General features: G+C 66.5%; 48 protein-coding genes and 2 tRNA genes (2 of these 50 running past the window's edge). 23 read left to right on the plus strand and 27 right to left on the minus strand.

The annotated features are described in order from the left end of the window. Nucleotides 1–904: the 3' portion of a nodulation protein NfeD gene (locus tag LK542_RS11750; RefSeq protein WP_227812050.1), read on the plus strand. It extends 446 nt beyond the left edge of the window; only the last 904 of its 1,350 coding nucleotides appear in the window; its start codon lies beyond the left edge, outside the window; its stop codon occupies nt 902–904. Further along, entirely contained in the window at nt 901–1,662 is a 762-nt protein-coding gene (locus LK542_RS11755; RefSeq protein ID WP_227812051.1) for a slipin family protein, read from the plus strand. Before LK542_RS11750 ends, LK542_RS11755 begins: the two co-directional genes overlap by 4 nt. On the opposite strand, the gene lldD is transcribed toward LK542_RS11755, so the two are convergent. Together lldD and LK542_RS11765 are read right to left on the minus strand one after the other, a co-directional pair. Beyond that, nucleotides 1,659–2,792: an FMN-dependent L-lactate dehydrogenase LldD gene (lldD, locus tag LK542_RS11760; protein WP_227812052.1), complete on the minus strand. Its 1,134-nt coding sequence runs from the start codon at nt 2,790–2,792 to the stop codon at nt 1,659–1,661. The genes LK542_RS11755 and lldD overlap by 4 nt on opposite strands. Next, a complete protein-coding gene (locus tag LK542_RS11765; RefSeq protein ID WP_227812053.1) occupies nt 2,789–3,427 on the minus strand; it encodes a DUF1080 domain-containing protein in 639 nt (212 codons plus the stop codon). Before LK542_RS11765 ends, lldD begins: the two co-directional genes overlap by 4 nt. A 118-nt stretch (nt 3,428–3,545) precedes the next feature. On the opposite strand from LK542_RS11765, the gene LK542_RS11770 reads away from it, so the two are divergent. Then, complete coding sequence (locus tag LK542_RS11770) at nt 3,546–4,388, plus strand: alpha/beta hydrolase (RefSeq protein WP_227812054.1); 843 nt, start codon at nt 3,546–3,548, stop codon at nt 4,386–4,388. A 184-nt stretch (nt 4,389–4,572) separates the two neighbouring features. Continuing rightward, nucleotides 4,573–4,998: a hypothetical protein gene (locus LK542_RS11775; protein ID WP_227812055.1), complete on the plus strand. Its 426-nt coding sequence runs from the start codon at nt 4,573–4,575 to the stop codon at nt 4,996–4,998. A gap of 9 nt (nt 4,999–5,007) precedes the next feature. Here the strand turns inward: LK542_RS11775 and LK542_RS11780 are convergent, their stop codons facing one another. From LK542_RS11780 to LK542_RS11825, 10 genes are all read right to left on the minus strand, one after another. Continuing rightward, nucleotides 5,008–5,667 carry a hypothetical protein gene (locus LK542_RS11780; RefSeq protein ID WP_227800836.1) on the minus strand — a complete coding sequence of 220 codons (660 nt, stop codon included), beginning with the start codon at nt 5,665–5,667 and terminating at the stop codon, nt 5,008–5,010. A 239-nt stretch (nt 5,668–5,906) separates the two neighbouring features. Continuing rightward, a complete protein-coding gene (locus tag LK542_RS11785) occupies nt 5,907–9,008 on the minus strand; it encodes an amidohydrolase family protein (RefSeq protein ID WP_227812056.1) in 3,102 nt (1,033 codons plus the stop codon). A gap of 241 nt (nt 9,009–9,249) precedes the next feature. Next, a tRNA-Ser gene (locus LK542_RS11790) sits at nt 9,250–9,339 on the minus strand. 285 nt (nt 9,340–9,624) lie between these two features. Beyond that, nucleotides 9,625–9,714: transfer RNA gene (locus tag LK542_RS11795), tRNA-Ser, on the minus strand. 100 nt (nt 9,715–9,814) lie between these two features. After that, nucleotides 9,815–11,110: a serine--tRNA ligase gene (serS, locus tag LK542_RS11800; RefSeq protein ID WP_227812057.1), complete on the minus strand. Its 1,296-nt coding sequence runs from the start codon at nt 11,108–11,110 to the stop codon at nt 9,815–9,817. Between the two features lie 132 nt (nt 11,111–11,242). Further along, complete coding sequence (locus tag LK542_RS11805) at nt 11,243–11,440, minus strand: hypothetical protein (protein WP_227800833.1); 198 nt, start codon at nt 11,438–11,440, stop codon at nt 11,243–11,245. Between the two features lie 206 nt (nt 11,441–11,646). Continuing rightward, entirely contained in the window at nt 11,647–12,960 is a 1,314-nt protein-coding gene (locus LK542_RS11810; RefSeq protein WP_227812058.1) for a replication-associated recombination protein A, read from the minus strand. Nucleotides 12,961–13,200: 240 nt separating this feature from the next. Then, entirely contained in the window at nt 13,201–13,815 is a 615-nt protein-coding gene (locus tag LK542_RS11815) for an energy transducer TonB (RefSeq protein ID WP_227800831.1), read from the minus strand. A 21-nt stretch (nt 13,816–13,836) separates the two neighbouring features. After that, entirely contained in the window at nt 13,837–14,466 is a 630-nt protein-coding gene (lolA, locus tag LK542_RS11820) for an outer membrane lipoprotein chaperone LolA (protein ID WP_227812059.1), read from the minus strand. 86 nt (nt 14,467–14,552) lie between these two features. After that, nucleotides 14,553–17,048, minus strand: coding sequence for a DNA translocase FtsK (locus LK542_RS11825; RefSeq protein ID WP_227812060.1), 2,496 nt, complete (start codon nt 17,046–17,048; stop codon nt 14,553–14,555). A 231-nt stretch (nt 17,049–17,279) separates the two neighbouring features. Between LK542_RS11825 and trxB the strand changes: the two genes are divergently transcribed. The 4 genes from trxB to LK542_RS11845 all read left to right on the plus strand — a co-directional run bounded on the left by trxB (nt 17,280) and on the right by LK542_RS11845 (nt 22,012). After that, nucleotides 17,280–18,245: a thioredoxin-disulfide reductase gene (gene trxB / locus LK542_RS11830; RefSeq protein WP_227800828.1), complete on the plus strand. Its 966-nt coding sequence runs from the start codon at nt 17,280–17,282 to the stop codon at nt 18,243–18,245. Between the two features lie 14 nt (nt 18,246–18,259). Next, nucleotides 18,260–18,937, plus strand: a complete 678-nt coding sequence (locus tag LK542_RS11835; RefSeq protein WP_227800827.1) for a Smr/MutS family protein — start codon at nt 18,260–18,262, stop codon at nt 18,935–18,937. 139 nt (nt 18,938–19,076) lie between these two features. Then, the gene (locus LK542_RS11840) at nt 19,077–21,233 is read left to right on the plus strand and encodes an ATP-binding protein (protein ID WP_374040139.1); all 2,157 of its coding nucleotides are present in this window, start codon (nt 19,077–19,079) and stop codon (nt 21,231–21,233) included. Nucleotides 21,234–21,406: 173 nt separating this feature from the next. Beyond that, entirely contained in the window at nt 21,407–22,012 is a 606-nt protein-coding gene (locus LK542_RS11845) for a trimeric intracellular cation channel family protein (protein ID WP_227800826.1), read from the plus strand. Here the strand turns inward: LK542_RS11845 and LK542_RS11850 are convergent. The 4 genes from LK542_RS11850 to LK542_RS11865 all read right to left on the minus strand — a co-directional run bounded on the left by LK542_RS11850 (nt 22,009) and on the right by LK542_RS11865 (nt 27,736). Next, nucleotides 22,009–23,664, minus strand: a complete 1,656-nt coding sequence (locus tag LK542_RS11850) for an ATP-binding protein (RefSeq protein WP_227812062.1) — start codon at nt 23,662–23,664, stop codon at nt 22,009–22,011. The genes LK542_RS11845 and LK542_RS11850 overlap by 4 nt on opposite strands. Continuing rightward, nucleotides 23,661–25,136: an ATPase domain-containing protein gene (locus LK542_RS11855; RefSeq protein WP_227812063.1), complete on the minus strand. Its 1,476-nt coding sequence runs from the start codon at nt 25,134–25,136 to the stop codon at nt 23,661–23,663. The genes LK542_RS11850 and LK542_RS11855 overlap by 4 nt, the downstream gene beginning before the upstream one ends. Nucleotides 25,137–25,313: 177 nt before the next feature. Next, the gene (locus LK542_RS11860) at nt 25,314–25,652 is read right to left on the minus strand and encodes a P-II family nitrogen regulator (RefSeq protein ID WP_227812064.1); all 339 of its coding nucleotides are present in this window, start codon (nt 25,650–25,652) and stop codon (nt 25,314–25,316) included. 35 nt (nt 25,653–25,687) lie between these two features. Next, the gene (locus LK542_RS11865; RefSeq protein WP_227812065.1) at nt 25,688–27,736 is read right to left on the minus strand and encodes an NAD(+) synthase; all 2,049 of its coding nucleotides are present in this window, start codon (nt 27,734–27,736) and stop codon (nt 25,688–25,690) included. Between the two features lie 51 nt (nt 27,737–27,787). Between LK542_RS11865 and LK542_RS11870 the strand changes: the two genes are divergently transcribed. The 3 genes from LK542_RS11870 to LK542_RS11880 all read left to right on the plus strand — a co-directional run bounded on the left by LK542_RS11870 (nt 27,788) and on the right by LK542_RS11880 (nt 30,564). After that, nucleotides 27,788–28,927: a GNAT family N-acetyltransferase gene (locus tag LK542_RS11870; protein WP_227812066.1), complete on the plus strand. Its 1,140-nt coding sequence runs from the start codon at nt 27,788–27,790 to the stop codon at nt 28,925–28,927. 66 nt (nt 28,928–28,993) lie between these two features. After that, nucleotides 28,994–29,398: a response regulator gene (locus LK542_RS11875; protein ID WP_227812067.1), complete on the plus strand. Its 405-nt coding sequence runs from the start codon at nt 28,994–28,996 to the stop codon at nt 29,396–29,398. Between the two features lie 80 nt (nt 29,399–29,478). After that, nucleotides 29,479–30,564, plus strand: coding sequence for a serine hydrolase (locus tag LK542_RS11880; protein ID WP_227812068.1), 1,086 nt, complete (start codon nt 29,479–29,481; stop codon nt 30,562–30,564). Here LK542_RS11880 and LK542_RS11885 read toward each other — a convergent pair. Beyond that, nucleotides 30,561–31,088 (minus strand): GNAT family N-acetyltransferase, encoded by a 528-nt coding sequence (locus LK542_RS11885; RefSeq protein WP_227812069.1) that lies wholly within the window; start codon nt 31,086–31,088, stop codon nt 30,561–30,563. The two genes, LK542_RS11880 and LK542_RS11885, sit on opposite strands and share 4 nt — an antisense overlap. A gap of 85 nt (nt 31,089–31,173) precedes the next feature. Between LK542_RS11885 and LK542_RS11890 the strand changes: the two genes are divergently transcribed. Then, entirely contained in the window at nt 31,174–32,034 is an 861-nt protein-coding gene (locus LK542_RS11890) for a DUF3626 domain-containing protein (RefSeq protein WP_227812070.1), read from the plus strand. Nucleotides 32,035–32,040: 6 nt separating this feature from the next. After that, complete coding sequence (locus tag LK542_RS11895; protein WP_227812071.1) at nt 32,041–32,622, plus strand: DUF6438 domain-containing protein; 582 nt, start codon at nt 32,041–32,043, stop codon at nt 32,620–32,622. A gap of 221 nt (nt 32,623–32,843) precedes the next feature. Here the strand turns inward: LK542_RS11895 and LK542_RS11900 are convergent, their stop codons facing one another. After that, on the minus strand, nt 32,844–33,743 hold the full coding sequence (locus LK542_RS11900) for a LysR family transcriptional regulator (protein ID WP_227800815.1): 900 nt from the start codon (nt 33,741–33,743) through the stop codon (nt 32,844–32,846). Between the two features lie 282 nt (nt 33,744–34,025). On the opposite strand from LK542_RS11900, the gene LK542_RS11905 reads away from it, so the two are divergent. From LK542_RS11905 to LK542_RS11945, 9 genes are all read left to right on the plus strand, one after another. Continuing rightward, entirely contained in the window at nt 34,026–36,314 is a 2,289-nt protein-coding gene (locus LK542_RS11905) for a TonB-dependent receptor (protein ID WP_227800814.1), read from the plus strand. A 121-nt stretch (nt 36,315–36,435) separates the two neighbouring features. Continuing rightward, complete coding sequence (locus LK542_RS11910) at nt 36,436–37,329, plus strand: alpha/beta fold hydrolase (protein ID WP_227812072.1); 894 nt, start codon at nt 36,436–36,438, stop codon at nt 37,327–37,329. Between the two features lie 22 nt (nt 37,330–37,351). Further along, entirely contained in the window at nt 37,352–38,554 is a 1,203-nt protein-coding gene (locus LK542_RS11915; protein WP_227812073.1) for a substrate-binding domain-containing protein, read from the plus strand. A gap of 1 nt (nt 38,555) precedes the next feature. Further along, a complete protein-coding gene (locus LK542_RS11920) occupies nt 38,556–39,344 on the plus strand; it encodes an ABC transporter ATP-binding protein (protein ID WP_227812074.1) in 789 nt (262 codons plus the stop codon). Further along, the gene (locus tag LK542_RS11925) at nt 39,337–40,062 is read left to right on the plus strand and encodes an ABC transporter ATP-binding protein (RefSeq protein WP_227812075.1); all 726 of its coding nucleotides are present in this window, start codon (nt 39,337–39,339) and stop codon (nt 40,060–40,062) included. Before LK542_RS11920 ends, LK542_RS11925 begins: the two co-directional genes overlap by 8 nt. Before the next feature lie 8 nt (nt 40,063–40,070). Next, nucleotides 40,071–41,093, plus strand: coding sequence for a branched-chain amino acid ABC transporter permease (locus tag LK542_RS11930; protein WP_227812076.1), 1,023 nt, complete (start codon nt 40,071–40,073; stop codon nt 41,091–41,093). Nucleotides 41,094–41,098: 5 nt separating this feature from the next. Continuing rightward, nucleotides 41,099–42,178, plus strand: coding sequence for a branched-chain amino acid ABC transporter permease (locus LK542_RS11935; protein WP_227812077.1), 1,080 nt, complete (start codon nt 41,099–41,101; stop codon nt 42,176–42,178). 276 nt (nt 42,179–42,454) lie between these two features. After that, on the plus strand, nt 42,455–42,880 hold the full coding sequence (locus tag LK542_RS11940; protein WP_227812078.1) for a post-PEP-CTERM-1 domain-containing protein: 426 nt from the start codon (nt 42,455–42,457) through the stop codon (nt 42,878–42,880). After that, nucleotides 42,867–44,297, plus strand: a complete 1,431-nt coding sequence (locus LK542_RS11945) for a PA domain-containing protein (protein ID WP_227812079.1) — start codon at nt 42,867–42,869, stop codon at nt 44,295–44,297. The genes LK542_RS11940 and LK542_RS11945 overlap by 14 nt, the downstream gene beginning before the upstream one ends. A 108-nt stretch (nt 44,298–44,405) precedes the next feature. Here LK542_RS11945 and ppa read toward each other — a convergent pair whose 3' ends face one another. The 5 genes from ppa to hemC all read right to left on the minus strand — a co-directional run bounded on the left by ppa (nt 44,406) and on the right by hemC (nt 49,214). After that, nucleotides 44,406–44,945 carry an inorganic diphosphatase gene (ppa, locus tag LK542_RS11950; protein ID WP_227800805.1) on the minus strand — a complete coding sequence of 180 codons (540 nt, stop codon included), beginning with the start codon at nt 44,943–44,945 and terminating at the stop codon, nt 44,406–44,408. A gap of 168 nt (nt 44,946–45,113) precedes the next feature. Further along, entirely contained in the window at nt 45,114–46,310 is a 1,197-nt protein-coding gene (locus tag LK542_RS11955; protein ID WP_227800804.1) for a heme biosynthesis protein HemY, read from the minus strand. Nucleotide 46,311: 1 nt separating this feature from the next. Beyond that, the gene (locus tag LK542_RS11960) at nt 46,312–47,427 is read right to left on the minus strand and encodes a uroporphyrinogen-III C-methyltransferase (protein ID WP_227800803.1); all 1,116 of its coding nucleotides are present in this window, start codon (nt 47,425–47,427) and stop codon (nt 46,312–46,314) included. 1 nt (nt 47,428) lies between these two features. After that, nucleotides 47,429–48,196, minus strand: a complete 768-nt coding sequence (locus tag LK542_RS11965; RefSeq protein ID WP_227812080.1) for a uroporphyrinogen-III synthase — start codon at nt 48,194–48,196, stop codon at nt 47,429–47,431. Next, a complete protein-coding gene (gene hemC / locus LK542_RS11970) occupies nt 48,189–49,214 on the minus strand; it encodes a hydroxymethylbilane synthase (RefSeq protein ID WP_227812081.1) in 1,026 nt (341 codons plus the stop codon). Before hemC ends, LK542_RS11965 begins: the two co-directional genes overlap by 8 nt. A gap of 119 nt (nt 49,215–49,333) precedes the next feature. Here hemC and ppc point away from each other — a divergent pair, with 119 nt between their 5' ends. Next, complete coding sequence (gene ppc / locus LK542_RS11975) at nt 49,334–52,141, plus strand: phosphoenolpyruvate carboxylase (RefSeq protein ID WP_227812082.1); 2,808 nt, start codon at nt 49,334–49,336, stop codon at nt 52,139–52,141. 90 nt (nt 52,142–52,231) lie between these two features. Here ppc and LK542_RS11980 read toward each other — a convergent pair whose 3' ends face one another. The 4 genes from LK542_RS11980 to LK542_RS11995 all read right to left on the minus strand — a co-directional run. After that, nucleotides 52,232–54,442 carry a family 10 glycosylhydrolase gene (locus LK542_RS11980; RefSeq protein WP_227812083.1) on the minus strand — a complete coding sequence of 737 codons (2,211 nt, stop codon included), beginning with the start codon at nt 54,440–54,442 and terminating at the stop codon, nt 52,232–52,234. A 194-nt stretch (nt 54,443–54,636) separates the two neighbouring features. Beyond that, nucleotides 54,637–55,428, minus strand: coding sequence for a transporter (locus tag LK542_RS11985; protein WP_227812084.1), 792 nt, complete (start codon nt 55,426–55,428; stop codon nt 54,637–54,639). Nucleotides 55,429–55,494: 66 nt separating this feature from the next. After that, complete coding sequence (locus tag LK542_RS11990; protein ID WP_227812085.1) at nt 55,495–57,087, minus strand: methyl-accepting chemotaxis protein; 1,593 nt, start codon at nt 57,085–57,087, stop codon at nt 55,495–55,497. Nucleotides 57,088–57,100: 13 nt separating this feature from the next. After that, nucleotides 57,101–57,671: the 3' portion of a transporter gene (locus LK542_RS11995; RefSeq protein ID WP_227812086.1), read on the minus strand. Its footprint extends 206 nt past the window's final position; only the last 571 of its 777 coding nucleotides appear in the window; the start codon falls outside the window, past its right edge — the gene reads right to left on this strand; it ends in the stop codon at nt 57,101–57,103.

The following is a 57,671-nucleotide window of genomic DNA, read 5'->3' on the forward strand; positions in this document are numbered from 1 at the left end:
GGTGGCCAAGGCGACCAACGACGCCGCCGCCTACCTGCGCAGCCTGGCCCAGCTGCGCGGCCGCAATGCCGACTGGGCCGAGCGCGCCGTGCGCGAATCCGTTAGCCTCAGTGCCGACGACGCCCTCAAGCTGCAGGTAATCGACGTGCTCGCCCCCGACCTCCCGACCCTGCTCGCCAGCCTCGAGGGCCGTACCGTCAGCGTGCTGGGCCAGCCACGGGTCCTGCACACCGGCGGCGCGGTGACGGTGTCCTTCACGCCCGACTGGCGCACCAATGCGCTGGGGGCGATCGCCAACCCCAGCGTCGCCCTGCTCCTGATGACGGTCGGCCTGTATGGGCTGGTGTTCGAGTTCATGAATCCGGGCGCGGTGGCGCCGGGCGTGATCGGGGCGATCTGCCTGTTGCTGGGCCTGTACGCCCTGCAGCTGCTGCCGGTGAACTACGCCGGACTGGCCCTGATCGTGCTGGGCCTGGCCTTCATGGGCGCCGAAGCCTTCCTGCCCAGCTTCGGCATCCTTGGACTGGGCGGCGTCGCGGCCTTTGTCGCCGGCGCGCTGATGCTGATTGATACCGAGCTGCCCGGCTACGGCATCCCGCCCGGGCTGGTCGGCACCCTGGCCACCGCCAGCGCCCTGCTCCTGTTCGGTACGGTGCGCCTGGCCGTGAAGACCCGGCGCCGGCCGGTGACGAGCGGTGCGGCGGGCCTGATCGGCATGCTGTGCACGGTGGAGCAGACCGGACCGCGCCGCGCGAACGATGCCTGGGTCCGCGTGGAGGGCGAGCTGTGGCGGGCCGTCAGCAGCACGCCCCTGGCGGCGCAACAACAGGTGCGCATCGTCGGCAGGGACGGCCTGACGCTGGAAGTGGTACCGGCGGACGGCGGCAAGGTGGCGCCATCATGACGGGATTCGGCATCGGCCTGGGCGCCATCCTGTTCCTGGTGCTGGCGCTGCTGGTGTCGGCGATCCGCATCCTGCGCGAGTACGAACGCGCCGTGGTGTTCCAGCTGGGGCGCTTCTGGGGCGTGAAGGGTCCCGGCCTGGTGATCATCATCCCGGTGCTGCAGCAGATGGTGCGGGTCGACCTACGCACCATCGTGCTCGACGTGCCGACCCAGGACGTGATCTCGCGCGACAACGTCTCGGTCAAGGTCAACGCGGTGCTGTACTTCCGCGTGGTCGACCCGGAGCGTGCCATCATCCAGGTCGCCAACTTCATGGAAGCGACCAGCCAGCTGGCCCAGACCACGCTGCGCGCTGTGCTGGGCAAGCACGAACTGGACGAGATGCTGGCGGAGCGCGAGCGCCTCAACATCGACATCCAGCAGGTGCTGGACGCCCAGACCGACGCCTGGGGCATCAAGGTGGCCAATGTGGAGATCAAGCACGTCGACCTGGACGAATCGATGGTACGCGCCATCGCGCGCCAGGCCGAGGCCGAGCGCGAGCGGCGGGCCAAGGTGATCCATGCGGAAGGCGAGCTGCAGGCCTCTGAAAAGCTGCAGCAGGCCGCGCTGGTGCTGTCGCGCCAGCCGGGCGCGATGCAGCTGCGCTACCTGCAGACGCTGGGGGCGATTGCCGGCGACAAGTCCTCGACCATCGTGTTCCCGCTGCCGATCGACGTGCTGGCGGGCCTGGACGGTCGCGCGCGCAAGGATTAAGGTGCCAGCTGCTGCGGCCCGATGTCGGCTACCCTCTGCACGCCTGTCAACACCATGTTGGTGCGCAGGTCCTTTTCCATGATCGCCAGCAGGCGCTCGACCCCGAGCTGGCCCTGCGTGGCCAGCGCATAGATGAAGGCGCGGCCGATCAGGACGCCGTCGGCGCCCAGGGCCAGCATGCGGAACACGTCGGTGCCGGTGCGCACGCCGCCGTCCGCGAAGATCGCCATCCTGCCCTTCACCTCGGCCGCGATGGCGGGCAGCGCCTGCGCGGTGGACGGCGCGCCATCGAGCTGGCGTCCGCCGTGGTTCGACACCACGATGCCGTCGGCGCCGAAGGCCAGTGCGTCGCGTGCGTCCTCCGGGTCGAGGATGCCCTTGAGGATCAATTTGCCCTTCCACTCGTCGCGGATCCACTGCAAATCGGCCCAGGCGATGCCCGGATCGAAGTTCGCGCCCAGCCAGCCGATGTAGTCGGCCAGCCCGGTGGCGCTGCCGCGGTAGGCCGAGATGTTCCCGAGGTCGTGCGGGCGTCCGAGCACGCCCACGTCCCAGGCCCAGCGCGGATGCATCATTGCCTGCAGCACGCGCCGCAGCGGTCCGTTCGGGCCGCTCATGCCGCTATGGGCATCGCGGTAGCGTGCCCCCGGCACCGGCATGTCGACCGTGAACACCAGCGTGGTCGCGCCCAGCTCCCAGGCACGCCGCATCACGTCGCGCATGAAGCCGCGGTCCTTCAGCACATAAAGCTGGAACCAGATCGGCCGGTCCGCCTGCGCCGCCACTTCAGACAGGGGGCACACCGAGACCGTGGACTGGATGAAGGGGATCCTGCTGCGACAGGCCGCGCGCACCGCCTGCACCTCGCCGCGGCGCGCGTACATGCCGGCCAGGCCGATCGGCGCCAGCGCGATCGGCAGCGCATAGTCCTGGCCGAACCACTGCACGCCCAAGTCCAGTTGCTTGGAACCGCGCAGGACACGCTGGCGCAGCCTGACCTTCTGCAGGTCGTCGACGTTGGCGCGCAGGGTCTGCTCGGCGCCGGCGCCGCCGTCCAGGTAGTGAAAGAGAAAAGGCGGCAGGCGCCGGCGCGCCGCTTCGCGAAAGTCGGTGGCGGAGGAGATGATCATGGCAGCGGCGTGATACTGACGTTGCGCAGTTCATAGGGGGCGCCTTCGAGCTGGAAGCCGATGCGTCCAACGCGCGGTGCGGCCGCAGTCACCTGGTTCTGCGCCACGCCATTCACCGTGACCTCGATCACGCCATCGCGGCTGAGGATATCGGCGCTGTTCCATTCGCCCGCCGGCCGCTCGCTGTTGGCACCGAGCCGTCCCTTGATCGCCGGGTAGGCGCCGGGTGCGCTGGTGAGCGCTTCGGCGAAGCTGGCCCCTGCCATCGGCAGCAGGTCGCCGGCGAAACCATGCTTGGTCTGCACCTGTATGCTGAGCGGCCAGACGCCGTCCCTGGGGCCGGACGCCACATGCAGCAGCACGCCCGCATTGCCTGGCTTGCCCGGCCAGCGCCATTCGAGATGCATGCGGTAGTTGGCGTAGCTGGCGCGGGTCGCGATGAAGCCGGAAGGCTTGCCGGCAAGGTGGATTACCCCGGCAGCATCCCGCGACCAGAGCGCCGCGGCGTCGGCCGCCGGCGTCGTGACAGCTTCCAGCGCGTCGGCGCGGTCGAACGGTTGCACGCCAGGCGTGGCGCAGCCCACCAGCAGCGCTGCGGATGCGAGAATAAGGCCGGGACTAGAACGCTTTACCATATGAGGACAGTCGATGAATGAACACAGGAGACGCACGATGACCCAGCTGGCTGCCGCACTCGCATTGGCCGCTGCCGGCCCGATTTCCACAGCCGCAGCCGCCGCAGGCCCGCAGATAATGCCATTGTGGCCCGAAGGAGTGCCCGGTGCCAAGCCCGAACTTGGTCCCAACCGCGTCGACGAAGATGGCCGCACCACCAATATCACGGAGCCGACCCTGACGGTCTATCCGGCTGCGGTGGACCGCGCCAACGGCACGGCGGTCATCATCTGTCCGGGTGGCGGCTACGTGCGCCAGTCGACCCGGCGCGAGGGCGAGCAATACGCGCACTGGCTCGGGACCCTGGGCGTAACCAGCTTCGTGCTCACCTACCGCCAGCAGGAATTCGGCCACCCCGCGCCGCTGCAGGATGTGCTGCGCGCCGTCCGGCTGGTGCGCTCGCAGGCGGCGCGCTTCAATGTCCGTCCCGATCGCATCGGCGTGATGGGCAGTTCGGCCGGCGGCCACCTGGCGGCCAGTGCGGGCACCCTGTTCGACCATCCACTGGGGCGCACGGGTGCGCAGCTGGATGCTGTCAGCGCCCGGCCCGACTTCCTGATGCTGATGTATCCGGTGATCGCAATGGACGGCCCGGCTGTGCATGCCGGTTCGCGCAAGGCGCTGCTGGGCGCGGCGCCGAAGGCGGCAGAGGTGCAGTTGATGTCGATGGAACGCCAGGTGACGCCGCAGACCCCGCCTACCCTGCTGGTCCATACCCAGGAAGACGCCTCGGTGCCGGTCGAGAACAGCATCCTGTTCTACCAGGCGCTCACGCGTAACAAGGTACCGGCGGAGATGTACCTGTTCGAGCACGGCGCGCATGGGATGGGGATGCGGGACGGGCTTGGTACGGCCTCGCAGTGGCCGCGCCGCGCGGAAGAGTGGCTGAAGGCGCGCGGCCTGCTCGACCCCGCCAGGTAGGCTGGAACGGGCGCAAACGCGATTCAAGGCCTGGCAGTGGCCACGGCGTTTTGAATCATTTCCTGCCGATCTGGGTTCCTGCGGACTGAGACAGTTTAGTGATGGGCGGCGCGTGAACCCTTGCGGGACAGCGTCGCCGCCCTAGACTGGATCACTCGATCAGCCGCTCTATGGAGAAATGATCATGCGTCCCCTGTCCTTCCTGCTTTCCGCATCGCTGCTCGCGCTCGCCGCCGGCGCAGCCGCTCAGAACAGCATGCCCTACCCGCCGCCCGATACCGCGCCAGGCTCCACGGTGCAGGTGAGCGCGCGCGCCACCCCAGAGCGCATCAAGCAGCGCCAGGCGGAAAAAATCACCGGCAATTATGAGATGTCGAACGGCTGGTACCTGCGCGTGCGCACGGGCGCGCGCCACATCGACGCCACCATCGACAAGCAGGGACCGATGCGCCTGGTCCGGGTGTCGACCTATGGTTTCGCGTCCGGCGACGGCAACGTGACGATGGACTTCAACCGCGGCCGCGACGGCGACGACATGCTGATGACCTACGTTCCTGATCCGCGTATCGCGCAGCGGGTGGCGCTCACCTCTCGGATGGCGCAACGCTAAACCGCGTGCCTAGGGCGCGACGATGGCCCGGAACGGGCTGCGCCGTTCACGCACCAGCGCCGCCACGGCCTCCCGCGACAGCGGCGGCGCCGGCAGGGCCAGGCGCGCAGGATCGATGGCAGCCTGCTCGGCCTGCATCAACTGCAGTCCGTTCTCGCTGCTCTCGATCAGCGTGCCGCGCGCCGCCAGCTGCTGCAGCGTATCGAGCAGCAGCCGGCTCGCGTTCTCGGCCAGCAGATGGCGCCCGAAGGCGAGTTCGCCGGCGGTAAAGGCCAGCAGGGCCGGGCCGACCTGGCGCAGAGTCGGGTCGCGGCTGACGACATAATATGGCGCGCCCTCCGGATCCCGCACGGAGCCGTAGCGGTCGAATTCCCATTCCGCGCCGCGGATGTTGTAGACCTCGCCGCTCCAGCCATTGATCTCGATCGGGCCCTTGTGCACGATGCGCTGTGGGGTGAATGCGGGTATGGCGCTGAGGGCACGCATGATGCCGCTGCCGGCATCGTTGGCATTCGCCCGCAAGGCCGCTTCGATGTCCGCCAGCCGCGCGACGACCGGCCTGCCACCGAGTTCCGCCACCTGGTAACTTTCACCGGCCAGCACGAGCCGGTACTGGCGGCCGTCCGGCGCGCCGGCGCGGAAGTCGCCGTTGTCGGCGATCTCGAACACGAGCCGGCCGGGATCACCATCCTGTTCGTAGATGGCCCGGGTTGCAGACTGGGCCAGTGGTGACAGCAGAAGACAGAGCAGGATCAGCAGGCGCATGGTGTCGGACGGTGACTATTGGTTGCGAAAGCAGCCTGTACAGAATAGCAAACATCCCCGCTCGGTTTATGCAATTTGGAAACAAATTGTAATGGGGCCAGTTGCGGCACAACCGGCCCCATGTCATGCGTAGTCAGATCAGCTCAGTGCGCATGCCCTCCTTTCGCTTCGCACTGCTGCCGCTGCTCGCGGCACAGCTTCTCGTGCGCCGCCAGCGCCTGCTCGCGCGCCTGCAGCTGCTGCGGCGTGCGCGCCGGGGCCAGGATCTCGGCCAGCGGGATCACCCGGCCGTTCTTGACCACGAAGCGCACGTCGGCGGCGGCGCGCAGGTCCTGCAGCGGGTCGCCGCCCACCGCGATCAGGTCGGCCAGCTTGCCCCCCTCGACCGTGCCCAGGTCCTCGCCCACCAGGGCGATGCGGGCGGCGTCGCGCGTCACCGAATACAGCGCCTGCAGGTTGCCCTCCACCAGGGCAGCACCGCGCATGTTCAGGTGCAGCGAGATGCCCGGTACTACCAGCGGCGAATCGGTGCCGTTGGCCACCAGCGCGCCGGCCGCGCGCACCTTGGCCTGCTGGGTGGCGTCGTTGATGATGGTCGCCAGTTGCGCCGCGGTGGGCGGCTGCGCGTTCTGCAGGCCGGGCACGAAGTTGGGCGGCACCAGGATGAAGCGCGGATCGAGCGCGATGCCCGGGTCGAGGCCGGCCAGCGCGCTGCTTGAAAACAGGGTGTCGATCAGGCGGAAGTCGCCCTTGCCGTAGATGTCGGCCGCATCCTGGTAGGTGATGGCGCGCGCGAAGGACTTCGACCAGCCGTAGCCCATGCGCTGGGTGGCCGACAGGTGGGTGGTGCCGGCCAGGCCGGTGGCCGCCCCCGGCTGCACCATGTGGGTGCCGCTCGGCACGCGCAGGTCGAGCGCCCCTTGTGCGATGCGCTCCATGATCGGGATCGGCGCGCGCACGTAGCTCTTCAGGAAGTCGGCGTCGAAACGCTTGGCCTTGTAGATTTCCAGTTCGGCGATGCCGGGCGTGCGCAGGGTGCGCGCGAAGCTGTAGAACAGGCGGTTGCCCTCCCACAGCGGCGGCGAGACGAACAGGCGCGGCCCGAGCAGGTTGCCGGCTTCCAGCGCCTCGCGCAGCTCGACGCTCTGGTGCAGCGGCCCGGCCACCGACTGCGCCGTGGTGATCCCGTAGGACAGCATCAGCTGGGCGATCTGGCCGAACTGGCCGCCCTGGTACAAGGTCAGCGGGTGCAGGTGGGTCTCGATCAGGCCCGGCATCACGGTCAGGCCGCCGGCATCGACCACCGTGAGGTTCGCCGGGTGGTCGGTATGCGGGGCGACCGACACGATGCGGTTGCCCTCGACCACGATGTCGACGTCGTGGCGCAGGCTGGTCCCGACGCCGTCCCACAGGCGGCCGGCATGGATCAGGGTGCGGCCCGCGGGCACGGCCTGGCGCCACTCCAGCTTGACCGGAATCTCGCGTGTGCCGCTGCCGTCCACGCGCACGGTGCGCACCCGTTCGGCCGACTTGTACAGGATGGTGCGCGAGTCGCCGCCCCAGGACGGCAGGTCGGCGATGTCCTCGGTGACGCGGCGCGCCGGCCCGGTCGGGGCGCCGCTGGCGTCGACCGGGATCACGTACAGGCGCGAGTCCATGATGAAGGCGACCCGGGTGCCGTCCGGCGCGAGCACGGCGGCGCCCTCGTCGCGCTCGGCGATCTGGCGCGGCGCCGGCGCGACCTGGTAGAAGGTGCCGGTGCGGCTGGCCAGGTCGATCACGCGCAGCTTGTTGTAGCCTTCGCGGAAGCGATTGTTGATGCGCTCGTTGTCGACCAGGAGGATGCGCTGCCCGTCGGGGGTCCACTGCGGCGTGCTGACCTGGGTGCTGACGGAAGCCAGGATCACCTCCGGCGTGCCGGTGGCGCGGTTCCAGATCTCGAGCTGGCCCGACAGCGTGGTGTAGGCGATGCGGCCACCGTCCGGCGAGATCTTCGGCGTGGCGATCGAGCGGCCCGGGATCGCCGCCAGCCGCGTACGGGCGCCCGTCGCCACCTCGACCTGGTCCACCGCCAGCTGGCCGGCGTTGTTGCGCTCGGACGAGAAGTAGATCGCGCGACCGTCCGCGGTCCACTGCGGGTTCAGGTCGCGGTCCGGGTCATTCGTCAGGCGCACTGGGTCTGCGCCGATGCGCATGGTCCAGACGTCGTTCAGGGCGACGAAAGCGATGCTGCGGCCGTCCGGCGACAGAACGGGGGCACTGATGCCCTTCGCATGGCGCAGGTTGAAGTTGTCGAAGCCGCGGCCCTTTCCCTGCACGCCCAGCACCGGCCGGCGCAGCCTGAGTTGCGCGCGGAAGTTGACGTCGCTCGGGTTGGCGCCGGCCGCGTCGCGGATGCGGATACGGCCATCGGCCGTGTACAGGAAGCGACCATCAGGGAGGAAGCGCACCGGGAACGGGAAGATGTCCTCGTTGTTCGTGACCACCGCGCCGCCCACCACCAGCTGGCGCGCCGCGTCCTGGTAGACCAGCGCGCTGCCGCTCGGAGTCCATGCCGGGGCGGTGCCGGGGGCAACCACGGTCGGCGCGCCGCCGCCGATCGGCGCGGTGACGACGTTGGCGCCGTCGACATAAGCCAGGCGCGTGCCGTCGGGCGAGACCACTGGGTTGCTCTCGGCGCCCGGTCCGGTCGTGATTTGCACCGGCGCCCCGCCGTTCACGCCCACGCGCCAGATCTTGTACTGGCCGTCGCCGCTGCGGTCGGACGAGAACACCAGGCCGCTGCCGTCGGGCAGCCAGGCCGGCTCGCGGTCATCGTAAGGGCCGGTGGTGTGCTCGCGGATGTTGCGGCCGTCCGGCGAGATGGTCCAGATGTGGAAGTTCCCTTCCGGTGTGTAGTTCTGGAAGGCGATGCGCCTGCCGTCGGGCGACCACACCGGCGCGGTCGGCTCGACGCGCCAGTCGGTAATGCGCCTGGCCTCGCCGCCGCTGGCCGGGATGATCCACAGGGCGCCCTGCGCCGAGAACACGATCTGGCGGCCGTCGGGCGACGGCGCGGCCGCCATGTTGGTCCCTTCGCGCAGCTCGATCGTCAGGTCCTGCGTCGGGCCGCGCAGGTTGTTGAGTTCATCGACGCGTCCGCCACCCGGCCAGTGGCATGCGGACAGCAAGGCGGCGCCGACCGCGAGCGCGAGCGCGCTGCGGCAAGGAAGGCGGGAACTGCGCAGGGAGCTGCGGGTAGCCATGTTTTCCTCCTGGATGGATTGCCAAATTGCACCAAGATGGTGCGTGGATGACAGATCGATCCTCGGCCGGACAACTGACGAATGGCTGACAGATGAGTTCGGTTGGAAAGGAATTCGGGACTAAACGGAGGGGGTCTGACCGTGCTCAACCGTATGGCGGGAACGCAATGAACAGAAGAATGTCATGGTCGCCGCGCAGAAACAAAAAGGCCCTCACGTTGGAGGGCCTTTTTGTTATTACTGGCGGAGAGGGTGGGATTCGAACCCACGGTACGGTCACCCGTACGCCTGATTTCGAGTCAGGTACATTCGACCACTCTGCCACCTCTCCTGAATCGGTGCTGCGTGGTCGCCGTAAGCGAGGCCGCATTATAGCGGCTGTGTGGCATTTCGGGAAGAGAGAATTGGCGCGAAATAATATTTCACATAAGAGCAACCCGATTTCGACTCCGGTTGGCCCGGCTGGCTGAGCAAGCATGGGATTCGCCCACGTTCCGCGGGCCGCCCTCGCGCAAGCATGCGCGAGGCTTCGAATCCCACGCGGGAGCTCCTCAGGAGCTCCCTCCTCTCCGCCACAAAAATAAAAAGGGCCCCGATGGGGCCCTTTTCATTTTCTTGGCGGAGAGGGTGGGATTCGAACCCACGGTACGGTCACCCGTACGCCTGATTTCGAGTCAGGTACATTCGACCACTCTGCCACCTCTCCTAAATCGGTGCTGCGGTCGCTTGTCTGCGAGAGACACGCATTATAGCGGCGCTCTTGCAAAAACGGAAGAGCAATTTAAAACTCCCTCTTCCGTCGAGCTTCAAGCAGCCGGCGCCAGACGCTCCAGCCCGCCCATGTACGGACGCAGCACTTCCGGAATGATCACACTGCCATCCGCCAGCTGGTAGTTCTCCAGCACCGCTACCAGCGTGCGGCCCACCGCCAGACCCGAGCCGTTCAGGGTGTGCAGCAGCTCGGTCTTGCCGGCCGCATTGCGCAGGCGTGCACCCATGCGGCGTGCCTGGAAGGCTTCGCAGTTCGACAGCGACGAGATCTCGCGGTAGGTGTTCTGCGCCGGCAGCCAGACTTCCAGGTCGTAGGTCTTGGCGGCCGAGAAGCCCATGTCGCCGGTGCACAGCTGCATCACGCGGTACGGCAGGCCCAGCGAGGTCAGGATAAACTCCGCCTGGCCGACCATCTCTTCCAGCGCTGCGTACGACGTTTCCGGATGCACGACCTGCACGAGCTCGACCTTGTCGAACTGGTGCTGGCGAATCATGCCGCGGGTGTCGCGGCCGTAGCTGCCGGCTTCCGAGCGGAAGCACGGGGTGTGTGCGGTCATCTTCAGGGGCAGCTGGTCGAGCGCCACGATCTCGCCGCGCACCACGTTGGTCAGCGACACTTCCGAAGTCGGAATCAGGTAGAAGTTCTCGCCCTCGCCTTCGGCGCCGCCCTTCTTCACCGAGAACAGGTCGGCTTCGAACTTCGGCAGCTGGCCGGTGCCGTGCAGCGAATCGGCGTTGACCATGTACGGGGTGTAGCACTCGGTATAGCCGTGCTTGCCGGTATGGGTGTCGAGCATGTACTGCGCCAGCGCGCGGTGCAGGCGCGCCATGCCGCCCTTCATCATCGAGAAGCGCGAGCCGGTCAGCTTGGTGGCGGTGTCGAAGTCCAGGCCCAGCTTTTCGCCGATGTCGACGTGGTCCCTGACCTCGAAATCGAAGCTGCGCGGCGTACCCACCTTGCGCACTTCGACGTTGCCCGACTCGTCCGTACCCTGCGGGGTGCTCTCGTGCGGCAGGTTCGGCACCGCTTCCATGAAGCGCGCCATCTTGTCCTGCACTTCGGCCAGCTTGACTTCGTTGGCCTTCAGTTCGTCGCCCAGGCCGGCCACTTCCGCCATCACGGCGCTGGTGTCCTCGCCCTTGCCCTTCATCATGCCGATCTGCTTGGACAGCGAGTTGCGCTTGCCCTGCAGTTCTTCGGTGCGCGTCTGGATCGCTTTGCGTTCGGCTTCGAGGGCGTTGAAGGCAGCCACGTCGAGCTGGAACTTGCGGGTCGCCAGGCGCGCGGCGACGTTGTCGATGTCTTTGCGGAGAAGTTGGATGTCAATCATGTCGGGGACGCTTGCGTATGTCGAAAACACAATTGTACCAAGCCGACCGCAGTTTTCTGCTAATTCTCCTCGCGAGATTGACCAAGGGTTTGATCTACCCTCGTCCCGGGCCTCGCGCAGCCCTGCGCTGCATTACTTCAGGCCGGCTTTCTCTGCGACGGACAGGCGCGGCGCCTTGACGACGACCACGTGCACGGTCGAATCGACCAGGGTCGCGGTGGCAGGCTGCACCACTTCGACCGGACGGGCGGCGGCGGTGGCGTAGCTGGCGACCAGGCCCAGGGCGGCGGCAGTGATGAAGACGGCTTCGAAGTTTTTGCGGATGTTCATGGTGTGCTCCTTGGGGTCAAAAGTGATTCGGTATGGTTGAACTTTACCGATCGACCGGGGGCATCGCCATCGACATGCGATGAAGCGCCAAAAACAGGGGCTGGAATGCGCAAAGCGCGGACTGGCCGCAGAAAAGCAGGAGGAAGCGTGCGCAATGCGCGACGAAGCGTCGAAAACCGCGCCCCGGCCGCGCACCACACAGCGATTCAGCCGTCCCCGTCCTTGCGCGCGTCCTCGTCGAGGCTGCGCAAGAAGGCCAGTTTCTCGGCCACTTTCGACTCGACGCCGCGCGGCACCGGCTGGTACCAGCCGGGTTCGCGCATCCCTTCGGGAAGGTAGGTTTCACCGGCCGCATACGCGTGCGGTTCGTCGTGCGCGTAGCGGTACTCGTGGCCGTAGCCGAGTTCCTTCATCAGCTTGGTCGGTGCATTGCGCAGATGGACCGGGACCTCGCGCGACTTGTCCTTGCGTACAAAGGCCATGGCGGCATTGAAGGCGTTGTAGCCGGCATTGCTCTTGGCCGCGATCGCGAGATAAATGACGGCCTGGCCCAGTGCCAGCTCGCCTTCGGGCGAACCGAGGCGTTCGTAAGTGGTGGCGGCGTCGTTGGCGATCTGGAGCGCGCGCGGGTCGGCCAGGCCGATGTCTTCCCAGGCCATGCGCACAATGCGGCGCGACAGGTACTTGGCGTCAGCGCCGCCGTCAAGCATGCGGCACAGCCAGTACAGGGCCGCGTCCGGATGCGAGCCGCGCACCGACTTGTGCAGGGCCGAGATCTGGTCGTAGAAGTTGTCGCCGCCCTTGTCGAAACGGCGCGCGTTGAGCGTCAGCGCGTTCTCGACGAAGTCGGCGGTGATGGTGGTGATGCCCGAGGTCTCGGCCGAGGTCTTGGTCTGCTCCAGCAGGTTGAGGAAGCGCCGCGCATCGCCATCGGCATAACCGACCAGGGTATCGACCGCGACGTCCTCGAAGCTCAGGTGCTGCAACACGCGCTCCTGCGCACGCCGCAGCAACTGACGCATCTCGTCGTCGTTCAAGGCCTTCAGGACGTAGACCTGGGAACGCGACAGCAGCGCCGAGTTGACCTCGAACGAAGGATTCTCAGTGGTGGCGCCGATCAGGGTCACGAGGCCCGACTCGACGAAGGGCAGCAGCGCATCCTGCTGCGATTTATTGAAGCGGTGGATCTCGTCGATGAACAGGATGGTGTGCTTGCCGCGCGCCAGGTACTGCTCCGCCTGTTCGACGGCGGCGCGGATGTCCTTCACGCCCGACAGGACGGCCGACAATGCGATGAATTCGCAGTCGAAGGCGTAGGCCGTCAGGCGCGCCAGCGTGGTCTTGCCGACGCCGGGCGGGCCCCACAGGATCATCGAGTGCGGCTTGCCGGACTTGAACACGAGATTGAGCGGCTTGCCGGGACCGAGCAGGTGGCTCTGGCCGATCACCTCGTCGATGGTGCGCGGACGCAGCGCCTCGGCCAGCGGTGGCGATGGTTCGGTCTTGAACAGGTCATCCATGACGCGCTCCCGGGACGGTCAAGGCAAAGGCGAAAAGGTATGAATGCTTGTGCATGCGCCTAGTGTAGCCGATGCGACGTATAGCGGCAGGCGCGACAAGGCAGGCCAGCCGCGCAACCCGGTCATATCATCGGGCGTTTCCATGCCGGAGCCGCCTCATGAAGAACGCCACACCCGTCCTGATGATCCAGGACGTCAGGCCTCGCGCGCCCCTGCTCAAGGTGTGCGGGGCGCGACCTTCTATTGCTTGAGCAGGACCCGGCCGGTGACCGGGCTTCCAGGCGCGCCGCCGGTTTTGGGATAGGCGAACCGGCAGCTCTGCGCGTACGCGATCGCCGCCTGCGCCAGTTCCGGATCGGCGCCGCCCGCTTCGGCCTTGACGCCGTAAGGCACACCGTCACCCCGCACCAGCAGCCGCACCAGCACGCCACCCTCGCCAGGCGCGCCGCGTTGGAGCGGGGCAAAGCGGGAGAAACGCTCGGACGGTGCGCAGCTGCCTTCCGTGAAGAGCGGCGGCACGCGGCTGCTGCCCTCCAGCTTCCAGACGAACTGCAGCGGCACCGTCTTGCCCTGCACCCTCTGCACCGTCTCGGCCGGGAACACGCAGGTAGACAAGGCCTGGATGGAGGCCTGGTCGAGTAGCTCCCAGTTGCTCGATCGCGCCACCGTGGACTCGATCGGACGGCCTTGCGGATCGATCCTGAACTTCAGCGTGGTGACGCCTTCGAGTTCGTAGCGGCGCGCCTCCTGGGGCCACTCGGGCTTGGCGCACACGGGAGGCTGGGCAGCCGCGGCGGCCAGCGGCGCGGCAAGGACGAGCGCCAGCACGGCGCCCAGGGAAAAGCGAGGCGTCAAAGGGTCCCCTTGTTCTGTTTCTTACTGGCTGACGACGTCGGCGCCCTTCGGCACCTCGAACTTGAACTGCTGGGCGCCGAGGGCCGGGTTGCGCTGGAAGCTGGTGAACTTCAGCAGCGACACCTGGCCAAACTGGTCCTTCAGTTCCATCGCCACCGGCACCCCGCCCTTCAGGCCGATGCCGATCTGCTCGAAGGTGGTGTCCTTGGTCTTCGGGACCGCGGTCAGCCATTCGGCGCCGTCGCGCTCGCCGGCTTCGCTCAGCGTGAAGTTCTTTTCCAGGTCGTTGCTGCCGAACAGGATGGCGGCCGGTGAGGAACCCAGCGCGTTGCCGAGTTTGCGGGTGCTGACCTGGTTCAGGTCCTTGTCGTAGATGTAGAGGGTGTCGCCATCGGCCTGCAGCAGCTGCTGGTACGGCTTCTGGTAGGTCCAGATGAATTTGCCAGGGCGGGCGAACACGAAGCTGCCGCTCGAGACCGGGGCCACCTTGCCGCTCTTGGACTTGGTGAGCTGCTGCTGGGTGAATTCGCCCTTGGCGGACTTGGTGCCGGCAACGAAGGACTTGAACTGGTCGAGGGCGGCGGCGTGGGCGGCGCTCGAGATGGCTGCGGTGGCGAACAGTGCTGCGATAACTTGGGTCGTGAATTTCATTGTCATTCCTCTTATTTGAGTCCCTCACCGTACGCTGAACGCGTGGGCGGGAGACCCGCCCACCCTACGAACAGCGATGAGCGTGGTTATTCGGCGGTGGTGGCCGGAACGAGGATGTCGCGGTTGCCGTTCGACTGCATCGGCGACACCAGACCGCTCTGCTCCATCTGCTCGATCAGGCGGGCCGCGCGGTTGTAGCCGATGCGCAGGTGGCGCTGGACCAGCGAGATCGACGCCTTGCGGTTCTTGAGCACCACGGCCACGGCCTGGTCGTAGAGCGCGTCGGATTCGCCGCCGCCCTCGCCCGCCGGGATGCCTTCGGCATTGCCCTCTTCCAGCGTACCGCCTTCGAGAATGCCTTCAATATAGTTCGGTTCACCGAGCGACTGGAGATGTTTTACAACTCGATGCACTTCGTCGTCCGACACGAAGGCCCCGTGCACGCGGATCGGCAGGCCGGTCCCCGGCGGCATGTAGAGCATGTCGCCCATGCCGAGCAGGGTTTCGGCGCCCATCTGGTCGAGAATGGTGCGCGAGTCGATCTTGGACGAGACCTGGAACGCGATACGGGTCGGGATGTTTGCCTTGATCAGGCCCGTGATCACGTCCACCGACGGACGCTGGGTCGCCAGGATCAGGTGGATGCCGGCCGCGCGCGCCTTCTGGGCGATACGGGCGATCAGCTCTTCCACCTTCTTACCGACGACCATCATCAGGTCGGCCAGCTCGTCGATGATGATGACGATGGTCGGCAGCTTCTCGAGCGGCTCGGGATTGTCCGGCATGATCGAGAACGGGTTGGGGATGTGTTCTTCGCGCTTGGCCGCGTCGGAGATCTTGCCGTTGTATCCGGCCAGGTTACGCACGCCCAGCTTCGACATCAGCTTGTAGCGGCGCTCCATCTCGTTGACCGCCCAGTTCAGCGCGTGGCCGGCCTGGCGCATGTCGGTCACGACCGGCGCCAGCAGGTGCGGGATGCCCTCGTAGACCGACATCTCCAGCATTTTCGGGTCGATCAGGATCAGGCGCACGTCGGCCGGATCGGATTTATAGAGCAGCGACAGGATGGTCGCGTTGATGCCCACCGATTTACCCGAGCCGGTGGTACCCGCCACCAGCAGGTGCGGCATCTTGGCCAGGTCGGCGCAGACCGGCTTGCCGGCGATGTCCTTGCCCAGCGCGACCGTCAGCGCGGAAGCACTGTCGCCATACACCTTGGAGCCGACGATTTCCGACAGGCGCACGATCTGGCGCTTCGGATTCGGCAGCTCGAGCGCCATGTAGTTCTTGCCCGGGATGGTCTCGACCACGCGGATCGACGTCAGGGACAGCGAACGCGCCAGGTCGCGCGCCAGGTTGACGATCTGGCTGCCCTTCACGCCGGTGGCGGGCTCGATCTCGTAGCGGGTGACGACCGGGCCCGGATAGGCAGCGACGACCTTGGCTTCGACGCCGAAGTCGGACAGCTTCTTCTCGATCAGGCGGCTGGTGAATTCCAGGGTCTCGACCGACACCATCTCCTGCGCCGGCGGCGCTTCGTCGAGCAGGGCCAGCGGCGGCAGGCCGCCCTCGCCCGCCAGTTCCTGGAACAGCGGGGTCTGCATTTCCTTCTGGGCGCGCTCGGATTTCGGCACGCTGGTCATCTGCGGCTCGATCTTGATCGACGGCGCGCTCGCGGCCTGGACCGGCGGCATGGCCAGCGACTCCGGCGTGGAGGGCGGCAGGATGACCGGTTCAGGACGCGGCTCAGGACGCGATTCCGGGCGCGTTTCCAGCATCGGCTCGGCCTTCACGATCGGCGGCGGGGCCGGATGCTTCTCGGTGTACTTCTGGCGCTCGGTGACCACCAACTCGTCGCGCTTGACGGCGGCGGCTTCGCCCTGCCTGCGGTCCTCGATGTCTTCCATGCGCAGGCGGAACCAGTAGATGGTGTTCTCGACCGACTCGCCGATGCGCTCGGCCACGGCCAGCCAGGACACCTGGAAGAACAGCGAAAAGCCCAGGCCGAACAGCAGCAGGAGCAGCAGGGTCGCGCCGGTGAAGCCGAAGGCGACGTGCGCCGAATGGCCGATCACCTGGCCCAGCACGCCGCCGGCGGCGCGCGGCAGCTCGACGTTCCAGGACCACATGCGCAGGTATTCCAGGCCCAGGCTGCCGGCAAACATGATCGCGAAGCCGGTCCAGCGCACGTACATCTCGCCGGCGTGAGGCGCTTCCTCGTCCGCCGGGCCGAGCCGGTCGGTCAGGCGGCGCCAGCCCTTCCAGACGCCGCGCAGGAAGATCACGCCCCACCACCAGGCGGAAAAGCCGAAGATGAACAGCAGCAGGTCGGACATCCAGGCGCCGGCCTTGCCGCCCAGGTTGGCGATCTTCGGCACCGCATTGGCATGCGACCAGCCCGGATCGCCCTTGTTGTAGCTTAATAAAATAAGCACGAAATACAGGAAGGCGACGGCCATGGCGATCCAGCGCGCTTCCATGAGGAGGCGCGAAAGCCGCCCGGGCAGAGGCTGGCGGGCGGCGCGGGTGGATTGCGCAGTGCGGGTGTATCCTGACGTACTGGCTTGGCTATTCTTGCTCATTGCTCGGTGCTGCCGAATTTATTACTTAAGTGACCACGGAAAGCGAAACAGAAGTGTTCGCTATCAACAATCCCCCCATTCTAAGCCATATACGGCTGGGCTGGCCTGCGATTCATGCTCGTATGCATCATCGTCTATAATCCAGTGTTGCAAACCGGGCCTTGATTCCTGTTAGACCCGTCCCCAGTTTCCGTCTGTTCATCCGACGTTCCATCTTTCTTGAAGCCTTTCATGACTACTACCAAACACGCCAAAGTCCTCATTCTCGGTTCCGGTCCTGCCGGCTACAGCGCCGCCGTCTATGCCGCGCGCGCCAACCTGAAGCCGATGCTGGTGACCGGCGTCGAACAGGGCGGCCAGCTGATGACCACGACCGACGTCGAGAACTGGCCGGGCGACCCGCTGGGCGTGCAGGGTCCGGAACTGATGCAGCGCCTGCTGCAGCATGCGGAGCGTTTCAACACTGATATCGTGTTCGACCACATCCACACGACCTACCTGAACGAAAAGCCGATCCGCCTGGTCGGCGACAGCAACGAGTACACCTGCGACGCCCTGATCATCGCCACCGGCGCCTCGGCCCAGTACCTCGGTCTGCCGTCGGAACAGGCCTTCATGGGCAAGGGCGTGTCGGCCTGTGCCACCTGCGACGGTTTCTTCTACCGCAATCAGGAAGTGGCGGTCATCGGCGGCGGCAACACCGCGGTCGAGGAAGCCCTGTACCTGGCCGGCATCGCCTCCAAGGTGACCGTGATCCACCGCCGCGACAAGTTCCGCGCCGAGCCGATCCTGGTCGACCGCCTGATGCACAAGGTTAGCGAAGGCAAGATTGTGTTGGAACTGAACCACACCCTGGACGAAGTACTGGGCGACGACGGCGGCGTGACCGGCCTGCGCATCAAGTCGACCGGCACTGGCGAAACCAGGGACCTGAGCGTGCACGGCCTGTTCGTGGCGATCGGCCACAAGCCGAACACCGGTATCTTCGAAGGCCAGCTCGAGATGAAGAACGGCTACATCCTGACCCGCTCCGGCACCGAAGGCATGGCCACCGCCACCAACGTGCCGGGCGTGTTCGCGGCCGGCGACGTGCAGGACCACATCTACCGCCAGGCCATCACCAGCTCGGGCACCGGCTGCATGGCCGCGCTCGATGCGCAGCGCTATCTGGAAGCGCTGGAAGACGACCCGAAATAAGGAGCAGCTGTACGATGGTGGGCATGAAGGATTTCTCTGAACTGAAGGGCTTGCGCGACAAGCTCAAGGAAGACGAGCGCCAGCGCGCCATCGAACAGGCCGAGCGCGAAAAGCGCGAGCGGATCGCCAAGGAACGCGCCGTGGAATTCCGCGGCGCGATGCAGGGGGTGAAGAAGCTGCCTGAATCGGACCGCTACGTCTATCGTCCGGTCTACGTGGCGTCCGAACGCAGCTTCCAGGACCGCAAGCCGGGCACGCCCCTGACCGAGGAAGAGGAAATCCAGGCGGTGCTGCGCGAGTCGCTGTCCGACCTGTTCGACGTCGATGGCCTGCTCGACGAAGACCCTTCCCTGAGCTATGCCCAACCGGGCGTCGGCCCGGACGTGGTCAAGAAGCTGCGCAAGCGCCACTGGCCGGTACAGGACGAACTCGACCTGCACGGCATGAACCGCGACCAGGCGCGCGACGCCGTCACCGATTTTCTCCACCGCGCCAACCGCCGCGGCGTGCGCTGCGTGCGCATCGTGCACGGCATCGGCTATGGCTCGCCGAAAGGCGAACCAGTGCTGCGCGGAATCGTGCACAGCTGGCTGGTGCAGATGAACGAAGTCGTCGCTTTCTGCGTAGCAGGCAAGAAAGATGGTGGCCACGGCGCCCTCATCGTGCTGTTGCGTTCTGCTCTTCTTGAGTGAGCGCGCGTACGGAGTGCAACATGGACGCAACAATAAGATGTGTCCATTGACGTAATATCTGTAAAATGCGCTCTCCGGTATTTGCCGGAATTGATGAGAAGGGAGTGGTGGCGAATTGAAGGGTACTTCCGTGATGCCCATGGAGCACGGCCGCCAGGTCGACCTGCTCAATTGCGCCGATGAGCCGATCCACATCCCGGGTTCGGTCCAGCCGCACGGCGCCCTCCTCTTCTTTACCGCCGACGGTCTGCTCGAAGGCTGGAGCGCGAACGCGCCTGCGATGCTGGGCCTGGCGCTGGAACTCGGCGCGCCGTATGCCTCGCTCGACCTGCCTCCTGCCGCGCTCGAACTCCTGCTCGATTATGTCGGCCCCGGCGACGCCGAAGTGACGCCGTCGATGGTGCCGGTCTGCGTGAATGGCGCCGACTACGACTGCATCGTGCATGCCGCTTTCGGCCGCATCGTGGCCGAATTCGAACAGCGCGACGTCAGCGCCGACGAGGTGGCGCGCTTCGCCGTGAAGGCCCATGCATCGATCGACCGCCTGCGCCGCCAGAAGACCATTGAAGACCTGTTGTCGATCGCCGTCGGCCAGATCCGCGAATTCACCGGCTTCGACCGCGTCATGGCCTACCGTTTCCGCCCCGACGACAGCGGCGACGTGGTGGCGGAGAGCCGGCGCGAGGACATCGTCCCCTACCTGGGCCAGCGCTACCCGGCCTCGGATATCCCGGCCCAGGCGCGCCGCCTGTACGTCCTGAATACCCTGCGTTCGATCATCGACGTCAACGACACCATGGTGCCCCTGCTGGGCGCACCGGATGCGCTGCCGCTCGACATGAGCCACGGGGTGCTGCGCAGCGTCTCGCCGGTCCACATCGAATACCTGAAGAACATGGGCGTGGGCGCCTCGATGAGCGTGTCGATCGTCATCAACGGCCGCCTGTGGGGCCTGATCGCCTGCCACCACATGTCGCGCAGGCTGGTGCCCTACTCGATCCGCATGGCGGCGGACGTGCTGGCCCAGGTGATGGCCTCGACCATCCACAGCATCGAGTCGCGCCAGGAAACCGTGGTGATCGAGCGCGCCGCCGCGACCCGCACCAAGCTGGTCGAAGACCTGCTGCTGGAAGACGATCCGCTCGAGACCTTCGGCCGTTTCTCCGACGCGATCCTGCTCGCCACCCAGGCCCAGGCCCAGCTCACCAGCTACTTCCACAAGGTGCAGGTGCGCGGCGACGTGGCGCCCGAACTGGCGGAGGCCATCATCGCCTCCCTGCCCGAAGGAACGCACGACCTGGTGGTGCGCGAACAACTGGACGACTGGCCGGAAGCGATCCGCGACCGCCTCGGCAAGTGGGTCGGCCTGATGGCCCTGCCCTTCGACCCGCCGGCCAATGGCTGGAACGTGCTGCTGCGCGTCGAGCAGATCGAACAGGTCGCCTGGGGCGGCCGTCCCGAGAAGACCACGACCTTCGGCCCGCTGGGCGAGCGCCTGACGCCGCGCGGCTCCTTCGACGCCTGGTACGAGACCGTGCGCGGCCATGCGCATCCGTGGGAGGCGACCATCCTCGCCAACTCGCGCCTGACGCTCGCCGAGCTGGTACGCGTGATGACCGCGCGCCGCGCGCAGACGGAAGCCACCCGCGCCCAGCTGCTGGCCATGCTCGGCCACGACCTGCGCGATCCGCTCCACTCGATCAACATGGCCGGCATGGTGCTGGAAAAAGGCAGCGCCCAGCCGACCCTGGGCAAGCGCATCCAGTCCTCGACCAGCCGCATGCAGCGCATGATCACCCAGGTGCTGGACATGAGCCGCATCGACGGCGGCCTGGGCCTGGGCGTGACGCTCGAGCCGGTCGACCTGACCGCGCTGGTGGAAGACCTGATGGACGAAGCGCGCATGGCCTACCCGACCATCCCCTTCCAGCTTACGTGCGACGATCCGGCCCGGGTGAATGCCGACAGCGGCCGCCTGGCTCAGGTGCTGTCCAACCTGCTGAGCAATGCGCGCCACCACGGCGAAGTCGGCAAACCGGTGCGCGTATGCGTACGCACGGAAGGCAGGCAGGCGGTGGTCGAGGTCAGCAATGCTGGCGCGCCGATTCCGCCCGACATCGCAGCCACCCTGTTCAATCCCTTCAAGCGCGCCTCGCTGCACAACCCGCGCAACCGCACGGGCATGGGGCTGGGCCTGTACATCGCGCAGCAGATCGTGCGCGAGCATCATGGCGAGATTGCGTACAGCCATGATGGGAACGAGGTCGTCTTCTCGGTCAGGCTTCCGCTCTTGTAGGGTGGGCGGATCTCCGCCCACGCGGTGATCGGCTCCGATCTCGTGCGCGATGATCTTGCCGCCGACGCTCGCCGCGTGGGCGGGAAAACCCGCCCACCCTACGTGTCAACGGGACATTCCGTAAATGCCGAGCGGCATGGTAGTCTAGCAACACCTCCGCTCCTCAATACCGCATGACCCTCATCAAGTTCATCGAAATCATGGCGATCCTGGTCGGCGCCTTCTCCGGCTTCATCGAAGCGCGGCGCAAGCGCATGGACCTGGTGGGCGTCTTCACGGTAGCGTTCATCGCGGCCTTCGGCGGCGGTACCCTGCGCGACATCCTGCTCGACCGCCGGCCGCTGTTCTGGGTCATTCACCAGGAATACGCGATCCTGATCTTCGTGCTGGCCCTGGTTGCCTCACCCCTGATCCGCACCCTGCGCCAGATCGTCTCCGAGCGCCTGATCGTGATTGCCGACGCGGTCGGCCTGGGCCTGTTCTCGATTGCCGGCACCTCGGCCGCGCTGGACGCCAACATGCCGATCTTCATCGCCTCGATGATGGGCGTGATCACCGGGATCTTCGGCGGCGTGCTGCGCGACATCGTCTGCAACGAGGTGCCGATGGTGTTCCGCGACGGGAAGCCCTATGCGATCTGCGCCTTCCTCGGGAACTGGCTGTTCCTCCTGATGGGCAAATACGGCGTGGCGCACGACTTCGCGCTGTGGTCGAGCGCGCTCTTCATCAGCGGACTGCGCCTGATCACCTGGAAGTTCGACTTGCGGATGGGCCGCTAGGACCGCTGCGCCAGCAGGCGCGTCAGCGCACGGCGCAGCTCTTCCTGCGTATAGGGCTTGGCCAGCACGCTGATGTGCATGCCCTGCAGGCGCTCCGGCGCCACCACGTAGCCGCTTGCCAGCAGCACCGGCATGTCCGGGTACAGTGAGCGAATCTGGCGCGCCAGGCCGATGCCGTCCATCGGTCCGGGCATGACCACGTCGGAAAACACCAGGTCGAAATCGCTCAGGGTGTGCTGCAGGGCCTGCGCCGCATCGCGCGCCAGGGTCGGCTCGCAACCGAGATTCCCGAGCAGTTCGATGGTGGCATCCGCCACCTCGGGGTCGTCCTCGACGTACAGCACGCGCATGCCCGCGACCAGCGGCGCCGCCGATGTCGTATCGTCGCGCTCCGTCACCACGCCGGCCGTGCTGCGCGGCAGCAGGATCGACACCGTCGTGCCCGCGGGCGAGCTGTCGATCCAGGCCGTGCCGCCGGACTGGCGCGCGAAGCCATACACCTGGCTCAGGCCCAGGCCGGTCCCGGAGCCTACCGGCTTGGTCGTGAAGAAGGGATCGAAGGCCTGGCGCACCACCTCGGGCGGCATGCCGCTGCCGCTGTCGGCCACCGTCACCCAGATGAAGTCGCCGCTGAGCTCCACCCCCGGCGCGTCGGCCGACGGCAGGACCAGGTTGCGCGCCCCGATGTGCAGCGTCCCGCCCTGCGGCATCGCGTCCCTGGCATTCACCGCAAGATTGAGCAGCGCCACTTCGAGCTGGGTCGGGTCGGCCTCGGCCAGCCACAGCCCCGGCTCGACCTGCAGCGTCAGCGGGATCCGCTCGCGCACCGACTGCTGCAGCAAATCCTGCATCTCTTCCAGCTGGCGGGCGACATCGATCGCGCCGCCGGCCAGGGCCTGGCGCCGCCCGAAGGCGAGCAGCTGGTGCGTCAGCTTGGCGCCGCGCGAGGCGGCGCGCTGGATCGCATGCAGGGCGCGCTGGTAGCGCTCGCTGCCCGGCTCGACCAGCGGCAGCAGTGTCGTCGAGCCCTGGATCACCTGCAGCAGGTTGTTGAAGTCGTGGGCCACGCCGCCCGTCAGCCGTCCGATCGCTTCCAGCTTGCGCGATTCGTTCAACGCGCTTTCGACGCGCTTGCGGGTTTCCACTTCGGCATATAGTTCGGCGGTGCGCTCCAATACCCGCTCTTCCAGCAGCCCGGCTGCTGCCTTCAGGGTATGCATCTGCTCGCGCACCGTGAACTGCCAGGCGCGCGCCCTGCAGGCGGCGTCGAACGCCGAACGCAATACGTAGGCAGAACCCGGACGGCCCAGCACCGTGATGTTCGCGAACTGTCGCAGGAAAGCCCACTGCTGGTGCGAGCCGCCGCTGTTCGCCTGCGCGCTGAGCACGATCAGCGGCATGTCCGACCATGCCGGCTGGGCCTGCAGCGCGGCAGCCAGGGGCGTGGCGTGCGTCTCCAGCGCATCATCGGTCAGCAGCAGCAGCCACACGCCAGGGTCGGCCACGGCGGCAGCCAGCTGGGCGCCGTCGGTGCAAGGCCGCGCCTGTGCGCCCCACTCGTTCAGCAGTTCCGACAAGGCTGTCTCGTCGTAGCCGAATGGCGCACAGACCGCGACGACCACCTCGGCACCGGGTTTGCGCGGATCGGTCATGGTCCGTCCGTCGTCTCCGGGCCATCCGGCGTCAGGCGCGGCACCCCGGTCAGCACGCCCTCGAAGCCTTCCAGTTGCGGCCCGACGGCCACGCCGGTGCTGGTCAGGGAAAACTCGCGGATGCTTGTCTCGTGGCGGCCCGGCCGCTTCTTGACGATCGAGATCGCCTTGCGTACGTCGCCTTCGGCTTCGAAGTAGCGCATCAGGATCACGGTATCGCTGATGAAGGCGACGTCGAGGGGATCGCCCACGTCCTGCAGCAGTCCGCTCTGCCCGACGATCAGGATCGACAGCACGCCCTGGTTCGACAGATAGCTCAATAGCTCGTGCATCTGGAGCATCAAGGCCTTTTCCTCGTGCATGGTCTCGAGGTAGGAGTTCAGGCTGTCGATGATGACCACGGCCGCCCCCTGGTCCTCGACCTGGCGCCGCACCTTCCAGATGAATTCACCCGGCGAGATGCGCGAGGGATTGATGCGTTCCCAGAAAATGGTGCCTTCCGTGATGGCGTCCGCCGCGCGCATCGACAGGCCGTTGGCGCGATCGAGCAGGGTTTCCTTCGTTTCGTCGAAGGCGAAGTAGGCGACATGCTCCTTGCGTTCGGCCGCCACGTTCGCGTACTGCAGCGCCAGCGAGGACTTGCCGACACCGGTCGGTCCCAGGATCATCACCGAAGTGCCGCGCGCCAGTCCGCCGCCGAGCATGCTGTCGAGCGCCGGGATATTGCTGGTGATGGTGTCGCGCGGGCGCTCGCCCTTGTGTTCGTCGGCGATCAGGCTGGGAAACACGAAGACTTCGCGCTCGGTGATGGCGAAATCGTGCCAGCCGCTCTGGAATTCGGCGCCACGCATCTTGACTACCCGCATGCGCCGGCGTGCGGCGCCGAATTCGCGTTCGCGCTGTTCCAGCGTGATCACCCCATGCACCGTGCCCTGCAGGTCGTACTGGCGCGGGTCGTCGGTCAGGTCGTCCATCAGCAGCGTCGTGCAGTTCGGCTGCTGGAGCAGGAAGCGCTTGAGGGCGACGATCTGGCGCCGGTAGCGCATCGGGTCGTCGGCCACCATGCGCAGTTCGGACATCGAGTCGATCACGACGCGTGCGGGTGCGGCCTCCCGCACTGCATCGGTAATCGCGGCGATGGTCTGGCCGAGTTCCACTTCCGAGGGAAACAGGACGCTTTGCTGGCGTCCCGGCTCGACTTCGGACGGCACGACTTCGCGCAGCACGATGCCGTCCAAGGCCCAATGGTGGCTGAATGCCGTGGCGCGCAATTCCTCGATGGTTTCGGACAGCGAGACGTACAGGCATTTCTCGCCCTTTTCGGCGCCATCGATGAGGAAGCGCAGGCCGAGCGTGGTCTTGCCGGAGCCGGGACGGCCTTCGATCAGGTGGATACGCTGCTTCGGCAGGCCGCCGCGCAGGACAAGGTCGAGTTCGGGGATGCCGGTATGGATTTTTTCCAGGTCGCTCATTTCCTGCTTTCGTGAGAGCTACTACGCATTTGATATCATTTTGATATTGTCAAATACATAGTAACCCGACTCAGCAGTCGCCCGATTTGGGACGCCGGCTAGTCTTCAAGCAAGAATAGGCCTACAAGGAATGGGCCCCGGACCCGTGCGTGGCCGGGTGCGACCGTGGAAACGGCTTTAGACGGCGTCGGCTCCGGTTTCTCCGGTACGGATGCGGATCACCTGCTCCACGTTCTGCACGAAGATCTTGCCGTCACCAATCTTGCCGGTACGGGCCGCCTTGATGATGGCGTCGACCACCTGGTCGGCCATGCCGTCGTCCACTACCACTTCGATCTTCACCTTCGGCAGGAAGTCGACCACGTACTCGGCGCCGCGATACAGCTCGGTGTGCCCCTTCTGGCGGCCGAAGCCTTTTACCTCCGTCACGGTCAGGCCGGTGACGTTGACATCGGCCAGCGCCTCGCGCACTTCGTCGAGCTTGAAGGGTTTGATCACGCAGGTAATCTGTTTCATGTTGTAGTCTCTCAAAACAGGGCTACGCGCCCCGGTTAGTCAGGAATATTGTTCAGGTCATCCATCCACACGGTGGCTTCGGAATCCGACGGTGCGCGCCAGTCGCCGCGCGGGGACAGCGAGCCGCCGTTGCCGACCTTGGGCCCGTTCGGCACGCAGGTGCGCTTGAACTGGCTGGTCTTGAAGAAACGCCACAGGAAGATGCCCAGGTTCTTTTTGATCGCTGCCAGCTCGTATTGGTTGCGCACGCCGGCCGCGTTCGGCCACCTGCCCTGCTCGCGGTCATGCCAGGCGCTCCAGGACAAGAAGGCGACCTTGCTTGGCTTGAAGCCGTAGCGGAGCGTGTAGTACAGGTTGAAGTCCTGCAGCTCGTACGGGCCGATGGTGTTCTCGGTTATCTGGGCCGGCTTGCCGTCCTTGTCCCCGCCCGGCACCAGCTCGGGGCTGATCTCGGTGTCGAGGATCTTGAGCAGCACGTCGGCGCCGTTGTCCACCACCGCGCCGGTCTCGGCCACCCAGCGCACCAGATAGGAGATCAGGGTCTTGGGCACACTGGCATTCACGTTGTAGTGCGACATGTGGTCGCCCACGCCGTAGGTGCACCAGCCCAGCGCCAGCTCGGACAGGTCGCCGGTGCCGATCACGATCCCGTTATGGAAGTTCGCCAGCCGGAACAGGTGGTTGGTGCGCTCGCCCGCCTGCACGTTCTCGAAGGTGATGTCGTATTCGGCCTTACCTTCCACGTAGGGGTGGCCGAGGTCCTTGAGCATCTGGATGCAGCTGGGGCGGATGTCGATCAGCTGGGCGCTGCAGCCGACCACGCGCATCAGGTCGTTCGCCTGCTGCAGCGTGCGCTCGCTGGTGGCGAAGCCCGGCATGGTATAGGCTAGGATATTCGTGCGCGGCAGGCCAAGGCGGTCCATGGCCTTGGCGCAGACCAGCAGCGCGTGGGTCGAGTCCAGCCCGCCCGAGACGCCGATCACCACCTTCTTGATGCCCGTGCTCGACAGGCGCTGGATCAGGGCCTGCACCTGGATGTTGTAGACCTCGAGGCAGCGCTCGTCCCGGCGCGCCTGGTCGGCCGGCACGTAGGGGAAGCGCTCGACCGTGCGGGCGAGCGGCATGTTGCGCGCCAAAGGCAGCTCGAGGCTGAACTGCACCAGCCGGAACTTCGACACCTCGTCCGCGTGGCGGCGCACCGATTGCGCGAAGGTGGTCGCGTGCATGCGTTCGTTGGACAGGCGGTCGAGGTCGACGTCGGCGAAGATCACGTGCGAATCGTCGCTGAAGCGCGCCGACTCGGCCAGCAGCTCGCCCTTCTCGTAGATCAGCGACTGGCCGTCCCAGGCCATGTCGTTGGTCGATTCGCCGAAGCCGGCCGAGGTGTAGAGATACGCGGCCAGGCAGCGCGCCGACTGCTGGCTCACCAGCTGGTGGCGGTAGCCGCTCTTGCCCACCACGACGTTCGAGGCCGACAGGTTGACCAGCACCGTGGCGCCGGCCATGGCGGCAAACGAGGACGGCGGAATCGGCACCCAGACGTCTTCGCAGATCTCGACGTGGAAGCGGAACAGCGGCAGGTTCTCGACCTCGAACAGCAGCGCCGGGCCAAAAGGCACGGTGGCGCCGAACAGCTCGATTTGCTCGACCGCCGCGCAATCGGCCGCACTGAACTGCCGGGATTCGTAAAACTCGCCATAATTAGGCAGGAAGCTCTTGGGCACCACGCCCAGCACGCGGCCATTCGCCACCACGGCGGCGCAGTTGAACAGCTGGTGGTTGACCTTCAGCGGCAGCCCGACGACCAGCGCCAGCGGCAGCGCCTTCGAGGCCTCGATGATCCTGGCCAGGCCGGCCAGGCAGCCGTCGAGCAGCGCACGCTGGTGGAACAGGTCTTCGCAGCTGTAGGCCGAGATCCCCAGCTCGGGGAAGGCCACCAGCACGGCGCCCTCATCGGCCGCCTGGCGCGCCAGGCTAAGCGTCTGGTCGACGTTGAAGGCCGGGTCGGCGATGCGCACGCGCGGGATGGCTACCGCGACGCGGGCAAAGTGGTGCGTGTAGAGATTGAAGAATTGCTTGTTCATTGGTGAGACTTTCGCAGCGTCGTCGCTCATCAATTCGTTAGGGATGTCATTTTGAATTATCGCACGCATATCGTTTCCTCCCTGTCCGAGATTGGCCAGACGCAGTGGGACGCGCTGGTCAATGCACAGGACGACCCCAATCCCTTCCTGTCCTATGCCTTCCTGGATGCGCTGCACGAGTCGGGCAGCGCGGCGCCGGAATCGGGCTGGCAGCCGCAGTTCATTGCGCTGTTCGACGGCGAGCAGTTAGTGGCTGCCCTGCCCCTCTACGTCAAGGGTCATTCCTATGGCGAGTACGTGTTCGACTGGGCATGGGCCGATGCCTACCACCGCCACGGACTCGAGTACTACCCGAAGCTGTTGTCGGCGATTCCGTTCACGCCAGTCGCCGGCCCGCGCCTTCTTGCGCGAGACGCGCAGGCGAGAAGCGCCCTGGTCGACGTCCTGGTCGCGACCCAGGGCGCGACCGAAGTCTCGTCCACCCACGTGCTGTTCCCGCCGGAAGAACAGGCGCAACAGCTGCAGGAGGCCGGCTTCATGCTGCGCAGCGGCGTGCAGTTCCACTGGCTGAACGGGGGATACGCCACGTTTGACGACTTCCTCGCAACCCTGGAGCAGAAAAAACGCAAGAACATCCGGGCCGAACGCAGGAAGGTGCGCGAGGCGGGCGTGAGCCTGCGCCGGGTGCGCGGGCGCGATGCGCTCGATGCCGACTGGGTCCTGTTCAACCGCTGCTACCGCCACACCTACAAGGCGCATTATTCGACGCCCTACCTGAACCTCGACTTCTTCCGGCGCATAGGCAGCACCATGCCGGACAACATCCTGCTCGTCATCGCCTCGCGCGCGGGGCGCGACATCGCCGCCTCGCTGGTGATCCACAACGAGCGCACGCTGTTCGGGCGCTACTGGGGAGAGCTGGAACACGTGCCCTGCCTGCACTTCGAGGCCTCCTACTACCAGCCGCTGGAATTCTGCATCGAACAGGGCATCAAGACCTTCGAGGGCGGGGCCCAGGGCGAGCACAAGATGGCGCGCGGCTTCCTGCCGACCCGTACCTGGTCGGCGCACTGGCTGGCGCACCCCTCCTTCGCCGATGCGATCGAGCGCTTCCTGGAGCGCGAGAAGGGCGGCATCGACGACTACCTGGACGAACTGAACGAGCGCAGCCCGTTCAAGGAGGCGCCTTAGCCCGGCGGAGATGGCCGAAAGTGTGAAGTGGCGACACAATCCTGCAATTCACGTAACATGCGCCACATGAAAACAAAAGCATTGGTCGTCGATGACCATTTCCTCGATGCGGAACTGACGCAGCAGGCCCTTCGCCTGTGCGACTGCAATGTCGAGGTAGTGGTCGTGTCGGATGGCGAACAGGCCCTGCAGGCACTGCATTGCGACCATGACTTCGACCTCATCCTGCTCGACCTGGCGCTGCCCAAGGTCGATGGCTTCGAAGTGCTCAAGGAGCTCTCGTCCAAACCCTTCCTTTCCGATATTCCGATCATCGTGCTGTCCGGATCGCGCAGCGGTTCGGACCAGGTGCGGACACGCATGCTGGGCGCCTCCGGCTTCGTCGAGAAAAGTATCGATTTCAGCGCCTTCCAGGGCGACCTGGCCCGTGTCCTGACACGCCAGGGACTCGGCAGCCACGCCGGCGCCTGATCCGCCGGCGGTGGAAATCCACGCATTTTGGCTCGCGCCGGCGTGCTATCGTGCCGGTTCTCCGACAAGCGTGACCCCGCATGAAGCGCCCTCATTTTCTGCTCGCACTGCTGCTGTGTCTTCCCCTTGCCGCGCCGGCGGCGCTGGCTGAACCGGCCGCACTCGCACAATCGCTCGACCGCATCATCGCTGCGCGCTTCAAGCCGGAGCTGCCGGGCGTGGCGGCGCTGGTCGTCAAGGACGGCCGTCCCATCCTGCGCAAGGCCTACGGCATGGCGAACCTCGAACTGGGCGTCCTGGCCCGCCCCGAGCATGTGTATCGCATTGGCTCGACCACCAAGCTGTTCACCGCGACCGCCATCATGCTGCTGGTCGATGACGGCAGGATTGCCCTGGATGCGCCGGTCAAGCGCTACTTGCCGGACGCCCCGCCCCAGTGGGACAAGGTCACGATCGAACACCTGCTGACCCATACCAGCGGCATCCCGAACCTGTCGATGGACTCGGGCTACTGGCGCACCACGGCACGCCTCGAACATACGCCCGCGGAGCTGGTCGACCCGGTGCGCACCCGCCCCCTCGAGAATCCGCCGGGGACCAGCTTCGCTTACAACAATACCGGCTACAACCTGCTCGGCCTGGTCATCGAACAGGTATCGGGCGAAGGCTACTACGCCTTCCTGGAACGCCGCATCTTCAAGCCGCTGGGACTTGCGCACACACGCGAAGGCAGCGACAGCCAGGTGATCGCGGGCCTGGTGACGGGCTACCGCAGCGGCCCTGCGGCTGCCTGGCCCCTCGCGTCGAGCAACTTCTATGCTGCCGGCGGCCTGGTAAGCACAGTGGATGACTTGGCGGCCTTCATGCTGGCGCTGCAGGCGGGGAAGCTGGTGTCGCCGGCCGGCGTGAAGCGGATGAACACCAGCTACGTCCTGCCGAACGGGAAAGCGACCGATTATGGATTCGGCACCTGGCTGCGCACGGTCAACGGCAAGCGCCTGGTCGGCCATGGCGGCTACGTCTTCAACTTCTATAGCCAGCTCGAGATGGATGTCGATTCAGGCATCGTTGCGGTCACCCTGCATAACGGCGACCGCTTCGGGGGCGACAACGAGGTCTTGAGCAAGCAGCTGATCTCGGAAGTGCAGACCTGGAAGGCCGATTAGGCCTGGGCGGAGAGCCTGCCCAGCGCCGCCTTCAGTTTTGCCGCCGGCAGCACGTAGCGGCCGTAGGCCACCCCGCGGATCGGGTCGAGGTCGCGGTCGCGCGTAAATCCGAGGCCAAGGTACATGCGCAGCGCCGACGCCATGATGGGACTGGTGTGCAGGCCCACCATTGGGGCGCCGTCACGCTGGGCTGCGCGCAGGCAGGCGGCCACCAGCCGCCGTCCGATGCCGTGGCCGCGATATGCCGGCGCCACCACCAGCATGCGGATGACTGACCAGTCTTCGGGAAAGATCGTGCTGCGCGGCCGGCCCGGGCCGACATGCACCACCGCGCCTGCGATCTTGCCATCGACCTCGGACACCAGCAGCTCCGCGCTGTCCGCCAGGGCGGCCATGCGTCCGATTCCTTCATTGAATGAAGGCCAGTCCTGATAGAGATCCCGGTATTGGGCAAAGGCCGCCTGTGCCACCCGGTTGACGCTATCGCGGTCACCATGGCTGAACGGCCGCAAGACTGGATGCATGGGCGAGGGTCTCCTGTTTTGATCTCGGCAGAACAGGCAGTATAGTGCGAATCATTTCCAGCTTCAGCACCGCGCTCACGACCCGATGTCTTCCTGGACTCCCCTACCCGATTCCTGCGAGGCCCGCGCCCTCGCCTTCGTGCGCGGCGCGAGCGCCGGCGGGCCGCTCGATCGCAGCCTGCGCATCACCCTGAACTTCCATCCGGACCGCCTGCACGGCGGTATCCCGATCCTGCAGGTCCTGGCGACCGAAGGCCTGTACCGCTCGCAGTTCGAAACGGGCACCAGCAATGGCGGCTTGACCGCGCACGTGGGGGGCGATCGCTGGCGCTGGGAGAGCCGGATGTTTGGCGGCGCCTACGACGAGGCCCTGCCGGACCGGCGGCCGAAGTACGGCGCGCTGAATCACCTGGGACGGGCCACAGGGGCTTCGCCGCGTTTCGGTTCGGCCCATTTCCGGCTCCGGCCCGAGCTCGCGGAGCGCGCCAGCTTCTGCTATCCGGACAGCGTGTTCGAGCCGGTCCACTTCGGTGTGCACGAGCGCTGTGACCTGGTGGCCCACGCTCTCGGCGACGACAGGGACCGGCTCGACAACTACGTCGAAGCCCACATACACGGTCCGCTACGGCTGGCGGACGATGTCGAGGCACTGGTGCTGGATCCCTGCTACCGCGGCACGCAGGTCGAGCAACTGGCCCGGCGCCTGCCCTGCGCGCTCGAATGGCATCCGGGATTTCGCCTGTCCCTGGACGCCTTGCGGCAGCATGCCGAGTACCGTGGGCAGGAGATCGTCGATCTCGGTATGCGGCTGGTGCGCGATGGGTGGCTCGATCCCGCCTGCCTGGGGCACGCGGGCATCAAGGGGCGCCACGATCCCCAGCAGCTGAAAAAGGTCTGGCATATCCTTGCCAGGTTCGGCGACTTGTCCGCCGCTCGGCATGGGTAGAAAACGATGAGATCATCCCGCACATCGATTGTCGTTGCAGCAGCCTTACTGCTGTGCGCCTGCTCGGATGCCGGCCCTCGCGGGCGCAGGGCAGCGCGGCCGCTCACGGACTTCGATGCGCTCACGGTGGAGCAAACGGCCTGTCTGTTCAACTGCCCCGTCTTCGAAGTCAAGATTTTTTCCGATGGCCGGGTGCGCCATTCCGGCCCAAGCTTCGAGCACACTGGTGGCGCTCACGAATCCCGCATCGATGATCAAGGCCTGGCGCAGATCGCGAAAGCGCTGCGCGACGCGCGCCTCGACGAGATGCGCGACCGCTATAGTGAAGCGGCCGACGGCTGCGAGTTACCCGCCACCGACATGTCGACCATCCTTGTGAGCCTGAGCCGGGGCCGGGGATACCGCAACAAGAGCGTCGAAATCTATACCGGCTGCTTGGGTCCCAGCGTTCCAACCGAGCGCATCAACGCGCTCATCAAGGCGATCGACCCGGTTACCGGCACGGGTGCGCTGCTCGAGCAGCGGGAGCAAGCAGCCCGGATGAGGCAGCGCCCGGCCGGCGATAGCTTGCCAGGCCCGCGAGGCTGAAAAAGCAAAATGCCGGGCCGCATCATGCAAACCCGGCCCTTGTTCGCTACCGTCCCGACGTGGATGGTTCAAGTCATGCTCAGTCAAGATATGAGGAGCATACCGTAGCGTGGTCGGCTATGCCGACCACGCTTCCAAATAATGCAGGAAACACCGCCGGCACTGTTCCGGCACCAGCTGAACGCGCGCACGGCAACGCCGCCTGTCGTGGCCCAGTGTCCCTACCCGGCCACGAACAGGTCCGGATGGCTCTCCGCGCATTCGCGCAGCAGGTTCCACACCACCTTTACCCGCCGCAGGCGGTACAGGTCGGTCGGCGCGGCCAGCCAGAAAGAGCGCTCGGCCTGGAAGCCCGGCAGCACCCGCACCAGGCGCCCGTCATCCGGCACCGCGTACGGCGGCGCCATCATCAGGCCCATGCCGAGCGAGGCCGCTTCCAGCTGTCCCGTCATGCCCGAGCAGCAGATACGGCGTCGCGGCGTGAATCCGAGTTCGTTGAGGTAGGAGAGCTCGCGGCTGGCCAGGCGGTCCTGCACGTAGTCGACGAAGTCGTGACGCACCAGGTCGGCCTGGGTGCGGATCGGCGGATGGCGCGCCAGGTAGATCGGCGAGGCGTACAGGTAGAAGTGAAAGGAAGCCAGGCGCGTGACCATGTAGCGGCCAGTGGTGGGCGGGTCGAGCATGACGCCCAGATCGGCCTCGCGGTTGGCCAGGTTGGCAAAGCGCGGCAGGTTCAATAGGTCGATCGACAGGTCCGGGTGCTGGGCCAGCAGGTCGGCCAGCAGCGGAGCCACCACCCTCACCCCGAACACTTCCGGCACCCCAAGCCGCACCACGCCGTGCGCCGCCACTTCCGCCCCGCCGATCTGCTCGGCCGCGGCCAGCGCCGCGCCTTCCATCGCTTCGGCATGCGGCAGCAGCGCCTGCCCGACCTCGGTCAGCTCGTAGCCCTCGCGCGACCGGTCGAACAGGGTCGAACCGAGCTGCGCTTCGAGGCGGTCGATGCGGCGCGCCACGGTCGTGTGCTCCACTTCCAGCCGGCGCGAGGCGCCCGACAGGGTGCCGGCGCGGGCCAGCTCGAGGAAGAAACGCAGGTCGGTCCACTCGGGCAGCGTATTCATGGGAGCTTGTTTGATATCAACATTCTCATATTGTGCACTGAGTTGTGCACTAGTGCACATTCCCCCTGCAATCATTTGGACGGCTTTCCATGCGGCAGCGCACAAACGGTGCGCCGCGATCGTTCACCCTCGACAGGACACGCACTATGCATGTGCAGCGAGCTGTGCATTTTTGCACAACGGGGTGAGCGATTGTTGACTATCTAACCAAACCCAACCGAGGCACACTTCGAGCGTGCGAAAAACTGAACGCATGCCGCTTACAAAAATTAGGAGACAAGAATGCGTCTGACCAGGAACAAACTGAAGCTGCTGAACCCCGCCATCCAGTCTGCGGTGGCCCTGCTCGTCCTCTCGGGCGGCAACGTGGTCCATGCCCAGGAGGCGACCGGCGCCCCACCGGTGGCGAGCGCCGAAGAAGGCGTCAACAAGGTGGTGGTGACCGCCCGCCGGCGCGAAGAAACCCTGCAGGACGTTCCGGTCTCGGTCACCGCGTTCAGCGCCGACCAGCTGTCGAAGACCGCGACGCCGGACATTACGGCACTCGCACTGGCCCTGCCAAATACCACCCTGAAGTCCTCGCGCGCCACCAACTCGACCCTGACCGCCTTCATCCGCGGCGTCGGCCAGGCCGACCCGCTGGCCGGCTTCGAGTCCGGCGTCGGCATCTACATCGACGACATCTACCTGGCGCGCCCACAGGCCGCCGTCGCCGACATCTACGACGTCGAACGCATCGAAGTACTGCGCGGCCCCCAGGGCACGCTGTACGGCCGCAACACCATCGGCGGCGCCGTCAAGTACGTGACCCGCAAGCTGGCGCCGCAACCTGACGCGCGCATCCGTGCCACTGTTGGCGAATACGGCCAGGCCGAGGTCGTTGCCACCGCCAGCACTCCGGTGTCGGAAACGGCACGCATCGGCGGCACCATCGCCCGCTTCAATCGCGACGGCTTCGGCAAGAACCTGACCACCGGCGGCGACAACTACGACAAGGATGTCAGCGCAGCGCGCCTGTCGGCCGAATTCACCCCGACCCCGGACCTGTTCATCCGCATCGCCGGCGACTACACCCAGGACGATTCCAGCCCGAGGAACGGTCACCGCCTGACCGTCGGCCGCACCAGCGGCGCCCCGATCCTGAGCAACGTCTTCGACACCCGCGCCAACCTGATGCGCGCCCTGAACCACGACCAGCAAGTGAAGGCGCACGGTGTCTCGGCCACGGTCGAATACCAGATGAACAGCGACTGGTCCTTCAAGTCGATCACGGCTTCGCGCAAGGACAAATCGTACGCGCCGATCGATTTCGACTCGCTGGCGGTGGTCGACATGGAAGTGCCTGCCCTGTACACCAACAAGCAGTTCAGCCAGGAATTCAACCTGACCTATACCGGGGACCGTCTCCAGGGCGTGGCCGGCGTCTACTACATCGACGCCAACGCCTTCAACAAGTTCGACACCATCCTCGGCGGCGCCGTGCCGACCTCGACCTACACCATGGGCGACGTCGACACCAAGGCCTGGGCCATCTACGCCGACGGCAGCTACAACGTCACCGATGCGTTCAGCGTGTCGCTGGGCGGACGCTATACTGTCGACAAGCGCGAAGCCGAAGTGCTGCGCCAGATCTACCTGGGCGCCAACGGCAGCCCCGGCCTGGGCAATGCAGGCGCCGTACTGTTCCGCACCGACACCGACCTGCGTGGCGGCCAGCTCAAGCGCGAGGACAAGAAGTTCACCCCGCGCATCGCCCTGAACTACAAGATCAACCCCGACCACAACGTGTACGCGTCCTACTCCGAAGGCTTCAAGGGCGGCGGCTTCGATCCGCGCCTGAACGTCGTCGGCACCCGCATCCCGCTGTCGGTGGCGCGCGCCGGCTACGCCCCCGAGACCATCGAGACCTATGAGCTGGGCCTGAAGTCGGCCTTCAACGGCGGCCGCATCACCACCAACGCCGCGGTCTTCTTCAGCGACTACCAGGACGTTCAAATCCCGGGTTCGGTGGCGATCGACACCAACGGCGACGGCCGCGACGACAGCTTCGCCGGCGTGACCACCAACGCCGGCAAGGCCAAGATCAAGGGTGCGGAGCTGGAAGCCATCGCCAACATCACCCCGAACTTCATGATCGCGGGCATGTACAGCTATATCGACGCAGAGTACAAGGAATATTTCGCGGGCGGCGTCAACGTGGCCGCCCAGCGCACCTTCCAGAATACCCCGCGCAACTCGGCCAACCTGCGCTTCAACTACGACATTCCGATGGCGATCGCCGGCTACTCCGGCAAATGGTCGCTGATCGGCAGCGCCTCGTACAAGGGCGCGACCGCCCAGTTCGAGACGGCGTCCGCGCTGGACCAGGAATCGTACAAGCTGTATGACGCGAGCATCGTATGGACCCGCCTCGATGGCAAGGTCCGCGCCGGGCTGCATGGCAAGAACCTGAGCGACAAGCATTACCGCACCGGTGGCTACCTGTTCCCGACCCTGGGCAACGAAGGTACCCTGACCGCGTTCTACGGCAATCCGCGCCAGATCTCGGCAACGCTCGAGTACCGCTTCTAAGCCCGTAACGGGTACCCTGGCAGTACCGCCTGGCCGGCGCCCCCGATGCGCTGGCCGGGACGGGTGCAGCCTATTGACACGGCTCCGGCCGACCAGAACGACTCACAGGATGACAGCCAGCGTGTCCACTTTTACTGCAATCCGCTACACGAGCAGCGATGGGCTGGCGCTGTATGCACGCGACTATCCCGCGACCGTCGATGCCGGCGCAGATGCCAAGGTGACGGCCAGGCTGCCCGTCATCTGCATCCACGGCCTGACGCGCAATTCTGCCGACTTTGACGAACTGGCGCCGCTCGTCGCCGCCATGGGCCGGCGCGTGATCGCGGTCGACGTGCGCGGCCGCGGCCACTCGGCGCGCGATCCCAACCCCGCCAACTACAACCCGATGGTCTATGCCGGCGACATCATCAGGCTGATGGAGGCGCTGGGCCTGGCCCGCGCCGTGTTCGTCGGCACTTCGATGGGCGGCCTGATCACCATGACCCTGGCGGCGCGCCGTCTCGACCTGATCGCCGCCGCCGTCCTGAACGACGTCGGCCCGGTGCTGTCGGTGCGCGGTCTGCAGCGCATCGCCGGCTATGCGGGCCGCTGCAACGAACTCGCGAACTGGGACGACGCCGCCGCCTACCTGCGCGACATCAATGCCTGCGCCTTCCCCGACAACTCGGACGAGGAATGGGGCAAGTGGGCGCGCCGCGCGTTTGAACAGAAGGATGACGGCCAGCTGGCGCTGCGTTACGATCCGAATATCGCGACCGCGATCCAGACCGGCAAACTGCGTCCGACCTCGCTGGCCGCGCGCATGGCCTTCCGCCGGCTGGCGCGGCGCCGTCCCACCCTGCTGGTGCGCGGCGCGCTGTCCGACCTGGTCGAACCCGAACAGGCCAGCTGGATGCGCAAGGCGGCGCCGGAACTGCAGTACGCGGAAGTACCGAACGTCGGCCACGCGCCCATGCTCACCGAGCCGGAGGCGCTTGGCGCGATCCGCACCTTCCTGGCCAAGCTACCGTAAAGAGAATCACAAGGAGACCGACATGAATCACCTGATCAAACCGCTGTCCATCGCCATCATGGCGGCGTTCGCAGCGAGCGCCGCGCCCGGCGTGTACGCACAGGGCAAAGACATCAAGATCGCCCTCATCGCCGGCAAGACCGGCCCGCTCGAGGCCTATGCCAAGGAAACCGAGACCGGCTTCATGATGGGCCTCGAATACCTCACTGGCGGCACCATGCAGATCAACGGCCGCAAGATCAAGGTGATCGTCAAGGACGACCAGTCCAAGCCGGACCTGGGCCGCACCCTGCTGGCCGAAGCCTACGGCGACGACAAGGTCGATATCGCGGTCGGCACCACCTCCTCCGGCTCGGCGATCGCCATGCTGCCGGTGGCGAAGGAATACAAGAAAGTGCTGATCGTCGAGCCGGCCGTGGCCGATGCCATCACCCAGGAAAAGTGGAACAAGTACGTCTTCCGCACCGCGCGCAGCTCGATGCAGGACGCGCTGGCCGCCGCCAGCACCTTCAAGAGCGGCAGCATCGGCTTCCTGACCCAGGACTACGCGTTCGGCCGCGACGCCATCGAAGCCGGCAAGGAAGCACTCAAGACCACAGGCAGCAAGGCTGTCGTGGTGCACGAGGAATACGCGCCCGCCAACGCCACCGATTTCACCGCGCCGGCCCAGCGCCTGTTCGACAAGCTGAAGGACAAGCCGCAGCCGCGCGTGCTGCAGATCGTCTGGGCCGGGCCCAACCCGCTGAACAAGATCGCCGACATGAAGCCGGAACGCTTCGGCATCGCGCTGGCGCCGGGCGGCAACATCCTGCCTGTGATGAAGACCTGGAAGAATTTCGCCGGCACCGAAGGGACCATCTATTACTACTACGGCTTCCCGAAGAACAAGATGAACGACTGGCTGGTGGCCGAACACAGCAAGCGCTTCAAGATGCCGCCCGACATGTTCACCGCCGGCGGAATGGCGGCCGCCGGCGCGGTGCATGCGGCGCTGACGAAGGCGCCGAACGCGAAGAACGGCGACGAGCTGGTGGCGGCGATGGAAGGCCTGAGCTTCCAGACCCCGAAAGGCACCATGAACTTCCGCAAGGAAGACCACCAGGCCATCCAGCCGATGTACCACTTCCGCATCAAGAAAGACCAGAAGAACGAATGGGACCTGCTGGAACTGGTGCGCGAGATCCCGGCATCCGAGCTGCCGCTGCCGGTGAAGAACAAGCGCTGACATGACCGCCCCAGCTTCGCAGCCCTCCCTGTCCACCCGCGACCTGACGATCCGCTTCGGCGGCCACGTCGCGGTCAACGGGGTCACGGCAGACTTCTACCCCGGCACCCTGACCGTCATCGTCGGTCCCAACGGCGCCGGCAAGACCACCTACTTCAACCTGGTGTCGGGCCAGCTGCCCGCCAGCTCGGGCAGCGTGTTCGTGAACGGCCAGGACGTCACCAGGGCTGGCGCGGCGCGCCGCACCCGACTGGGGATCGGACGCGCCTTCCAGCTGACCAACCTGTTCCCGCACCTGAGCGTGATCGAGAACGTGCGCCTGGCGGTGCAGAGCCGCGCCGGCCTGGGGCTGAACTTCCTGTCGATCTGGTCGAGCCACCGCGAACTGATCGCCCGCGCCGAGCATTACCTGGAACGCGTGGACCTGATGAAACGCCGCGACGCCTATGTGGGCACCCTGTCGCACGGCGACCAGCGCAAGCTGGAAGTGGCGATCCTGCTCGCGCTGGAGCCGGGCATCATGATGTTCGACGAACCGACCGCCGGCATGAGCGTCGACGAGGTCCCGGTGGTGCTGGACCTGATCCACGCGGTGAAACGGGATTCCAACAAGACCGTGCTGCTGGTCGAGCACAAGATGGACGTGGTGCGCGCCCTGGCGGACCGCATCATCGTGCTGCACAACGGCACCCTGGTCGCGGACGGCAATCCGCAGGAAGTCATGCAATCGAAGATCGTACAGGAAGCTTATCTTGGAACACCAGAATCTGCACACGCCGCCCATGCCTGAGCCGCTCCTGACGCTCAAGGGCGTTCACACCCACATCGGCCAGTACCACATCCTGCAGGGCGTGGACCTGGCCGTGCCGCGCGGCGCCCTAGCGGTCCTGCTGGGCCGCAATGGCGCCGGCAAGACCACCACGCTGCGCACCATCATGGGCCTGTGGAAGGCCAGCGCCGGTGTCATCATGTTCGAGGGCCGCGACATCAGCAAGATGGCCACGCCCGACATCGCCCGCCTCGGTATCGCCTACGTCCCGGAAAGCATGGCGGTGTTCTCGGACCTGACCGTGCGCGAGAACCTGTACCTGGCGGCCCGCAGCGGTCCGCTGGACGCCGCACGCGTGGACTGGATCTGCGGCTTCTTCCCGGCCCTGAAAAAGTTCTGGAACTACCCGGCGGGCAACCTGTCCGGCGGCCAGAAGCAGATGGTGGCGATCGCCCGTGCGATCGTCGAGCCAAGGAAGCTGCTGCTGGTCGACGAGCCGACCAAGGGCCTGGCGCCCGCCATCGTCCAGAGCCTGATGGCGGCCTTCCGCGAACTGAAGGACACCAGCACCACCATCCTGCTGGTCGAGCAGAACTTCAACTTCGTGCGCTCCCTCGGCGACACCGTCAGCGTCATGGACGACGGCCGCGTGGTGCACGCGGGCTCGATGGCGGCACTGGCCGGCGACGAGGAACTGCAGCAGCGCCTGCTCGGCCTGTCGCTCGACTCACATCAATAGGACGCACCATGAGCGCAACTCTTCCCCTCCCGGCCAAGGACACGCCACTACCCAGTGCGCCGCGCGACATCGCGCCGCTGCTGCTGGTGCCGGTGCTGATGCTGGCCATGCTCCCGCTGGTCGGCAGCTTCCCCACCTGGGTCACCCTGACCGTCGCCGGCCTGGCGATGGGCATGATGATCTTCATCATGGCGAGTGGCCTGACCCTCGTCTTCGGCCTGATGAGCGTGCTGAACTTCGGCCACGGCGCCTTCGTGTCGGTCGGCGCCTTTTCCGCCACCATGGTCCTGATTCCGATGCGCGGCTGGCTCGAGATGGATTCGCTGCTGGTCAACCTCGGCGTGCTGGCGCTGGCCGTCACGGTCGCGATGCTGGTCACCGCCGTCATCGGCTGGGCCTTCGAGCGCGTGATCATCATGCCGGTCTATGGCCAGCACCTGAAGCAGATCCTGATTACCATGGGCGGCATGATCGTGGCCGAACAGCTGATCCACGTGATCTGGGGCGCCGAGACCATCGCCCTGCCGCTGCCCACCGCGCTGCGCGGCGCCATCTTCCTGGGTGACGCCGCCATCGAGAAATACCGCCTGGTGGCGGTGGTGGTGGGCCTGGTGGTGTTCGTCGGGATGTTCCTGACGCTGAACCGCACCAAGATCGGCCTCTTGATCCGCGCCGGGGTCGAGAACGGCGAGATGGTGGAAAGCCTGGGCTACCGCATCAAGCGCCTGTTCGTCACCGTGTTCGCGGCAGGCTCCGCCCTGGCCGGCCTGGGCGGCGTGCTGTGGGGCCTGTACAAGGAAACCCTGAACGCGGCCATGGGCGGCGAGATCATGGTCATGATCTTCATCGTCATCATCATCGGCGGCCTGGGTTCCGTGGGCGGCTGCTTCATCGGGGCCCTGCTGATGGCGCTCGTGGCCAACTATGCCGGCTTCCTGGCGCCGAAGGTGGCGCTGGTCTCGAACATCATCCTGATGATCGCGATCCTGCTGTGGCGCCCAGCCGGCCTGTATTCGAAGATGCGAGGTTGAACCCGATGCTGCACCGACTCCTATCCGGCGACATGCCGCGCAGCCGCGTCCTCTCCGCCGTGCTGCTCCTGATCCTGCTGGGACTGGCCTTCGCGCCCTTCCTGACCACGGGCGCGCGTCCGCTCAACACCGCCGCCACGATCTGCGTCTACATCGTGCTGGTGGCTTCCTACGACCTGCTGCTGGGCTACACGGGCATCGTCTCGTTTGCCCACACCATGTTCTACGGCATCGGCGCCTATGGCATCGGCCTCGGCCTGGCGCGCGTCGACGAACCGACCTGGACCGCGGCGCTGGGCGGCCTCGGCGTCGCCCTGCTGGTAGCGCTGCTGCTCGCCCTGGTGGTCGGCCTGTTCGCCCTGCGCGTGCGCGCCATCTTCTACGCCATGATCACGCTGGCGGTGGCGTCGTCCTTCGCCGTGCTGGCCTCGCAGCTGTCGGACTTCACCGGTGGCGAAGACGGCATCACCTTCAGCGTGCCGGAAGTGCTCTCGCCTGGCTTCACGCTGGTGGAGAACGAAGTATTCGGGCGCTCGATCGACGGCAAGCTGCTCACCTATTACCTGGTGTTCTTCGGCTGCCTCGTGCTGTTCCTGTTCCTGCTGCGCCTCGTGAACTCGCCCTTCGGCCGGGTGCTGCAGGCGATCCGCGAGAACGAGTTCCGCGCCGAGGCGCTGGGCTACCGCACCGTGGTCTACCGCATCTGGGCCAACTGCCTGGCCGCGCTGGTGGCCGCCCTGGCGGGCGCCCTGATGGCCCTGTGGCTGCGCTATGTCGGGCCCAAGACCTCGCTCGGCTTCGAGGTGATGACCGATATCCTCCTGATCGTCGTCATCGGCGGCATGGGCACCATGTACGGCGCGGTGGTGGGCGCGGCCCTGTTCATCATCGCCCAGAACTACCTGAAGGAACTGATGGGGGCCGGCTCCAGCGCGCTCGAAGGCGTGCCGGTGCTGGCGGCGGCGCTGCACCCGGACCGCTGGATGCTGTGGCTGGGGGTGCTGTTCATCCTGTCGATTTACTTTTTCCCGATCGGGATCGTCGGCAAGCTGAGGTTGCGCAGCTTGCTCTCGCGCCAAAAATAAGCGGGCGCCCTGCCCGCCTTGCGCACCGCAGCACCACGGCCTCCCACGCGGAGGCCGTTTCACTTCCGCTCGATTCAGTTCCCTCCCAACCCTTGAGCCAGGCCGCGCCCGCGCGCCATCGCATTGAATAAACATCAATGCGTGTTATCTCCTTGCTCATACCATAAAAACAACTATGGCCTCGTCGTCAGCCAGCGCGAGCGGAACACCATTCATCTGGCTCAGTCTGAAAGGGGAATCATGAAACGACTTGCTAAGCCAAGCCGGGAGAATTCCATGCCCAGCCTCAAATCCATGCTCTTCCTGCCATTCGTCGCGCTCTGCCTGCCGGCCTGCGCAGCGCAAACTGCCGCTCCCGCCTCGCCTGCCCAGGGCCAGGGGATGGTCGTCGTGCGCGATCCCCAGACCGGCGAGCTGCGCACCCCCACTCCCGACGAGATGCGCACCCTGCAGCCGCCCACCGCGGCAGCCAGAATGGCGCCGGTCCAGCCCAAGATGGTCACCGGGCCGGGCGGGCGCCGCTCGGTGCAACTGGGCGAGCGCCACATGGTGTATTCGGTCGTGAACCGCGACAGCGAAGGCAAGCTCGTGGAACAGTGTGTCAACGGCCACGACGCCGCCGGCCAGGCGGTCACCCCACCGGCGGGAAGCAAGGCCAAGCCGGCGACCAAGCACGAGGAGCACAGCCATGAACGCCATTGAATCGCTGCGCCGGATTGCTGCGGCCCTGGCCTTCACGCTGGGCGCCGCCGGCGCCGCCCAGGCCGACGCTACCATCACCATCGTCAACCAGAATGCCCCGGGCGTGGGGTTCAACGACCCGACGCCGGTCAAGCCCATCGGCGGCAACAGGGGCCGCACGCTCGGCGAACAACGCCTGATCGCCTTCCAGCATGCCGCCAACATCTGGGGCAGGACCCTCGACAGCACCGTCCCGGTCCGCATCGGCGCCGCATTCGTACCGCTGGCCTGCACGGCCAGCGGCGCCGTGCTGGGCTCGGCGGGCGCCTACGAGATCTGGACCGATTTCCCCAACGCCCCGCGCGCCAACACCTGGTATCCGGCGGCGCTGGCCAGCAAGCTGGCCAGAGCCGACCTGACGACGCCAACTGACCCGCACATCATCGCGCGCTTCAACTCCCGCCTCGGCCTGTTCCCCGACTGCCTCCCCGGTACCGGCTTCTACCTGGGCCTGGACAACCGCGCCGGCGACCAGATCGACCTGGTCACGGTACTGCTGCACGAGATGGCGCACGGGCTCGGCTTCCAGACCTTCACCGACGACGAGACTGGCCAGCTATTCTTCGGCATCCCCTCGGTGTGGGATTACCATCTGGTCGACAACCGCAACAACACGCCCTGGGTGGCCCTGACCGACGCCCAGCGCGCCGCCTCGGCCATCACCTGGCGCGGCCTGTCCTGGGACGGCCCGAACGTCAACGCTGCGGTGCCGCAGGTGCTGGGGCCACGTACCAACCTCAACATCGGCGGCGCCAACGCGGGCAGCGCCGCGGGCAATTACTTCGTGGGCGATGCCTCGTTCGGATCGCCTGCCGGCAGGCGCACGGTGAGCGGCCAGCTGATGCAGGTGATCGACCAGGCCAACGGAACGGGCCTGGCCTGCTCGCCGCTCAGCGCCGACAACGTGAAAGCGGTGCGCAACAATATCGCACTCGTGGACCGCGGCAACTGCGATTTCGTGACCAAGGCGCGCAACGTGCAGGCTGCCGGCGCAATCGGCATGGTGGTGGTCGACAATGTCCCGGGCGAGGTCGCCGGCCTGAGCGGCACCGACCTGAGCATCCGGATCCCGTCCGTGCGCATCACCCTGGCCGACGGCAACACCATCAAGGCCGTGCTCAAGAAATGTTCATGCAACACCTCCGGCGTCATCGCCACGATTGGCCCGGATCGCACGCGCCTGGCCGGCACCGACGAGCAGAGACGCATCCTGATGTACACGCCGAGCACCAACGTGCCTGGCTCCTCGGTATCGCACTACACCACCGAGGCCACGCCGAACCAGCTGATGGAACCGTCCATCAATTCCGACCTGCGGCACGCGGTCAAGCCGCCGCGCGACCTGACCTTCCCGCTGCTGCGCGATATCGGCTGGTAAGCCAGCGTTGATCGTCCCCGGGCAGGCGCGATCCGCCTGCCCAAGAAAAAAGCCGGCGTCCCCACGAGGGACGCCGGCTTCTTCAGAAATGCGTTCCGGGTTCCGGACTTATTCCTGGCCCTTGCGCTTGAACGCTTCGACGCCGCTGGTGATCTCGGCCTTGGCCGCTTCCGCATCGGCCCAGCCTTCGATCTTGACCCACTTGCCCGGCTCGAGGTCCTTGTAGTGCTCGAAGAAGTGCTGGATCTGCTTCAGGCGCAGCTCTTCCAGGTCTTCCAGCTTCTGGATCTTCTTGTACATCGGCAGCACCTTCTCGACCGGCACTGCGATGACCTTGGCGTCGCCGCCGCCGTCATCGGTCATCTTCAGCACGCCCAGCGCGCGGCAGCGCACCACCACGCCCGGCGGCAGCGGGAACGGGGTGATCACGAGCACGTCGCAAGGATCGCCATCGTCGGCGATGGTTTGCGGCACATAGCCGTAGTTGCACGGATAGTGCATGGCGGTACCCATGAAGCGGTCGACGAAGATCGCGCCGCTGTCCTTGTCGACCTCGTACTTGACCGGGTCGGCGTTCATCGGGATCTCGATGATGACGTTGAAGTCGTTCGGCACGTCTTTGCCGGCTGGGACGTTATTCAGGCTCATGGAATTCCTTGGTTGCTGAAGTTTCAATAAAGTGCGTCATTATAGCGAAAGCGGCAAGCGGGTGGCGCATCGCGGAATCCGAGTACCCGTAGGGTGGGCGGCTCCACCATACGGGTTGATGAGCCGGGTTGGTGGATGCCGCCCACCGTACTCCAAACACCCGCTAAATCAGAGAATACTGGCCAGCGCGCACTGCCGGTAATGGTTCGCCGCTTCCTGCTCCTGCCCCAGCGCTTCGTGCATCTGGGCCAGTTTCAGGTGGGCTTCACGCACCATCGACGCTTCGGTCGCGTCCGACAGGGCCTGCTCCAGGTAGCGCTGGGCCTTGCCCCAAAGCTTTTGCTTGAGGCACAGCGAACCGAGGGTCAGCGCCAGCTCGGCGTCCAGCGGACGCTCCTTGAGCCAGCTTTCGCAGCGCTCGATCTGGACCAGCAGGGTCGGCGAGCCGGCCGGGCCGGCCGCTTCGCGGTAGGCGCGCACCACGCAATCGTCCCAGTTGGCCTTGAGCGCCTCCTCGGCAATGAGCCGCGCCTCGTCGTGCAGGCCGCAGGCATTGAAGGCGTTCGCCGCACGCGCCGCGATGAAGGGCACGCTGCGGTCGGCCTGGGGCACGCCGGCCCACACGCGGCGCAGCGATTCGGCATCGTGGCCGGGCGCGCCCAGCAAGGCTTCATAAGCCAGTTCGCGCAGCCGGCTCGACAGCGCAGGATGCAGGGCCTTGCGCTTGTCCAGGATGCGCACCAGGCGCAGCACTTCCGGCCAGTTACGCGCCTGCTGGTGCGCCTTCATCGACCATTGCAGCGCATGGATGTGGCGCTGGCCGCTGGCGTTCAGCTCGGCTACCGCTTCCAGCGCGGCTTCCGGCTGGTGGTCGTCCACCAGCAGTTCGGTCACCGTCATCAGGCGCGCCGTCTTGAGAGAGGTGTCGTGCACGATGCCGGCGAGCCAGGCGTCGCGCCGCGCGGGCTCGCGCATGCGGTGCGCGGCCCGCGCGCCGATCAGGGCGGCCAGGCCGGCGTTTTCCGGCAGCTCGGCGGCGCGCATGGCGGCCTTTTCGGCGTGGCCGAAGCGCCCTTCGAACAAGGCCTTGAGCGCGTCGCGCAAGCCCTTGTTGCCGTCGCGTTCGCGCTTGCGCTGGCGGTAGGCGGCCACGCGCTCGGGCATCTTCAGTGTCGATTTCACTGCCCGCACCAGGCCGTACATCAGCATGAACAGCAGCGCCAGCAGCACCACGAACAGGTTGAGCGACATGTCGAGCCGGTGCGGCGGATAGAACAGCACCACGTTGCCCGGGTTGAAGCGCGCCGTCACGGCGATGCCGATGGCCGCGGCCATCAGGGCGACTAACCAGAGAAGGAGCCGCATCTTATTGCTTCGCCTTGTAGTTGCGCACGGCGTTCAGGCTCTCGGACAGCGTCGGCATCTCGATCGTCAGGTTGTTCGCCTGCACCTGGCGCAGCGCTGATTGGGCCGACTGGGTGGCGCGCGCGCGCGTGTCGAAATACTTGAGCAGGATTTCCTGACTGCTCGCCAGGTCGTCGCGGAAGCTCGCTTCGTTACGCGACAGCAGGGCCAGGCGCGCGTTCAGCAGGCGCAGCTTGAGGTTCTCGCGCACGAAGAAGGATTCGGTCGGCGACAGCATCAGCGCTTCCGGCGTCTCGACGCTGCGCACCCGCACCAGCTGGCGCACGTCGTCCCACATTTCCTGGCTCCAGTTGCGCCAGGTCTGGGTCATGCGCTGGCCGAGGCTCAGGTTCTCCGGCGCCGGCTCGGGCGCCTTCCCGCGGGTGCTGCGCACGGGCGCGGCCGGCAGCAGCGGCTTTTCGTCCGACAGCATCGGCAGCGTGTCCACCTGGGCGATCACATTGTCCAGGCGCAGCGCGACGCCGGCCAGGTCGACCGCCGGCATCGCCTTCAGGCGCTCGATGTCGGCGCCGATTGCGCGGCGGATGTTCAGGAACTGCGGCTTGTCCGAACGGCCCAGCGAGCGGTCAGCGTTGGCCAGCGCGATCAGGGCGCCCTGCACGTTGCCGGCCAGCTGCAGCTGCTGGCTGGCGGTGCTGAGCACCTGCTCGATCTCGGTCAGCGCCCACTCGTCGCGGTTCTTGGACAGGTCCTGGTACAGCTGCTCCAGCGCCAGCTGCTGGGTCTGGGCCTCCGACTGGCGGCTTTCCAGCACGCCGACCTTGATCTGCAGCTCCTTGGCCGTATCCGCCACCTCGCGCGCCAGCGCGGCGGTCTCGGCATTGATGGCATTGCCCTTTTGCAGGCTCTGCGCCATGTCGCGGCGCAGGTTGTTGATGCGGCTGTGCGAGCTCCAGGTCTGCACCGCCAGCAGCAGGGCGAGGATCGCCACCGCCGCCGGCAGCGGACGCTGCAGCGCCTGCAGCAGGCCCTGGCCGTTCGGCGCACGGGGCGGCGCCTTCTGGACGGCTACGCTGGCCGCCGGGATCTGTTCTGGATGTTGTGGTTGTTCGTTCATACTAGGATTGTAATGCAGCAAGTATTCTAACGTCGCCTGAACCGGTCAGGGTGACCCGGCTGCATCCCAGCGCCTGCGCCGTCTCGGCGATGCGCGCGTGGGGAACGATCAGGTGCTGGGCCGCCAGGCGCGCGGGCCCGGCCGCGGGGTCGAGCTGCCGCACCAGCGCGGCCAGGCCGCGCAGCGCTTCCGAGCTCGTGATTATCCAGTCGTTTGGCTGCGCCAGCAAGGCGGACAGCTCGGCCGCCAGCACCGGCGTCAAGGCCGGCACGCTGCGCCGGTAGGCCGCCACCGTGTCGACCACGGCCCCGGCCGCGCGCAGGGTGTCGGCCATCAGTTCGCGCCCGCTTTCGCCGCGCACGATCAGCACGCGCCGGCCCGCAAAGGCCGCCAGGTCGAGGCTCGCCAGCAGGTGTTCCGAGTCGCTGTGGGCAGGATCGGGCGGGCAATGGATGGTCGTGTTCTCATCCGTTATGCCGTGGCGCGCCAGCGCGGCGCGGCTGCCCTCCCCGACCACGCCGATCGCCACCCCGGCCGGCCAGCCGGCCAGGTGGGCAAAGGCGGCGTCGACCGCGTTCGGCGAAACAAAGGCGACCAGCGCATAGGACGGCAGCTGCGCCAGCGCCGCGCGCAGGAGCGTGGTGTCGGCCAGCGGCGCGATCTCGAGCAGCGGCAACACGACCGCCCGGCGCCCCAGCGCCGTGACGGCCTGCGCCAGGCTTTCCGCCTGGGCGCGCGGCCGGGTGATGACGACTGCCCGCTCAGGCATCCTGGCCGGCCGCAGGACCGGTGTCGGCAGCCGCCTCTTGCTTGCACGCTTCCAGGATGCCGTGCGCGTCCTGGTCTTCCAGCAGGATCGCCACCTGCTCGCCGAGGAATTCCGGATGCTCCCAGGAGCCGGCCACTTCGCCCTGGGCGGTGCGCAGGCCGTCCGGGGTCGCGACCATCGCGCGCAGGCGCATGGTGCTGCCGCTCACCGTGGCAAAGGCCGCCAGCGGGATCTGGCAGCTGCCGCCGAAGATCTTCGAGACCTTGCGCTCGGCCGTCACGGCGCGGAAGGTCGCATCGTGGTTCAGCGGCGCCAGCAGCGCGCGCAGGTCGACGCCGTCGCTGCGCGCGCTGGAGACGATCTCGATCGCCATCGCGCCCTGGCCGGCGGCCGGCAGGCTGTCCTCGGGTTCGAGCAGCGCGCGGATGCGGGCAAGCAGGCCGAGGCGCTTCAGGCCGGCGGCCGCCAGGATGATGGCGGCATATTCGCCGCGGTCGAGCTTGCCCAGCCGGGTGTCGAGGTTGCCGCGCAGCGGCTTGATGACAAGGTGCGGGTAACGCGCCGCGACCAGGGCCTGGCGGCGCAGGCTGCTGGTGCCGACGATGGCGCCTGGCGGCAGCTCGGCCAGGCTGCCGAAGTCGTTCGAAACAAAGGCGTCGCGCGGATCTTCGCGCTCGAGCACGGCGGCCAGCTCGAAGCCTTCCGGCAGCTCCATCGGCACATCCTTGAGCGAATGCACGGCCAGGTCGGCGCGGCCTTCGGCCATCGCCACTTCGAGTTCCTTCACGAACAGGCCCTTGCCGCCGACTTTCGAGAGCGTGCGGTCGAGGATCTGGTCGCCCCGTGTTGTCATTCCGAGAATTTCGACGCTGCACTGCGGATATAATGCGGCGAGCCGGTCGCGCACGTGTTCCGCCTGCCACATGGCCAGGCGGCTCTCGCGGGATGCGATAATAAGCTTCGCAGGCGCCTGCTGCGCCGATTCAGTAGCATTCAACACGGATTCTTTCACTGTCATCTAGCCCACCCGGACGATGCCGGTTCTCGGCCCTTGCTTAAGATCACAAATTTTAGCATGGGCCCTCTTGCAGACGATGGCCAACCGCCATGGCACAATCTAATTTACTTGTGGTCGATATGGAAAATCCCGCTGCACCCGTCACCCCTGCCGTACAGCCCGCCCCTGACAAGGACGCGCCACTGAAAGAAGACATCCGCCTGCTCGGCCGCCTGCTCGGCGACGTGCTGCGCGAACAGGAAGGCGAAGCCGTATTCGAGGTCGTCGAGACCGTGCGCCAGACCGCCGTGCGCTTCCGCCGCGACGCCGATCCGCAGGCCGGCGCCGAACTCACCACCCTGCTGCACAAGCTCACGCGCGACCAGACAATCTCGGTGGTGCGCGCCTTTTCCTACTTCTCGCACCTGGCCAACATCGCCGAAGACCAGCACCACATCCGCCGCCGCCGCGCCCACCTGATGCGCGGCGCCGAGGCGCGCCAGGGCAGCGTGGGCCACGCCCTCGGCAAGCTGCACGAGGCCGGCGTGCCGCGCGACGCAGTCGAGAACTTTTTCAAGGACGCCCTGATCTCGCCGGTGCTCACCGCCCACCCGACCGAAGTGCAGCGCAAGAGCATCCTCGACGCCGAGCACGACATCGCGCGCCTGCTGGCCGAGCGCGACCTCGGCCTCACCCCGAAGGAATTCAAGCGCAACACCCAGCTGCTGCAGGCGCGCATCGCCACCCTGTGGCAGACCCGCATGCTGCGCTACTCGAAGCTGACCGTGGCCGATGAGATCGACAACGCCCTGTCTTACTACCGCATCACCTTCCTGCGTGAAGTGCCGGGACTGTACGACGACATCGAGGACGAGATCGCAGCGCGCTACGACGGCGGGGCGCCGGAACTGCACGACGCCCAGTTCCTGCAGATGGGCAGCTGGATCGGCGGCGACCGCGACGGCAACCCGAACGTCAACGCCGACACCATGCGCCACGCGCTGGTGCGCCAGTCGACCACGATCCTCGACTTCTACCTGGAAGAAGTGCACGCCCTCGGCGCCGAGCTGTCCACCTCGACCCTGCTGGTGCCGGTCACGCCCGCGATGCAGGCCCTGGCCGACGCCTCGATCGACGCTTCGCCCCACCGCAGCGACGAACCCTACCGCCGCGCCCTGATCGGCATCTACGCGCGCCTGGCCGCCACCGCGCGCGAACTGGGCGTCGACCACATCCTGCGCAAGGAAGTCGGCGAAGCCCCGCCCTACCTCGACGCCGGCCTGTTCGCAGCCGACCTCGAAGTACTGGCCGAGTCGCTGCGCGCCAACCACGGCGCCGTACTGGTCGAGCCTCGCCTGGCCGGACTGAAGCGCGCCGCGCGCATCTTCGGCTTCCACCTGGCCTCGCTCGACATGCGCCAGAGCTCGGACGTGCACGAGCGCGTACTGGGCGAACTGTTCGCGCGCGCGGGAGCGGAACAGGACTACGCGGCGCTTCCCGAAGAGCGCAAGGTCGCGCTGCTGCTGTCCGAACTGGCCCAGCCGCGCCCCCTGTACTCGCCCTACGAGAGCTATTCGGACGAGACCAATTCCGAACTGGCGGTGCTGCGCACCGCACGCGAGATCCGCCAGCGCTACGGCAGCCGTGCGATCCGCAACTACATCATCTCGCACACCGAGACCGTGTCCGACCTGCTGGAGGTGCTGCTGTTGCAGAAGGAGACGGGCCTGATGCGCGTGTCCGCCGCCAGCTGCGACGTGATGGTCATCCCGCTGTTCGAGACCATTCCCGACCTGCAGCGCGCCGCCACCATCATGGACGAGTGGATGTCGATCCCGCTGGTGGCCGCCTTCATCGAGAAGCAGGGCCGGCTGCAGGAAGTCATGCTGGGCTACTCGGACTCCAACAAGGACGGCGGCTTCCTCACCTCGAACTGGGAGCTGTACCAGGCCGAACTGAAACTGGTCGACGTGTTCGCCGCCAAGGGCGTCAAGCTGCGCCTGTTCCACGGCCGCGGCGGCACCGTGGGCCGCGGCGGCGGCCCGAGCTACGACGCGATCCGCGCCCAGCCGCCGGGCACCGTCAATGGCCAGATCCGCCTGACGGAACAGGGCGAGATCATCGCCTCCAAGTTCTCGAACCCGGAGATCGGGCGCCGCAACCTCGAGCTGCTGGTGGCGGCGACGCTGGAAGCGAGCCTGAGCCCGCGTCCGGGCGACGAGGCCAGCAACGGGCGTCTGGCCCGCTTTGAAGCCGTGATGGCCGAGCTGTCCGAGCGCGCTTACCGCGCCTATCGCAACCTGGTGTACGAGACCCCGGGCTTCACGGATTACTTCTTCAGTGCCACGCCGATCGCCGAGATCGCGGAGCTGAACCTCGGTTCGCGTCCCGCCTCGCGCAAGTCGACCCGCCGCATTGAAGACCTGCGTGCGATTCCCTGGGGCTTCTCCTGGGGCCAGTGCCGCCTGCTGCTGCCGGGCTGGTACGGCTTCGGCACCGCGGTGAGCGGCTGGCTGGCCGAAGGCGAGCGCCCGGAACGGCTGGAGCTGCTGCGCGAGATGTACCACGGCTGGCCCTTCTTTGCGACGCTGCTGTCGAACATGGACATGGTGCTGGCCAAGACCGACCTGGCGATCGCTTCGCGCTATGCGGGTCTGGTGGCGGACGTGGAACTGCGCGAACGGATCTTCCGCCGCATCACGGCCGAGCACGGGGAAACGCTGCGCTGCCTGGAAGCGGTGACGGGCGTAACCGAACGCCTGGCCGGCAACCCGCTGCTGGCGCGCTCGATCCAGAACCGCTTCGCCTACCTCGACCCGCTGAACCACCTGCAGGTGGAACTGATCCACCGCCGCCGCAAGCTGGGCGACAACGCGGATCCGCGGGTGCATCGGGGGATTCACCTGTCCATCAATGGGGTGGCGGCCGGCTTGCGCAATACAGGCTGATCCCCCGTAGGGTGGGCGGCTCTGCCGCCCACGCGCTTGTTCGTACGCTCACCACCACCGCGTGGGCGGAGATCCGCCCACCCTACGAAATCAACCCGAGCACGCTCCCAGCACACTCCCCTTCTTCAGGTGCGCCGGCACCGCATTCGGCGACACGCAGACCTGGGTCGACGGATTGCTCTTGCTGCCCGTTTTGTGGCACACCAGCACCTTGTCGTTGCCGCAACGCGCGTCGATCACGTTGACGGTGGCGCTGGCCTGGGCGAAGCAGCTTTCCGGGCTCGCGGCCTGCGCCGTGAAGCTGAAGCTGCCGGCAGCGGTCGGTGCAAACGTCGTTACCGGACCGCTGCTGGTGGACAAGCCACCCGCCGGGCTCCAGGTAAAACTCGAACTGCCCGCCGCATCGCTGGCCGTGAGCTGCACGCTCTGCGCGCCGTAACCCAGCGCGATGGTATTCGCTGGCAGGCCGGTCGGGTCCCCGGCTCCCGTGCTCACGCTGATCGACGGCTGCGGCACGTGCCCGAGCACCGTGACGATGCCTTCCGCGCTGGCGCTGTTGCCGCCCTTGTCGACCGCGCTCAGCACCACTTTCTGCGCGCCGATGTCCGAGCACGCGAAGCTGGTGCGCGAAGCGGACAGCGACTCGACGCCCCAGTTGTCGCTGGTCCCGCCATCGAGATCGGCCGGCGTGATCGACGCCGCACCGTTGGCCAGCGTCACCGACACCTCGCGGGTGCGCACGGTCGGCGCCTCGAAGTCGTTGCTGACCGTGTTGGCGCGCGCACTCTCCACGCTCAGGCGGTTCAGCGCCGTCACCGTGTAGTAGTAATACTGGCCCGCGCCCGCGTTCGTATCGGCGAAGCTGCTGGTGGCGGTGTCGGTCACGCCCAGCAGGTTGGCCGGGTTGTCCAGGTCCATCTCGCGCTGCTCCGAGCGGTAGATGGCGTACTTGCGGGTTTTCTCGAATTCGTCCGCGCCGTCAGGCGCCGGCGCCCAGCTCAGGTTCACGGCATTGTTGTCGCCCGCGCTGGCGGCGAGACCCGCCGGTGCGCTTGGTGCCTGCGTACCCTTCCACGCCATCACCGGCAGCAGTGCCGGACGCGCGTAAGTGCTGTTCTTCAGGGAGGTGCGGTAGCCCAGCGGGTCGTTCTGCAGGAACTGATGGCGGAAGTGGATCTGGCCCGAGATGTTTGCCAGCGAGCGGTTGAGCGCGATCTGGTTGTTGATCTCGTCCGGGTTGCTCCAGCCTGCGGTGTCGCGCATCTTGTAGTCGGCCAGGCCGATGTACATGTGGCGCTCGAAGGCGTTGTTGTTCCACCAGGGGACCAGCAGCTTGTAGTCGGAGCCGGTCTGGCCCATGTACCAGTAGACCTGCGGCGCCAGGTAGTCGACCCAGCCCTGCTGGATCCACTTGCGGGTGTCGGCGAACATCGAACTGTAGTGCTGCGAGGCGCCGCTGGAGGTCGGCGAGCCCACGGCCGGGTCAGTGCTGCTGCGGTAAATGCCGGATGGCGAGACACCGAATTTCACCCAAGGCTTGACCTGGCGGATGCTGTCGTTGACGCGCGCGATCAGGAGGTTGATGTTGTCGCGCCGCCAGTCGGCGCGGCCCGCAGTGGTGTTCGGGAAGCCGCGCGGGTCGGCATTGTAGGCCTCGTCGTCGAGGATGGTGCCGCTCGGGTAGAAGTAATCGTCGAAGTGGATGCCGTCCACGTCATAGCGGTTGACGATGTCCATGATGACGTTCACGACGTGGTCGCGCACCGCCGGCAGGCCGGGGTTCAGGATCTTCACGGTGCCGACCGTCAGCATCCACTCCGGATGCGCGCGCGAGACGTGCTCCGGCGCGTACATGAAGGTGTTGTTCTGGTTGGCGGCGGTCGCCACCGCGCGGTAGGGATTGATCCACGCGTGGAATTCCATGCCGCGCTTGCGCGCTTCGTCGATCGCGAACTGCAGCGGGTCCCAGTTCGTCGACGGCGCGGCGCCCTGCTGGCCCGTCAGGTAGTAGGACCAGGGCTCATAGCTGCTGGGGTAGATCGCATCCGACTGGCTGCGCACCTGCAGGAAAGCGGCATTCATGCCGGTCGCCTTGTTGTGGTCGAGGATGGCTTTCAGCTTGGACTGCTGCACCGCCGGGGTGTCGGTGCGGCTTGGCCAGTCCAGGCTGATGTGGGTGCTGATCCACACGCCGCGCAGCTCGCGCTTAGGTGCTACACCTTGCGAGACGGTCTGGGCATCGGCGTAGGAATACGAAGCGACGAGCATGGCGGCTGCCGCTGCAAGCAAAAGTTTTTTCATGTTGTCTTTTTTTGCAGGTTGACGTGAGCGCACCTTGGGCGCGCTGGTGGCGGTCCCCGGCGCCTCTCCACGCGCCAATGTGTTGCCATCCGCAAAACAGACTACGCGCGAGCAATTTTGACAACCAATGAATTTCGGGTTGGACGGCATAACCCGGATGCATAACTGAACAGCCCGCTATTGAGCGGGCCCGCTCAGCGCCGGATCGACAGGCCGATGGTGAAGGCGATATCGGGGCTGCGGCTGTTCAAACCGCGCGACAGCATGGCGTCCAGCTGTACATCTTTGGAGAGAAGGTAAGCCGCGCCGACGTCGAAACTGGCCTCGGTTCCGCCATGTTTCGCGCGGGCGATGCGCGGCAGCGCAAGCTCGACCAGGCCACGCAGGCGCTCCCCGAACTCCTTTTCCGCCACGATCCCGAAGATGCCGTAGCGGTAGCGGCCGCCCTCCTCGCGCTCGACGCCGATGCCCGGCATGACGCCGAGCTTCACTTCGTTCGGCAGTTCCCACTCCGCCGCCACGCGCAGCGACGGGCGCACGCCCTCGCCGCGGAAGGCGCGCGAGCCGCTGTCGAGTTCGGCCGCCAGGTGCACACCCACCGACGGCAAGGGACCGGCCGGATCCAGCGCGTGCCAGCTCAATCCCAGCGCGGTGTCACCGTAGCCGGTTTCGGTCACGCGCCGGCCTTCCTCGCGGCTGTGGCGAATCATGCGCCCTTCGGTCTCGACGCGCAGCTCGAGGGCCTCGGCAAGGCCGATGCGCAGCAGGGTCGGCGTCGACAAGGTACGCTTGCGCCCTTCCCCTTCGCGCTCGCGTTCGCGCTCGAACAGCAGGCTGGTTTCGAGCTGTACCCGGCCCTTGCCCACCATCCTGGTCGACTCGACGAAGTCGGGCCGGTCGGCTTCAATGTCGTCGCGCTCCTGGGCGTGGGCGCCCGCGGCGCAACAGGCGAGCGTGATGGTGGCGAGGGTAAGGGTGTGCTTCATGGCAGGGTCGGCTTGTTATCTTGTCTAAAAGATAACGCAAACCCGGCCGCGGGGTCGCACGACTTTCTACGCGAGCGCCAGCATGGGGACTGGCGGCAGCGCGGTGCGCTGTTCCGCGCCCTGCCCGGCGCCCAGCTTGAACACTCCCACCAGGCCGGTGAGCCGGGCCGCCTGGTCTTCCAGCGCACCCGCGGCGGCAGCGGCCTGCTCGACCAGGGCAGCGTTCTGCTGCGTGGCCGTGTCGATCTCGCTGACTGCCTGGTTGACCTGGGCGATGCCGGCCTCCTGCTCGCGGCTGGCGGCGCTGATCTCGGCCATGATGTCGCTGACCTTCTGCACGCCTGCGACTACCTCGTCCATCGTGCCGCCGGCCTGGGACACCAGGCGGCTGCCTTCGCCCACGGTGCCGGTGGTGCTGTCGATCAGCGTCTTGATCTCCTTGGCGGCCGCGTTCGAGCGCTGGGCCAGCGCGCGCACCTCGCCGGCGACGACTGCGAAACCCCTGCCCTGCTCGCCCGCGCGCGCCGCTTCCACCGCCGCGTTCAGGGCCAGGATATTGGTCTGGAAGGCGATGCCTTCGATGACGCCGATGATGTCGCCGATCTTGCGCGAGGCCGCATCGATCGCGCCCATGGTCTGCACCACCTGCGACACCACCGCGCCGCCGCGCACTGCCACGTCATTGGCCGATGCCGCCAGCTGGCTGGCCTGGCGCGCATTGTCCGCGTTCTGGCGCACGGTGGCGGTCAGTTCTTCCATCGAGGATGCGGTTTCTTCCAGCGAGCTTGCCTGGTTCTCGGTACGGCGCGACAAATCGAGATTGCCGGCCGCGATCTCCTGCGAGGCGGTGCCGATCGAATCGGTGCCGTCGCGCACTGCGCTGACGATGTCGTGCAGGCTGGCGCGCATGCTTTCCAGCGCCCGGCGCAGGCGCCCGGTCTCGGTGCGATCGTTTGCGGCGACGCTCGCAGCGCCACCCAGGTCGCCGTGGGCGATGCGGTCGGCGAACACGATCGCTTCTTCCAGTGGACGCACGATGGCGCGGATCAGGAGGTAACCCATGGCGATGGTGGCCAGCATCGCGCCCACGGCGACCAACTGGATCTGCCAGCGCGCCGCGACCACCACGGCGTCGCCGTCCGCGCGCGCTGCGTCGGAATCCTTTTCGATCAGTTCACTCACGCCTTCCATGCCGCCCTCCAGCTTGCGGAAGGAATCCATGAACGGGACGAAGGCCTGGCGCGCCGCCTGCTGGTCGCTGCCGGCCTGCGCCACGATCTGCGCGCTGCTCGCCAGGTAGGCTTCCACGTCCGGGCGCACCTGCTCGACCGCCGCCTTGACGGCAGCCTGGGTGCCTTCCTGGTCCAGTTCCGCGATGGTCTTCCTGAAGATGGCCGCATGCTCGTCGGCGTCGCGTTTTGCGGCCGCATGTTCCTCAGGGGTGGCGGCCATCAGCGCCGAGAGCACGTCGGCGCGCAGCGCGTCGTGCATCATGTCGGCCTGCATCTGGTGGCGCAGCGCCGAGCCATTGACGCTGATCGCATCCATCGAGCGGTCGAGCGACTGCACCCCCAGGTAGCCGATCAGGCCCACCGCGCCGCAGAACAGCAGGGTCACGATGTAGGAAAGGCGCAGCTGGTGCTTGATGCTCAGTTTCATGGATGATCCCGGATCAGAGTTTGAAGGAGAAGCCGACGGTGAAGGCGGTATCGGGGGTGCGGCTGTTCAGGCCACGCGAGAACATGGCGTCGAGCTGCACGGTGTCGGACAGCAGATAGGCGCCGCCGATGTCGAAGCTGGCCTGGGTGCCGCCGTGCTTGCCCTTCGCGATCTGCGGCATGGCCACTTCGACGAAGCCGCGCAGGCGCTCGTTGAAGGATTTGCCGACCACCACGCCGAGGATGCCGTAGCGGTAACGCCCGCCCTCGTCGCGCTCCATGCCCACGCCCGGCATGACGCCGAGCGAATAGTCGCTTGCCAGCTCCCATTCGCCGACCACGCGCAGCGACGGGCGCACGCCCTGGCCGCGGAAGGCGCGCGAGCCGCTGTCGAGGTCCGCGTGCAGCAGCACGCCCACCGAAGGCAGGCTGCCGTCGGCGTCCAGCGCATGCCATTTCAGGCCCAGGCTGGTGTCGGCATAGCCGCGCGCCTTCTCGCGCAGGCCCGGCTCGGTGTGTCGGCCGTCCAGGTGGCCATCGGTCTCGACACGCAATTCGAAGCTGTCGCCGACGCCGTAGCGCAGC

Origin of the sequence: Massilia sp. IC2-477, assembly GCF_020707265.1 — a bacterium.
Classification (GTDB): Bacteria; Pseudomonadota; Gammaproteobacteria; order Burkholderiales; family Burkholderiaceae_D; genus Telluria.

Bases quoted from the DNA above. Each gene is read 5' to 3' on its own strand.
- LK542_RS11755 (WP_227812051.1), top strand. From the start codon at position 901: ATGACGGGATTCGGCATCGGCCTGGGCGCCATCCTGTTCCTGGTGCTG.
- lldD (WP_227812052.1), bottom strand. From the start codon at position 2,792: ATGATCATCTCCTCCGCCACCGACTTTCGCGAAGCGGCGCGCCGGCGC.
- LK542_RS11765 (WP_227812053.1), bottom strand. From the start codon at position 3,427: ATGGTAAAGCGTTCTAGTCCCGGCCTTATTCTCGCATCCGCAGCGCTG.
- LK542_RS11770 (WP_227812054.1), top strand. From the start codon at position 3,546: ATGCCATTGTGGCCCGAAGGAGTGCCCGGTGCCAAGCCCGAACTTGGT.
- LK542_RS11775 (WP_227812055.1), top strand. From the start codon at position 4,573: ATGCGTCCCCTGTCCTTCCTGCTTTCCGCATCGCTGCTCGCGCTCGCC.
- LK542_RS11785 (WP_227812056.1), bottom strand. From the start codon at position 9,008: ATGGCTACCCGCAGCTCCCTGCGCAGTTCCCGCCTTCCTTGCCGCAGC.
- serS (WP_227812057.1), bottom strand. From the start codon at position 11,110: ATGATTGACATCCAACTTCTCCGCAAAGACATCGACAACGTCGCCGCG.
- LK542_RS11805 (WP_227800833.1), bottom strand. From the start codon at position 11,440: ATGAACATCCGCAAAAACTTCGAAGCCGTCTTCATCACTGCCGCCGCC.
- LK542_RS11810 (WP_227812058.1), bottom strand. From the start codon at position 12,960: ATGGATGACCTGTTCAAGACCGAACCATCGCCACCGCTGGCCGAGGCG.
- lolA (WP_227812059.1), bottom strand. From the start codon at position 14,466: ATGAAATTCACGACCCAAGTTATCGCAGCACTGTTCGCCACCGCAGCC.
- LK542_RS11825 (WP_227812060.1), bottom strand. From the start codon at position 17,048: ATGAGCAAGAATAGCCAAGCCAGTACGTCAGGATACACCCGCACTGCG.
- trxB (WP_227800828.1), top strand. From the start codon at position 17,280: ATGACTACTACCAAACACGCCAAAGTCCTCATTCTCGGTTCCGGTCCT.
- LK542_RS11835 (WP_227800827.1), top strand. From the start codon at position 18,260: ATGGTGGGCATGAAGGATTTCTCTGAACTGAAGGGCTTGCGCGACAAG.
- LK542_RS11840 (WP_374040139.1), top strand. From the start codon at position 19,077: ATGGAGCACGGCCGCCAGGTCGACCTGCTCAATTGCGCCGATGAGCCG.
- LK542_RS11845 (WP_227800826.1), top strand. From the start codon at position 21,407: ATGACCCTCATCAAGTTCATCGAAATCATGGCGATCCTGGTCGGCGCC.
- LK542_RS11850 (WP_227812062.1), bottom strand. From the start codon at position 23,664: ATGACCGATCCGCGCAAACCCGGTGCCGAGGTGGTCGTCGCGGTCTGT.
- LK542_RS11855 (WP_227812063.1), bottom strand. From the start codon at position 25,136: ATGAGCGACCTGGAAAAAATCCATACCGGCATCCCCGAACTCGACCTT.
- LK542_RS11860 (WP_227812064.1), bottom strand. From the start codon at position 25,652: ATGAAACAGATTACCTGCGTGATCAAACCCTTCAAGCTCGACGAAGTG.
- LK542_RS11865 (WP_227812065.1), bottom strand. From the start codon at position 27,736: ATGAACAAGCAATTCTTCAATCTCTACACGCACCACTTTGCCCGCGTC.
- LK542_RS11875 (WP_227812067.1), top strand. From the start codon at position 28,994: ATGAAAACAAAAGCATTGGTCGTCGATGACCATTTCCTCGATGCGGAA.
- LK542_RS11880 (WP_227812068.1), top strand. From the start codon at position 29,479: ATGAAGCGCCCTCATTTTCTGCTCGCACTGCTGCTGTGTCTTCCCCTT.
- LK542_RS11885 (WP_227812069.1), bottom strand. From the start codon at position 31,088: ATGCATCCAGTCTTGCGGCCGTTCAGCCATGGTGACCGCGATAGCGTC.
- LK542_RS11890 (WP_227812070.1), top strand. From the start codon at position 31,174: ATGTCTTCCTGGACTCCCCTACCCGATTCCTGCGAGGCCCGCGCCCTC.
- LK542_RS11895 (WP_227812071.1), top strand. From the start codon at position 32,041: ATGAGATCATCCCGCACATCGATTGTCGTTGCAGCAGCCTTACTGCTG.
- LK542_RS11900 (WP_227800815.1), bottom strand. From the start codon at position 33,743: ATGAATACGCTGCCCGAGTGGACCGACCTGCGTTTCTTCCTCGAGCTG.
- LK542_RS11905 (WP_227800814.1), top strand. From the start codon at position 34,026: ATGCGTCTGACCAGGAACAAACTGAAGCTGCTGAACCCCGCCATCCAG.
- LK542_RS11915 (WP_227812073.1), top strand. From the start codon at position 37,352: ATGAATCACCTGATCAAACCGCTGTCCATCGCCATCATGGCGGCGTTC.
- LK542_RS11920 (WP_227812074.1), top strand. From the start codon at position 38,556: ATGACCGCCCCAGCTTCGCAGCCCTCCCTGTCCACCCGCGACCTGACG.
- LK542_RS11925 (WP_227812075.1), top strand. From the start codon at position 39,337: ATGCCTGAGCCGCTCCTGACGCTCAAGGGCGTTCACACCCACATCGGC.
- LK542_RS11930 (WP_227812076.1), top strand. From the start codon at position 40,071: ATGAGCGCAACTCTTCCCCTCCCGGCCAAGGACACGCCACTACCCAGT.
- LK542_RS11935 (WP_227812077.1), top strand. From the start codon at position 41,099: ATGCTGCACCGACTCCTATCCGGCGACATGCCGCGCAGCCGCGTCCTC.
- LK542_RS11940 (WP_227812078.1), top strand. From the start codon at position 42,455: ATGCCCAGCCTCAAATCCATGCTCTTCCTGCCATTCGTCGCGCTCTGC.
- LK542_RS11945 (WP_227812079.1), top strand. From the start codon at position 42,867: ATGAACGCCATTGAATCGCTGCGCCGGATTGCTGCGGCCCTGGCCTTC.
- ppa (WP_227800805.1), bottom strand. From the start codon at position 44,945: ATGAGCCTGAATAACGTCCCAGCCGGCAAAGACGTGCCGAACGACTTC.
- LK542_RS11955 (WP_227800804.1), bottom strand. From the start codon at position 46,310: ATGCGGCTCCTTCTCTGGTTAGTCGCCCTGATGGCCGCGGCCATCGGC.
- LK542_RS11960 (WP_227800803.1), bottom strand. From the start codon at position 47,427: ATGAACGAACAACCACAACATCCAGAACAGATCCCGGCGGCCAGCGTA.
- LK542_RS11965 (WP_227812080.1), bottom strand. From the start codon at position 48,196: ATGCCTGAGCGGGCAGTCGTCATCACCCGGCCGCGCGCCCAGGCGGAA.
- hemC (WP_227812081.1), bottom strand. From the start codon at position 49,214: ATGACAGTGAAAGAATCCGTGTTGAATGCTACTGAATCGGCGCAGCAG.
- ppc (WP_227812082.1), top strand. From the start codon at position 49,334: ATGGAAAATCCCGCTGCACCCGTCACCCCTGCCGTACAGCCCGCCCCT.
- LK542_RS11980 (WP_227812083.1), bottom strand. From the start codon at position 54,442: ATGAAAAAACTTTTGCTTGCAGCGGCAGCCGCCATGCTCGTCGCTTCG.
- LK542_RS11985 (WP_227812084.1), bottom strand. From the start codon at position 55,428: ATGAAGCACACCCTTACCCTCGCCACCATCACGCTCGCCTGTTGCGCC.
- LK542_RS11990 (WP_227812085.1), bottom strand. From the start codon at position 57,087: ATGAAACTGAGCATCAAGCACCAGCTGCGCCTTTCCTACATCGTGACC.